Source organism: Acinetobacter bereziniae LMG 1003 = CIP 70.12 (genome assembly GCF_000368925.1).
Classification (GTDB): Bacteria; Pseudomonadota; Gammaproteobacteria; order Pseudomonadales; family Moraxellaceae; genus Acinetobacter; species Acinetobacter bereziniae.
In genome coordinates, this window is sequence record NZ_KB849755.1 from 231,114 (window position 1) to 275,775 (window position 44,662).

The 44,662-nt window shown below is 37.1% G+C and carries 38 protein-coding genes; 17 read left to right on the forward strand and 21 right to left on the reverse strand.

Going from position 1 to position 44,662, the window contains the following annotated elements:
• The 6 genes from F938_RS24435 to tsaE form a co-directional block, all read right to left on the reverse strand.
• On the reverse strand, positions 1-786 hold a 786-nt coding region (locus F938_RS24435; RefSeq protein WP_005029284.1), incomplete at its 3' end, for a DUF7738 domain-containing protein.
• On the reverse strand, positions 786-6,002 hold the full coding sequence (gene tssI / locus F938_RS24930; protein WP_005029286.1) for a type VI secretion system tip protein TssI/VgrG: 5,217 nt from the start codon (positions 6,000-6,002) through the stop codon (positions 786-788). The genes F938_RS24435 and tssI, both read right to left, overlap by 1 nt.
• Before the next feature lie 561 nt (positions 6,003-6,563).
• Entirely contained in the window at positions 6,564-7,076 is a 513-nt protein-coding gene (gene hfq / locus F938_RS03010; protein WP_005029289.1) for an RNA chaperone Hfq, read from the reverse strand.
• A 92-nt stretch (positions 7,077-7,168) separates the two neighbouring features.
• Positions 7,169-8,113 carry a tRNA (adenosine(37)-N6)-dimethylallyltransferase MiaA gene (gene miaA, locus F938_RS03015; protein WP_004831018.1) on the reverse strand — a complete coding sequence of 315 codons (945 nt, stop codon included), beginning with the start codon at positions 8,111-8,113 and terminating at the stop codon, positions 7,169-7,171.
• A 6-nt stretch (positions 8,114-8,119) separates the two neighbouring features.
• Positions 8,120-10,156, reverse strand: coding sequence for a DNA mismatch repair endonuclease MutL (gene mutL / locus F938_RS03020; protein ID WP_005029292.1), 2,037 nt, complete (start codon positions 10,154-10,156; stop codon positions 8,120-8,122).
• 64 nt (positions 10,157-10,220) lie between these two features.
• Positions 10,221-10,685: a tRNA (adenosine(37)-N6)-threonylcarbamoyltransferase complex ATPase subunit type 1 TsaE gene (gene tsaE / locus F938_RS03025; RefSeq protein ID WP_005029294.1), complete on the reverse strand. Its 465-nt coding sequence runs from the start codon at positions 10,683-10,685 to the stop codon at positions 10,221-10,223.
• A 144-nt stretch (positions 10,686-10,829) separates the two neighbouring features.
• Between tsaE and F938_RS03030 the strand changes: the two genes are divergently transcribed.
• From F938_RS03030 to F938_RS03040, 3 genes are all read left to right on the forward strand, one after another.
• Positions 10,830-11,747 (forward strand): pseudouridine synthase, encoded by a 918-nt coding sequence (locus tag F938_RS03030; RefSeq protein WP_005029296.1) that lies wholly within the window; start codon positions 10,830-10,832, stop codon positions 11,745-11,747.
• A 107-nt stretch (positions 11,748-11,854) separates the two neighbouring features.
• Positions 11,855-12,166, forward strand: a complete 312-nt coding sequence (locus tag F938_RS03035; RefSeq protein ID WP_004831022.1) for a type II toxin-antitoxin system RelB/DinJ family antitoxin — start codon at positions 11,855-11,857, stop codon at positions 12,164-12,166.
• 96 nt (positions 12,167-12,262) lie between these two features.
• Positions 12,263-12,706, forward strand: coding sequence for a GNAT family N-acetyltransferase (locus tag F938_RS03040; protein ID WP_004831023.1), 444 nt, complete (start codon positions 12,263-12,265; stop codon positions 12,704-12,706).
• A 425-nt stretch (positions 12,707-13,131) separates the two neighbouring features.
• Here F938_RS03040 and F938_RS03045 read toward each other — a convergent pair whose 3' ends face one another.
• Both F938_RS03045 and F938_RS03050 read right to left on the reverse strand, forming a co-directional pair.
• On the reverse strand, positions 13,132-13,854 hold the full coding sequence (locus F938_RS03045; protein WP_005029299.1) for a pseudouridine synthase: 723 nt from the start codon (positions 13,852-13,854) through the stop codon (positions 13,132-13,134).
• Between the two features lie 104 nt (positions 13,855-13,958).
• Positions 13,959-14,867 carry an NAD(P)/FAD-dependent oxidoreductase gene (locus tag F938_RS03050; protein WP_005029302.1) on the reverse strand — a complete coding sequence of 303 codons (909 nt, stop codon included), beginning with the start codon at positions 14,865-14,867 and terminating at the stop codon, positions 13,959-13,961.
• A 103-nt stretch (positions 14,868-14,970) separates the two neighbouring features.
• Between F938_RS03050 and F938_RS03055 the strand changes: the two genes are divergently transcribed.
• From F938_RS03055 to F938_RS03065, 3 genes are all read left to right on the forward strand, one after another.
• Positions 14,971-15,429, forward strand: coding sequence for an RrF2 family transcriptional regulator (locus F938_RS03055; RefSeq protein WP_005029304.1), 459 nt, complete (start codon positions 14,971-14,973; stop codon positions 15,427-15,429).
• Between the two features lie 109 nt (positions 15,430-15,538).
• The gene (locus tag F938_RS03060; RefSeq protein WP_004831027.1) at positions 15,539-15,997 is read left to right on the forward strand and encodes a DUF441 domain-containing protein; all 459 of its coding nucleotides are present in this window, start codon (positions 15,539-15,541) and stop codon (positions 15,995-15,997) included.
• Positions 15,998-16,477: 480 nt separating this feature from the next.
• Positions 16,478-17,386, forward strand: a complete 909-nt coding sequence (locus F938_RS03065) for an alpha/beta hydrolase (protein WP_005029308.1) — start codon at positions 16,478-16,480, stop codon at positions 17,384-17,386.
• A 34-nt stretch (positions 17,387-17,420) separates the two neighbouring features.
• On the opposite strand, the gene F938_RS03070 is transcribed toward F938_RS03065, so the two are convergent.
• The 4 genes from F938_RS03070 to F938_RS03085 form a co-directional block, all read right to left on the reverse strand.
• Entirely contained in the window at positions 17,421-18,440 is a 1,020-nt protein-coding gene (locus F938_RS03070) for a sensor domain-containing diguanylate cyclase (RefSeq protein WP_005029310.1), read from the reverse strand.
• 468 nt (positions 18,441-18,908) lie between these two features.
• Positions 18,909-19,595: a tetratricopeptide repeat protein gene (locus tag F938_RS03075; protein ID WP_227561080.1), complete on the reverse strand. Its 687-nt coding sequence runs from the start codon at positions 19,593-19,595 to the stop codon at positions 18,909-18,911.
• A gap of 535 nt (positions 19,596-20,130) precedes the next feature.
• On the reverse strand, positions 20,131-21,162 hold the full coding sequence (locus F938_RS03080) for a hypothetical protein (RefSeq protein WP_005029312.1): 1,032 nt from the start codon (positions 21,160-21,162) through the stop codon (positions 20,131-20,133).
• A 74-nt stretch (positions 21,163-21,236) separates the two neighbouring features.
• Complete coding sequence (locus F938_RS03085) at positions 21,237-22,220, reverse strand: ion transporter (protein WP_005029315.1); 984 nt, start codon at positions 22,218-22,220, stop codon at positions 21,237-21,239.
• A 461-nt stretch (positions 22,221-22,681) separates the two neighbouring features.
• On the opposite strand from F938_RS03085, the gene F938_RS03090 reads away from it, so the two are divergent.
• Together F938_RS03090 and mqo are read left to right on the forward strand one after the other, a co-directional pair.
• The gene (locus F938_RS03090; RefSeq protein ID WP_004831033.1) at positions 22,682-23,167 is read left to right on the forward strand and encodes an Lrp/AsnC family transcriptional regulator; all 486 of its coding nucleotides are present in this window, start codon (positions 22,682-22,684) and stop codon (positions 23,165-23,167) included.
• Positions 23,168-23,487: 320 nt separating this feature from the next.
• Positions 23,488-25,131, forward strand: a complete 1,644-nt coding sequence (gene mqo / locus F938_RS03095) for a malate dehydrogenase (quinone) (protein WP_005029317.1) — start codon at positions 23,488-23,490, stop codon at positions 25,129-25,131.
• A gap of 336 nt (positions 25,132-25,467) precedes the next feature.
• Here mqo and F938_RS03100 read toward each other — a convergent pair whose 3' ends face one another.
• Positions 25,468-25,803: a helix-turn-helix domain-containing protein gene (locus F938_RS03100; protein ID WP_004831035.1), complete on the reverse strand. Its 336-nt coding sequence runs from the start codon at positions 25,801-25,803 to the stop codon at positions 25,468-25,470.
• Positions 25,804-25,844: 41 nt separating this feature from the next.
• On the opposite strand from F938_RS03100, the gene F938_RS03105 reads away from it, so the two are divergent.
• Complete coding sequence (locus tag F938_RS03105) at positions 25,845-26,360, forward strand: hypothetical protein (RefSeq protein WP_227567271.1); 516 nt, start codon at positions 25,845-25,847, stop codon at positions 26,358-26,360.
• A gap of 122 nt (positions 26,361-26,482) precedes the next feature.
• Here the strand turns inward: F938_RS03105 and F938_RS03110 are convergent, their stop codons facing one another.
• The 6 genes from F938_RS03110 to F938_RS03135 all read right to left on the reverse strand — a co-directional run bounded on the left by F938_RS03110 (position 26,483) and on the right by F938_RS03135 (position 33,079).
• Entirely contained in the window at positions 26,483-26,983 is a 501-nt protein-coding gene (locus F938_RS03110) for a hypothetical protein (protein ID WP_004831038.1), read from the reverse strand.
• A gap of 163 nt (positions 26,984-27,146) precedes the next feature.
• Positions 27,147-29,786: a bifunctional aconitate hydratase 2/2-methylisocitrate dehydratase gene (locus F938_RS03115; RefSeq protein WP_005029322.1), complete on the reverse strand. Its 2,640-nt coding sequence runs from the start codon at positions 29,784-29,786 to the stop codon at positions 27,147-27,149.
• Between the two features lie 357 nt (positions 29,787-30,143).
• Entirely contained in the window at positions 30,144-30,413 is a 270-nt protein-coding gene (locus F938_RS03120; RefSeq protein ID WP_004831040.1) for a hypothetical protein, read from the reverse strand.
• A 167-nt stretch (positions 30,414-30,580) separates the two neighbouring features.
• Positions 30,581-31,801 (reverse strand): SEL1-like repeat protein, encoded by a 1,221-nt coding sequence (locus tag F938_RS03125; protein WP_005029324.1) that lies wholly within the window; start codon positions 31,799-31,801, stop codon positions 30,581-30,583.
• A 69-nt stretch (positions 31,802-31,870) separates the two neighbouring features.
• A complete protein-coding gene (locus F938_RS03130) occupies positions 31,871-32,245 on the reverse strand; it encodes a hypothetical protein (RefSeq protein WP_004831043.1) in 375 nt (124 codons plus the stop codon).
• 69 nt (positions 32,246-32,314) lie between these two features.
• Positions 32,315-33,079: a glutathione S-transferase family protein gene (locus F938_RS03135; protein WP_004831044.1), complete on the reverse strand. Its 765-nt coding sequence runs from the start codon at positions 33,077-33,079 to the stop codon at positions 32,315-32,317.
• Positions 33,080-33,476: 397 nt separating this feature from the next.
• Here F938_RS03135 and F938_RS03140 point away from each other — a divergent pair, with 397 nt between their 5' ends.
• The 8 genes from F938_RS03140 to ychF all read left to right on the forward strand — a co-directional run bounded on the left by F938_RS03140 (position 33,477) and on the right by ychF (position 42,237).
• On the forward strand, positions 33,477-34,682 hold the full coding sequence (locus tag F938_RS03140; RefSeq protein WP_005029327.1) for an SfnB family sulfur acquisition oxidoreductase: 1,206 nt from the start codon (positions 33,477-33,479) through the stop codon (positions 34,680-34,682).
• A gap of 34 nt (positions 34,683-34,716) precedes the next feature.
• Positions 34,717-35,949, forward strand: coding sequence for an SfnB family sulfur acquisition oxidoreductase (locus F938_RS03145; protein WP_005029329.1), 1,233 nt, complete (start codon positions 34,717-34,719; stop codon positions 35,947-35,949).
• Positions 35,949-37,382 (forward strand): LLM class flavin-dependent oxidoreductase, encoded by a 1,434-nt coding sequence (locus F938_RS03150; protein WP_005029331.1) that lies wholly within the window; start codon positions 35,949-35,951, stop codon positions 37,380-37,382. Before F938_RS03145 ends, F938_RS03150 begins: the two co-directional genes overlap by 1 nt.
• Before the next feature lie 39 nt (positions 37,383-37,421).
• On the forward strand, positions 37,422-38,303 hold the full coding sequence (locus F938_RS03155; RefSeq protein WP_005029333.1) for a MetQ/NlpA family ABC transporter substrate-binding protein: 882 nt from the start codon (positions 37,422-37,424) through the stop codon (positions 38,301-38,303).
• A gap of 10 nt (positions 38,304-38,313) precedes the next feature.
• A complete protein-coding gene (locus tag F938_RS03160) occupies positions 38,314-39,150 on the forward strand; it encodes a MetQ/NlpA family ABC transporter substrate-binding protein (protein WP_005029336.1) in 837 nt (278 codons plus the stop codon).
• Positions 39,151-39,161: 11 nt separating this feature from the next.
• The gene (locus F938_RS03165) at positions 39,162-40,232 is read left to right on the forward strand and encodes a methionine ABC transporter ATP-binding protein (RefSeq protein ID WP_005029338.1); all 1,071 of its coding nucleotides are present in this window, start codon (positions 39,162-39,164) and stop codon (positions 40,230-40,232) included.
• On the forward strand, positions 40,213-40,872 hold the full coding sequence (locus tag F938_RS03170; protein ID WP_004831051.1) for a methionine ABC transporter permease: 660 nt from the start codon (positions 40,213-40,215) through the stop codon (positions 40,870-40,872). The genes F938_RS03165 and F938_RS03170 overlap by 20 nt, the downstream gene beginning before the upstream one ends.
• Positions 40,873-41,145: 273 nt before the next feature.
• Positions 41,146-42,237, forward strand: coding sequence for a redox-regulated ATPase YchF (gene ychF, locus F938_RS03175; RefSeq protein ID WP_004831052.1), 1,092 nt, complete (start codon positions 41,146-41,148; stop codon positions 42,235-42,237).
• Positions 42,238-42,387: 150 nt separating this feature from the next.
• Here ychF and F938_RS03180 read toward each other — a convergent pair whose 3' ends face one another.
• The gene (locus F938_RS03180) at positions 42,388-44,130 is read right to left on the reverse strand and encodes an esterase/lipase family protein (protein WP_005029342.1); all 1,743 of its coding nucleotides are present in this window, start codon (positions 44,128-44,130) and stop codon (positions 42,388-42,390) included.
• Positions 44,123-44,662: T6SS immunity protein Tli4 family protein (locus F938_RS03185; protein ID WP_005029344.1), on the reverse strand; the 540-nt coding region annotated here is incomplete at its 5' end. The genes F938_RS03185 and F938_RS03180, both read right to left, overlap by 8 nt.

The window sequence follows — 44,662 nt, forward strand, 5'->3', positions numbered from 1 at the left end:
TTCTTGCGTACAATATCTCGGAACAATTTTCATTTTTGGTATGTCAAAATATTCATCACAAATTTCTCGTCCATTTTCATCCGTTCTACGGTATAGCTTTTTCTTTTGTTCCAAAGTCATGATGTCAAAATAATTATAAAAATATAGATTATCAATCACTTCTGGTTCATTGAACGAAGTACCTAGGTCTACATAGAACAATTCACCTTTATCTTTTTGTTCTTCAGTGCAATCAGCGGTATACGCATAACTCACACTAGTCTTGGCACGAAACAAACTTCTTATTTCATCATGCATGGGATACGCACCAACCAAAATATCGTTAATACTTATTGCATCTTGGAATCTTTTTTTTGGTGATTTATCACCTATAAGTTTTCTATTTTCAATACTTTGTGGAGTTTCAATTAAATCTATAGAATGTGCTGAATTCGGTAAGTAAAATCCAAACATTGATATTTTCTTATCTACTTGGCGTTCCATTAAACTTACGCCGATATCATCATATATATAAATATTAATTCGATTGACACCATCTACACCATCAACTTTACGAAAATTTTTCCCTAATGCTTTAAGCCATGGCTCAACGCCTGAACTCATATATAAATCCGCACCATTATAATTAATCGCACAACCGTGGACCTTAAACTGATGCTGTGGATTTATTTTCTTTATAAAACCTTCTGTTTCAACGTCTTGTTTTGTCGAAGACTGACCATTACTACAACTAATACACAGTAAAAGGGGCAGAAATAGCGCTAGTTTTTTTTGAAATATATGCATTATTTTTTTCCACCCTTCATCATATCTAAACCTTTTTGGACCGATTCTGCTGCTTCATCAATTTTTTCTTGCGCCGCTTTAGCACCTTTATACGCACCCTGTCGGGTCGTATCCCAACCTTTTTGCAACATGCCATCACTAGCCTGATTGACTTTATCCTTATTTTGTCTTGCCCATTGCTTAACGCTTTCATCCATCCAATTACAACGACTTGGATGTCTAAAATAACTTTTTGCCGTGTCCAAAACGGCTTGTTTATTTGCCGTTGTCGGTTTTTCTAACCAACTATTCCATTTTGTCCCAACATCACGTACCGCAATAATCGCTAAATTGGCAGCAAGTAAGTGTAAGGGGTTTCCTGCTTCGTCTTTCCCTAATTGTGTATGACTTGGGTTATCACCATGAATCACTGGATTTACCCCTTGTTTTACACTCACAATGTCATGTGAGTGCTTTAAAACATTATTCACACCAAATTTGAGTAAAAATTTAAACAGTGAGGTGAACAGTGTTTCTAATAGCGCAGTTTGCTTTTTAAACTCACTGATGGTTTTTGCTGCTTTTTTTAGCAAATCAACATAGCCTGCTTCGTATAAAGCACAAATTTCATCCCTTAACTCTAAGTATCGAAACCAAATTTTGGTTAAATTCTTATCTTTAGACACCGCATCAAGGGTAAAAATAAATTCTTGAATAATCAAATCAGAAAAACTACGTTCGCCAGAGACCATCCCCTTATATTCACTCCACTCTTTAAGTGGATCAACCATCTTGGCTAAAGTACCACCAATACTGGCAAAGGTATCCCAAGAGTCAAAAGTTCCTGTCACCAAAGGAATTTGCTCATATCGACTAAAATTATTTTTTCTCAATACATTGTGTCTAACATCAGTATAACCATGCTTAATCAGTGCAATCTCTACAAAATTACTGTGAGAGAAAAAATCTTCCAAGACATGAAAAGCATTGCCTAAATGTCGCAAAGGCACATCCGAGCTACTGTTTTGTTTCATGCTTTCTTCTAACTGTCCCAACATATACTCTAATGCTGTTGGAAATGCCGAATCACGCATATTATTTGGGGTATTGTCAGCGATATAATTTTTTAAATTAAATTGTGCAGATTTCTGATCACTGTTGGTTTGAAAGGTTTTATCATTCGGTTTTGGATTGAATTCTTTATCTAGATGGGTATAAATATCAGCACCAAAAGGATTGTCGATATGTTCTTCAAAACGATAAACACCCAATATTCGTTCGCCATCATTTCCTGTTAAATCACGAAATAAACGATGTGGTAAAGAAGATTTCGGGGAATACGAAATTAATGCTAATGCTTTATACCGTCTCTGGTTTTTCTCACTCAATTGCTCATATTTGACTTTATTTAACATATTTTGCATATGTTTTTGTAGATTGACAGCACGATTATTTTTTAACTTTAATTCTGGTAATTTAGCCAGATCATCTGCGACACTTTGATCAAAAAAATGGTCATACGCCAAGACTGCCAATATATTGGTAATTAACTTACGTGTTGGTTTTATGGTAGTAATTTTACCTTGATTATCTATCGCAACATCAATGCTTGTATTCAGTACAGCCCCACAGACCAGTTGGGAATGATCTCTTAACCAATTTCCTGCATAAATAGCATCGACTGTTTGTTTATTAAAAATTGGTTTATCTGGGTTTAATTCTCCAATGGCTTCTTTTTCAATAGATTGGTGTCCATGTTCAATCCGCACACCTTTATTGTCATCTTTTTTAATATATTTACCTGTTTTGGGGTCTATGGTTCCCCTATTTGCCAGTATTTTAGTTTGTTTAGAAAACTTACCTTCACCTGCACCAAAGTATTCATATTGGACATCTACCACTTCATCCATTTGCGACTCGAAATCAGCATGCATTCTTGCGGCTCTTTTCCCCGATGTTGGGGTGATTTTCAGCTTTCCTGAAAACTTTTCAGAGCTTATTTCTGCAAACTCAAACTCAGTATTTGCACCTTTGTCTTTTCCTTCTGTCAACTGACCTAAATTATATGCATAAACCGCACCTTCATCTCGTGGTGCATCAGGTGCTAGTTTTTCTATTTTTACGGGTATTTTTAAAATATCACCAATATAAATTAGATTAGGGTCAGAAATTTGATTAAGTGAGCATAATTCTTCAACAGTGGTATTAAAATTCTTCGCGATCTCTTCCAACACATTGCCTTTGACAATCACATACAGATTAAAGCTATTGCCTAATGAATAGTTGCCACTGATTCGTAGATGATCATCGATGTAATGCCCATACTCATGTAAAAGCACTGTATAGAGTCTTTCCAAATTGCTGTCATTTTCTAGCGCAGATAACACTGTATCAGCAGCAAGATAGATTTTCTTGTCTTGATGATTAAACCCAGCTGCGTGACCGTTGATACTTTTAGCAGTCACTATATGTTCAGGCGGTTGAATTAGACCTTTCTCCAAGTCGGTTTTCAGGGCTAAATACAAACTGTCTGGAATATCAAAACCAAAGATCGGTGTGACCAAACTGACAAAACTTTCTTGAGAGAAGGTCTTTGCCAATACAACAAGTTGGTCATGGGCATAGGTACTTTTTAGCGTCGGTAATGGCTGATCTGGTGCAAAATTTACGATCGGCAACAAAGGTAATCCAGCACTCACTTTCATCCCAGAGCTAAGTTTCTGCTGTCCAGATTTAACTTCAAACAAGCCTGGCGTGGTCGAAAAAATACCTGAGCCATTCAGTCTTAATTCAGATGTATCCGCACGAAATACAATTTCTTTAGGACTGATCATATAAATCGTATCTTCAGTCGAAATAATTTGAATACCTTTACGCGCAATCAAATCTGCACCATCACTATGCGCTTTTATTTCAACCTTGCCTTTTGCAGCATAAAGTCTTGCACCTTCTTGCGCAGCAAATAAACTGATCTTGTTTTTTGCATGTGCTATAAGATTCTTTTGGCTACTCAGATTTATACTTTTGCCTGCGCTCTGGCTAATTTGCCCATCTGCTGAAAGATGAAGGTCACTATTGGTCGACATTGCGATAGAGTTTGGTGAAGCCAGTAGCATTAAAGCTTGTTTAAATGCATCTGCTTTGTCTTTTTCACCTTTTTCTATTTGATTGAGGAAGTGTTTTAAATTATTTAAAACTTCCAAAGGATCAGTTTGTTGATGCTTGGCAACTTCACTTAGCGCTTTTGTATTGTTGAGACTATTTTCTAACTGACGCTTGGCTTCTGTTGTATCCAGATGATTACCTGATGCCCCATCTTGTGCATGGGTACTCAGCAGTAAGCCTTGACCTGCGCGTACCGCACCCCATTGATCCGTTCTTAGCTCAAAGCCTTCTCCTCGACCTTCGCTGCTATCTGTCTCTTTTGGGTGACTGAGGTTGCCAAGATTGAGTTGAGTTGTTCCATGACTGCTGTGTAACTGACTACTGATCTGGTTGGTGGTATCGTCAAATCTCAGTTGGTTATAGCCGCTGCCTTGGTATTCTAGACTTTTAATCCCTGCCAACTTCTTGGTATCGGGCAACTTGCCTTTATCATCAAACTTGGTTGGATAACGGTATCCTTCATGAATACGCCCCACCACAAAAGGTCTGTCAATATCCCCCGCAAAGAAGTCAACCACGACCAACTCTCCAATCCTCGGTAAGAAGCGTGCTCCATAGCCTTCACCTGCCCACGGCGTGAGTACATCAACCCAAGCTGAGTCGGTATCATTGTCATTCGAGCCTGCACCACCATCATGGCTGTGGTCTTCATTGCGTGTAAACAGGAAGCGAACCTTGATGCGTCCCCATTCATCGACATGGATTTCTTCTCCACTTGGACCAACCACTCTCGCTCGCATTGGATGGGCTGCGGGTCTTTGGGTTAAGGGATTATACTCAGGAACAACCGTAATATTACGTCGTTGTAGCACCAACTGATTGGCTTGGCGTTCTTCGTTATTGTTTGTGGTGAGATGGGCGAGTTGCCATTGGCTTTGTCGGATGAGTGCTTCGACTTGATGGCTCAAGTCTTTGGGTAAATTATTTTGGTGATAAAAGGTTTTGGAGATGATCAGAAATTGCCGATCGGCAACATCTTTTAGCTCTAGACTTGGATGTTGGTCAAGCTCAAAGTGATAACCCACCTGCGCATCTCGTACCGTCGATATTGCGGTGAATTGTTTGGCTTGGGCATCGTAGTAGTTGCTAAGGTTTTGGTTAAAGCGTTCGATCTGACTGTTGCTTGATGGCGTTGCGCCATCTTCTCCATTTAAATCTTGAGTCCATGCAGGGCTAAAATGCCATACTTGTTCTAAGCCTAGACTGGCGTTATCGTACTGGTCACTGTGCTGATGTTTGCTTTGTACATTGCCTGCACCTTCTTCGGTTTCAAGAATATCAGCTTGCCATCGTTGAATATGTACCGATGTCGGTTGAAGTGAACGTTGTCCTGTAAAATTGATAATCGAATCGCGAGTCTCTACAGCCGAACTTCGATGAAAGCGGATCGTGCGTCGTTCTAAACTTTTATATTGAGTATTGTCATCAATCAATCGAAGCTTTTGAGGCTGGATGGGTTCATTAAAATGAGACACTTTAAGCTGTGCTTCATCAATTAAACTGGTCACACCTTCCGATGCTAGAAGCCTTTGAATAAGGTCTATATCTCGCTCATTATTCTGCATAATGAATGGTCGAATATCGTAATCTTTAGTTAGACCGCTTTTATCCAAAGTCAAACTTGAAGCAAACAGTGGAGATCTGTCTCGCCATTCATTAAATATAACTTCGACTACCTGTAAAGCAGACATGTTCATAAATACGCGCGAGTTTCTACGCTGTTTCCATAATGCGGTTGGATCTTCAACCGTGAGGCGATAAATCGTCAAAGCACCATCTGAGGCGCCCACCTCAGCTTTGGTGACAATTCCTGAAATACGATTGATTTCGGAGCAATCATTGACCACATCAATGGCTACACGACAGCCAATAAAGCGTTTTAATGCAATATCGTTCAGCGTGGATAGACAAATCAGTTGTAAGTTCATCCCATCATTGATGGCATGTATCCCATCAACACGTTGTAAAAATACCAGTTGATTAAGATCAGTATTTGAAAAAGACACATGGATAGCACGCTTTTGAGCAGTAAGACCCAATTTTTCCAAAGCAAAATAAATATTATTAAACATGAGTTATTGTGTAGTTGTTCTAAATTAAAAAACACTCTACAAAAAAGATTATATTTTGTCCATATTTAATTTTATCTAAATAATTTTCTATATCACCTTTTGTTTCAGTTTTTTTTATAAGTTTATAAGAATAGTACACTTGAAAGTAATTAAACTGCATTCTTTCACAGCAAACAAAGCAACGCTTTATTTTTACTCAGATATCTTCGCTCAACATGATGACTTTCATGCCGCCTCACGATAAAAAAGATGATCAATCATTTAAAAGTGCAAATAAATAAATGACCAAAATCTTCTAATACTTTATATAAAAAATATAAAGTTCATAGGCTATTAAGGATCAGAATATTTAACTATTTCTAAATTTATTATGATGAAATGATTATTAAAATCTACATTTTAGTACAATCATGAGCCAAAATTTAATTTACAGCCCCTAATAGTAATCGCTAAATAAAAAACCGCAAAATGATTAATATTCAATCATATTGCGGTTTTTTTAAAGCATCAAGAGACTGTTAAAACAGTCTCTTTTTTACAATCAATTTCTACATTTAGAAATTAACGATTGTTTTCATCTTCTTGTGAATCTTCAAACTTACCTTCGCCGCCAAAGTCAGAACCTTGACCACCGAAGCCACCTTGACCGCCGAAGCCACCTTGACCACCGAAGCCACCTTGTTGACCACCGAAGCCACCTTGACCACCGAAGCCACCTTGACCGCCAAAGCCACCTTGACCACCGAAGCCACCTTGACCACCGAAGCCACCTTGGCTACCGAAACCACCAGCTTGACCACCGAAGCCACCAGCTTGACCACCGAAGCCACCAGCAGCGCCTTGAGCACCAGCAGGAGCACCAGCAGGACGTGGATTACGTGCAGGTACAACAGTAGAAATCGCATGCTTATAAACCATTTGGCTTACAGTGTTTTTCAACAAAACAACATACTGGTCAAAAGATTCAATGTGACCTTGTAATTTGATACCGTTTACAAGAAAGATAGAAACCGGAATACGTTCTTTACGGAGAGAATTTAAGAACGGATCTTGTAAAGTTTGACCTTTAGACATTTTATACTCCAAAAAAAAATTTAAAATCAGCGCAAAAACTGCCTTTATTTTTCAATTAAAATTTATAAAAAAGGCAGTTGTTAAATTTTGCTTTATCCGTATAAGTTTCGCAAGTCTTCTTGAGCTTGCTTTATCGTGAAATAAGTTTGAAAAGAGTGTAATTCTTGCAAAGAACGTAACCAAGTGTATTGACGTTTGGCTAATTGTCGTGTCGCAAATAGCGCTTTATCCTTCATTTCTTGCATTTTTTCTTGACTCAAATCACTGTTTTTTAAAAAATCTATCGCTTGACGGTAACCAACCGAGCGTGCTGAGGGTAAATTTTCATCGAGATCGTATTTTTTCATAAGGTATTCGACTTCATTCAAAAAACCGATTTCCCACATTTTTTCCAATCGTAACTCGATCCGTTTATGTAATTCTACTCTGTCAGGGACTAAAGCATAATTATGAAAATTGTAACGATAAGGTTGCTTTTTAGGCTGTTCTGCCTGTAATTGTGTAATTGGACGACCTGTGATTTTGTAAACTTCTAAAGCACGAATAATTCGTTGTTTATCACTGACCTTAAACTTTTCACCTGCCAGCGTATCTACTGATTTTAATTCATCATAGACTGCCTGCCAGCCCTCAGTTTCGCCTTTTAACTCAATCGCAGCACGAATCTCATAATCAGCACTCGGCAGGTTACTGGAAAGACCTTCAAGCAATGCCTTGAAGTAAAGCATTGTTCCGCCCACCAAGATGGGTGTTTTCCCTTTTGCATGAATATCATCAATCAAACGACTTGCATCTTCAACAAACTCTGCCGCAGAATAAACTTCTAATGGTGTAATAATATCAATTAAATGATGCGGATAACGCTCCTGTTCCGCTTTTGTTGGCTTAGCTGTTCCAATATCCATCTCTTGATAAACCAGTGCAGAATCCACAGAAATTAACTCATAATTCCCCTGTTCATATAATTCACATGCCAAAGCGGTTTTTCCACTTGCAGTTGGTCCCATTAAATTGATGACGGGCAATTGATTCGACATGTAAAACTACTCTCCTCGAGCAAATAATTTATCCAGTTGTGAAAGTGGAAATGCACGCCATGTTGGTCGACCATGATTACATTGGCTGGCAAATTCTGTTTGTTCCATCTGACGCAATAAAGCATTCATTTCTGACAGGCTTAGCATGCGGTGTGCTCTCACTGCACCATGACAAGCCATACCTGCCAAAATTTGATCTCGCTTTTGTTGAAGTGCTTGTGCTTCATCGTTCGGGTCAAGATCATTCAGCAATTCAGGAACTAAAGCACCAAAGTCAGCTTTATGTAAAATTGCAGGTACGCCACGGACAATGACCTGATCATCCCCATACTGATCTATTTCCAAACCTAAACGCCCAAGTTGAGGTTTTAAATCATCTACGCGTGTAGCTTGCATACGTGTAATTGAGATCACTTTAGGAATAAGCAATTGTTGAGAAGTCCAAAACTCAGGTTTGTCCCATGCAGATTTCATCTGTTGTAAAAGAATACGTTCATGCGCAGCATGCATATCCACAATAATCAATCCTTCAGTATTTTGCGCAAGAATATAAATACCGTGCAATTGTGCAATAGCAATACCTAAAGGATATTCATCAACCTGGGGTTGATTAGACTTATTGACAATTTGCTGTACAGACTGATCATAAGAGGCTTGATCTGTGAGTGGTTGATCCAATTCGGCAATATCACTATTTTCACGGAGCGGTGCCAAATAGCTCTTTAAGGCATTATTGAGTTGCTGTGACCCATGATACTGCTGTTGTGGCTGATTCGCAGCATAATGTACAGTTTGCGGTTGTGTATGACTAAAATCTGTTAAACCATCATTTTGCAAAATCCGAGAATCTGAATTGCTTAGGCTATTTTCATACTCCTGCTGTTGATTGACATTCTCTGATACTGAGCGATCACGATGAAGTTGAAACTGCTCTTGATAACGCGGTTGAGGTTGTTGCAAATGATTTTGTTGAGATTCCTCTTGTTTCATTGCCGAAGCTAATTCTGCTGTCGCTGTTTGAAATTTTGACAGGGTTTCTTTAGCAAAATGGCGTACAAACTCGTGCACTTCACGCTGATTTAAAAAACGAATTTCATGTTTAGTAGGATGAACATTGACATCGATATTTTCAGGGTCAACTTCTAAAAAAAGCAAATATGCAGCATGTTGATGTCCGTGGAGAATACCATCGTATGCCATGCGTAACGCGTGTGAAATGGTTTTATCTTTAACAATGCGTCCATTCACATAAACATATTGCAAATCCGCTTGGGCACGAGCATCTGATGGATGTCCCAACCAACCTGATAAACGCATACTAATACTATCAGCATCAATCCAATAAGCATTTTCAGTAAATTGACGCCCCAATAATTGCTGTACACGTTGGAATCGTAACTCGCCACTGTCGGCAATAGGTAAATTCAAACGAATATTATCGTTATGTTCCAACACAAAACGTATATCAAAATGAGTCAATGCCATACGGCGGACAATTTCTTCGATATGTCCAAATTCAGTTCCTGGCTTTTTTAAGAATTTACGGCGTGCCGGTACATTAAAAAATAAATCCTGAATACGAATATGTGTGCCTTGTTGCGCTGCAACTGCCTGTATATCCTGATGATCAAACGCCGTACCATTTACTTCAAGCTGATAGCCAACACCTGAATCATCTTGGCTGCTGGTTAAGGTTAACCGAGAAACAGCAGCAATCGATGCCAGCGCCTCGCCACGAAAACCTAAACTTACTATTGCGTGTAAATCTTCAGCAGACTGAATTTTACTGGTTGCGTGTCGTGTTACGGAAAGCGCCAAATCCTCAGGATGAATGCCTCGCCCATTGTCAATAATTTCAATGAGCGTACTCCCCCCATTAGCAACACGAACAATCAATTCAGTCGCACCGGCATCAATTGAGTTTTCAACTAACTCTTTAACCACAGAAGATGGGCGTTCGATTACCTCACCTGCTGCAATTTGGTTCGCCAATGCTGGATTTAAAGTTTGGATACGTCTTAAACTGATATCTTCATGTTGCATTCAATTCACCTGATCATTAAATGAATCTAAAAACGAAAATTTTTTATAGTTAGAATTTAACTGATTAAAAGCGCATTAATTCTTGAACCAACTGAGAAGATGTACTTTCTATACTTACTTCACGCACAGTTTCATCTGCCCCTTTTAAGATCGTAATGACATGATCAGCTTTTGGAATTTCATCTCCGCCTTTCGAAGGCCACTCAAATAAGAATAATGCATCTGTTTGGTCTAAATAATCACGTATTCCCATCAATTCTAATTCATAAGGATCATTTAAACGATACAAGTCAAAATGAAATACATCCTTAGCTTGAATGCTATAAGGCTCCACCAATGTATAGGTTGGACTTTTAACTGCACCTTGATGCCCTAAGCTTTGCAACCAATAGCGCGTTAATGTTGTTTTACCCGCGCCAAGATCACCGATGAGATAAATTACGCCTTTTGCAATATGTTGCGCCAGTTTTTTTGCTAACTTTTGAGTGTCTTGTTCATTGCTTAGACTTAATTTAGAGGAATACTGCATAACGCTCACAACATGATTCAAACCAGACAATATGATAGCATTGCACGACTTTAAAACCTATGTTGCATTGTTGAGAAATCATGTTTTGACCTGTTCAAGCTGACTTAAATAGCAATTGCAATCTTAATGACATCCAGTATCACCATGAAACAATATACTTCTCTTTCTGACTTTCAACCACCAATGAGGGATGGTGTAACAGCATCTAAAGTATATTTACCTCAATTAGAAAAATCCCCGCAAAGTCTATTTATATTTTTGTGTGAGTACTTTCCACATATTACTGCCAATGAATGGAGGCAGCGTTTTGATGATCATTTAATTTTGGATATGCAAGGTCAAACCCTCAGTATAGAGCATCCTTATATCGAACATACTCATATTTATTATTATCGTTTTCTCAACCACGAAGTTCAGGTGCCATTTCAGGAAAAAATTCTTTATGAAAATGATGATCTACTGGTGGTTGATAAACCCCACTTTCTAACCATTAGCCCCTCAGGACAATATATTCAAGAAACCCTTTTAGTTCGCTTAAAAAAAACCACTAATAATGCAGACTTGACACCTATACATCGTTTAGACCGTGAAACAGCTGGAGTCGTGTTATTCTCCAAGCGTCCACAAACTCGTGGTATTTACCAGCAAATGTTTGCTGATCGTCAGGTAAAAAAGACCTACCATGCCATTGCCGCTTATAACCCAAACCTCAGCTTCCCATATCAGGTTGCATTAAGAATGGAGAAAGGTGAACCTTTCTATACCATGAAAGTGACCGAAGGCATAACCAACTCACAAACTGAAATTCATCTTATTGAACATGATCAGGTATGGGCTAAATATTTATTAAAACCGATTACAGGAAAGCAGCACCAACTACGTGTACATCTCAATTGGCTGAATTTGCCCATCAAAAATGATTCATTTTATCCAACTGTAGTGCATAAAGATCCTCATGATTTCTCACAACCTTTACAACTTTTAGCCCAGAAAATTGAGTTTATTGATCCGATTACAATGCAAGCGTTATGTTTTTGTTCTGCCTATGAATTGACACTGTAATGTTGACGTAATGACAAATATAGGACTTTTTGATGATTAGAGATTGAAATTCCGAAAGCTTTGATTAAAATAGGCATTCAAACTTAAATTTTGTTTGGTTAACATTCATGAGAAAAACCGAAGTTTATCAAGTACGCCTTGATTCACAAGAAAAAAAACTTGCTTTTGCCGTTTTTAAACAATTAGGCATCACCCCTGCTCAAGCAGTTCGACTTTTTTTTAAACAAGTCGTAATCACCAAATCTATTCCATTTGCAATTGAAAACCAAAATATCAATATGGACCAGATATTAAAATTAAGAAAACTCAAGCAAGAACAACAGAATGGACAAACAAGTACTGCTGTTGACTTAAGTGATGATGACGAAGATTTGTTTGCAGAGTTAAATGCGATCTTGGGCGAAAGTGACAAAAATTAACAGTGTCGCAATTTTAAACAATTCATTTACTTTAATTTTCTATTTTTTAGTTATGCTCTTTTGCAAAGATAAAAAATCATTGCAAGGAGTATATAAATGATCGTGAGACGCGCGACCAAAGAAGATTTAGATCAACTTGCTGTTTTATTTGATGAATATCGCCAATTTTATGGTGCATCTTCCAATCTTAAACAATCTCTTGATTTTCTTAAACAACGTTTTGAGAATAAGGAAAGTGTTATCTTTATTCATGTAAAAGATGATGTTTTTACAGGTTTTGTTCTACTTTATCAGGGTTTTACATCTGTATCCTGTTCTAAATACTATATTTTAGATGATGTATATGTCACTCCGGTTTATCGCAGACAAGGTTCTGCCAAACAGCTGATTGATACAGCCATTCTATTTGCAAGACATGAAGATGCACAGCGTATTAGTTTAGAAACACAAAAAAACAATTACCATTCCCATCAATTGTATGAACAAATGGGTTTTGTCAAAGATAACGAGTTTCAAACCTATCATTGTTTCTTGAAGTAATTCTATTTCTTGCAGGCGTTTTAGTTTTAACACTAAAAGGTGAATTTTGGATTATTAATGCTGTTAGATTGTCAGATGAAGTGCAATAAAGCTTTCATTGCCACAGTTTATATATCAAAAGTTTAAATAGATTTGTTTAGGCAATACTGTACGCTTATACTGTAAATAAAGCAGTACTTTGTTTATGCTCATATATCCCACTCAACATGGCGACCTCCATGTCGCCTCACGATACACAGAATATTGATGATTCAAAAGTACAAAATAAATGAATCACCAAATCTTCTAGTAAATTGTATAAAAATCAAAAAATTCATTAGGTATGCATGATTAAAATCCAGTCACTTGTATGAATAATCAGGCGGTTTGACCATAGTCAATCTAAAACTAATCATCAGTGAAGCCTCAGACTTTGCTAACTATGATTAAACTTCAGATAAATCATCTGATTTATTTTTTGCAGCCACCACTTGGGCTTCATTTAGATATAGCCATTCTCCTTCAGGCAAATCATTCAGTACCAATTGTCCTACTTGGGCACGATGTAAACGCTCAACTTTGTTGCCTACCGCAGCAAGCATTCGTTTCACTTGATGATAAACACCTTGATGTACAGTTATTTTTAACGCATGTTCAGCAAGACGTTGTACATCTGTTGCTGCAAAAAGCCCTTTTTCATTACGCAGTTCAACGCCTTGTTCAAGTTGTTGAATTTGCTCATCCGTGATCGGATCAACAGTTTGTATTTGATAAACTTTAGGCACATGCTTTTTAGGATGCGTCAAGGCTTGTAAAAACTGACCATCATCAGTGAATAGTAATAAACCTGTGGTATCCTGATCTAAGCGCCCTACACTTTGTAGACCACGATTCATCAATACATCATCAAACAGATCAAAAACACTGAAATGATGAGTAGATTGATGTGAACATTCATAATTCTGCGGTTTATTTAAAGCGATATAAACTTTTTCTCGATATTGAAATGTTTGCTGATACACCGAAAATTCTAAATGATCTAAATCAAGTTTAAACTTTGGATCAGTAATAACCTCGTTTTGAATTTGAATTGCACCATTCTTGATTAATTGCTGGCAATGCTTTCTAGAACCAAAACCTTGTGATTGCAACATTTTTTCCAAAAACATAAATCAATACCTTAAAAATTCACGACACAGTTTAGAGTATCGTGAATCGAAACCCAATCGAGAATCGTATTTTATCAGCATGATCACTTCATCATGCATAGACACTAGCCACCAAATACAAATGATTTATGCGCTGCTACCCCAGCCATTGCACCATCAGCAACAGAGAATGCAACAGAACCACCTGAACGTGTGATGTCCCCACATGCGTAAATGTTTTTTAAATTGGTCTGCTTTGTAGCATTGGTTAAGATTGCTTCACTATATTCATTACGGTCTATATCCAAACCTAGTTTTCTAATCCAAGGTGAATTAATTCTCATAAAAGTAGAGACAAATAATCCATCCAATTGAGTCTGGTCACCATTTTCAAATTTCAAATCACAGTGATTTTCGATCTTGGCGATTTTACGAGTATCTAACTTCACATGGCGTTGATTTAATTGCTCCAAAATTGCAGGCTCGATTGTATCAATTGAAACTGCAGCATTGAGGAATAATGTTGTTTTGCCCCAATCAGGTAGCATTAAAGCCATATGAAGAGAATGCGAACCAGAATATAACATCCCGAGTTGACCAAGATTTAATTCATAGCCGTCACAGTATGGACAATGGAATACACTCTTTCCCCAACGCTCAGTCAAGCCTTCTATTTCAGGTAAATCATCTTTCACACCTGCTGCAATAATCAATTTTTCAGCTTGAATCAGGTCGCGCTTATTATTTTCATCTTCTGTAAAAACCTCATAATGATCATTCATTGCCTGTACGTCGATAACAGATGCATTCAACCAAGTAATGCTTGAATATTTTTCTAACTGTTGCTTTGCTTCCACAATGATTGCAGAAGGCTCCTGTCCATCTTGGGTCAGAAAATTATGTGAATGCGCCGCAAACCGATTTCTACGTAAACCTGCATCTACCACCAATACTTTTTTTCTAGCTCTTACTAAAGGTAAAGCCGCAGATAAACCTGCAAAACTTCCACCAATGATCATCACGTCATATTTCATTTTAAACCCCTATATGTAACTTTTGAAATTACTATATTGCTTTATTTTTAAAATTGCAACTTTTGATGTTACAATTAATACCAAATTAAGGAGTGTGCATATCATGCGCAAAGACAGTAAACTTTCCCGGATGTTGCATGTGCTATTACATATGGCACGTGAAAAAAAACCATTCACATCAGAACAGATTGCAGTAATGCTCGACACCAATCCTGTCGTGGTTAGACGTACTATGTCGGGTTTAAAAAAAGCGGGATTTGTACATGCCGATAAAGGACCCGGCGGTGGTTGGACATTAATCCAAAATTTAAATGAAATTTCGTTATATGATATTTATCAGGCTGTAGGTGAACCCACCATTTTTGCCATGGGGAATGAGCAAGAAACGCCCAACTGTCTTGTTGAACGTGTGGTAAACACTGCTTTAAATCAAGCAATGCTAGAAGCACAAAACATTTTAATACAGCAACTTAAATCTACAAATTTAGCAAAACTTGCGCAAGATTTTGAGCGCGAATGGAACTTATTGGATAATAAACCTTTCAATATTTCAGCGCACTGATTTGCTTCTGTTGAGAATTTTAATACGAATAAATAGATCTCTTCACGCCCTACCTGCGTTGTTTTTAGTATAATGCGCCGCTGGAATGAATTGTAAATGATGAATATTAATGAGCCTTTCTAGTCTAGATCTAAATTTAATCGTGCTTCTTGTTTTATTGGCTTGTGGTATTTTCAGTCACAATACAGCAGTGACTATCGCTGCTGGCGTATTAATTGTCTTTCGAATCACGCCATTAAGTGAGTTTTTTCCTTTATTACAAACTCACGGTCTGGAGGTCGGAATTATCATTTTAACAATTGGTGTTCTTACCCCGATTGCCAGTGGAAAAATTCCAGGCGATGTCATCCTAAAATCATTTATGCACTGGAAATCTCTGACTGCAATTGCAATTGGACTATTGGTCGCATGGTTAGGTGGTCGCGGAGTTTCCTTAATGACCAGCCAACCCAATGTCGTAGCAGGTTTATTGATCGGTACAGTAGCTGGAGTAGCATTACTGAGAGGTGTTCCTGTGGGTCCACTGATTGCAGCTGGCATCTTATCGTTATTGATTGGTAAATCTTAAAAATCTTCAAACAAAAAATTCTGAAAAGTTTAAGCACATCCCATCATTGCCAGATATAGATGAAAAATCATGCTGATGGGTAACAGTGTAATGTAGAGTAATCAATAGAACTGATTTTTTGCTACAAAGCATGTTCAATTGGTCAAGTTTTAACTTTTACTTCATTAATAAAATAATGACCCTCTGATTTTACTTGGATAAATCATAAAATTAAAATCCGACAAACTGCAAAAAACAATAAAAATATCAAATAAAATTAATAACATAATCAAATATCACACATTATCAACAGTACAAAAATTCATCCTAATCGTTGAATTTTCTTCCACCAAATCATGCATTTTATTCGGTAATATTAAAGAAATTATCGATCTCTCTATCTAAACCTATTTAGAGCGGAAAAATTATTCTTAAACAAAGAAATTCTTTTACCTTAAAAAATTTTAAGTAATCCAAACTCAAGACGGGGCTGTATTGAACATGACAAAAATTACAAAAGAAACCTTAGAACAACCTTCAAATACCCAAATTGTAAAAATACACAAGTATTTAGAATCAAGTATCCTTGATTATCGTGGTGATACTTTATTTAGCCGTATCTATCCCCTACTTGGAAAAGAAAGCATTATCTTATTGCATGGCGGACCGGGTTTTCCAAGTGACCTTACAGAAGTTGTAGAATCTTTTAAGCACCAGTTTCAAATCATTGTATTTCATCAAAGAGGTACAAAAAAATCCCCGTGTATAAGCGGAGATTACTCATTAGAGGCATATATCAATGATATTGAAACGGTACGTAAATTTTATAAAATTGATAAGTTTCACTTATGGGGACATTCTTGGGGTGGACTTTACGCTCAAGTCTATACAGAAAAATATCCCGATCATTTACTCAGTCTGTTCTTATGTAACCCGGGATCTGGAACAAACACACAGTGGCAGCAAACTGAAAACGAAGTGATGCAATTCAATAAATCCAAGGTCAGTTCTTGGCAATGGACAAAAATGGGAATAAATAGTTTTTTAGGAATGCTTGGTTTTGATAAAGCTTATCAAAACCTCTTTAGACAAGTCATGAAAAACTATCATGCAGAATTTATCTCCACAGAAAATATTGAACAGACCGAAGATTTTTCCTTATTAAAAGCAAAACCCATCAATAAAACCAGAGCTGAAATTATCAAATACCCACTGCTCAAAGGTTTAACTCAAGCTGATTTTAAAATTACCATCCTATATGGCGATCAGGACATATACACCAACAGCAAACATTTTGTAATTGATCGTTACCCGACAGCAACTGTCTTTAATGTTGTAAATTCTGGTCATTTACCTTGGTTACATCATTCCCAAGCCTATAAAGATATTTTGAGTAGTCACTATCAATAGTCTCATGAAAACCCTCAGAGATTAAAATAGGGATTTACATTTTGACATTCAAATTGATCACTTTACGGGCACGTTTATGTTCGTACATTTTAAGATCAGCGAACTCGATCAACTTATTCAGTTCCAATGCATCTTCAGGAAAAAACGCCAATCCGACGCTTGCTCCCATATTCAGTCTAACATTTTCAAATACAAACGGTAGTCCACATGCCTCTACAATACGATTCATCACTTTCTTTGCTAAATCTTGATCACCTAAGCTACTTAAGATTACCGCAAATTCATCACCACCTAAACGTGCCACTAAATCATCTTGCCGAGTAATACTTACAATACGCTTCCCTATTTCCTTTAACGCTTCATCACCTAAACGATGACCATATTGATCATTGATTGGCTTTAATCCATCCATATCAATCATCAATATTCCCAAAAGTTTTTGAGTACGTTTTGCTTTTTCTACCCCTTGTCTTAAACAGTCCAGAAACAAAGCACGATTAGCCAACCCAGTTAAAGTATCTTGCGTTGCTAATTTATATAATTCTTGCGCACCAAATTTCGAAGCATGATACATTGCCGCGGCAATCAACTCCGACATCAGTGTCAATAAATTGATATCGGCGTCTTTAAATGCATTTACACGTTCTGAATAGATTTTTAAAACACCTATCGGTTCATCAGAATGAATCAATGGAACGACAGCCATTGAACGTAAACCAACTCGTCTACATGCCTCTCGATCAACACGCTCATCTACTTCGCTGTCTTTACAATAAAGTGTGCGATTTTGAGCTATACACAACCCAGAAAGGCTAGAATCCATTTTTAAACGTAGACCCAGAAATGCAGTTGCACCATTCGATACAGCACGGTAAACCATATCCCCATGCTCAGCGAGTTCTACAATTGCCCCTTTGGCTTGAGTAATCAGTTGAACTTGTTCAGCCACCAATGTCATTACTGCATTGATGTCTAAACCCAATTTAGCAATTGCCGTCTGTGTTTGAATGACTGAAAGCAATTGCTTGGCTGTTGGTTGTTTCGTTTTAGACATACATCATCCTAGACGAGTTATACAATACAAGAAGAAATACACAGTGATCGCAATACTTCATCAATCATATTTTTCATTTTTGATTAACTGTAAAATATGAACGAAATACAATGAAGATGCATTAAAACTTTGAAACACATCTTATGATGATTCATATTTAAAGTATATTACTGTGCTCACTAAATTCATGATGAAATACTCAATTTAACCTGTATTATTGAGCTGTGTCAGCGTTTGATTAGCAATCATCCGTTATATCAACGTATAATTTAAAATAATGTGATTTCCTTAATATTATCTGAATACTTTTTAATCAAAAACACCAATAAATACTCAATCTGTGCCAGATCATTCAGGATAAACCGTCAAATTTCTTTTAAGATGAAATAAGTTTTAAATATTCAAAGAATAAAGAATAATGAACAAAATGATTGAGCAAGAGGATACCTTATCATCCAAAGCATTGAGCTATTGCTTGTACATTAAATCGAGATATTCTGAGGCTTTAGTTTGACCTTGCTTTGCTGCCGCTTTAAGCCAGTAAATTGCTGTCTGTTTATCTTCGGAAATTCCGAAATTCCCCATAAGCATCATGCCAGTTAAATATTGTCCATCTCTATCACCATTCTCTGCACTTTTTTTAAACCATTTATAAGCTTCTGCATAATTGCGCTTATCACCATCACCTTTGAAGTAAATAGAACCCAGCCGATTGAAAACCTTTGTATTTCCTTTTTCTGCGAGTATTAAATAATAAGGTTCTGCAGAAGCAATATCTTCTCGTTCGAAATAATAATATTGCGCTAATGCATAAATATCTTCATCATTTCCCTTATTGGCAAGTTGCTTGAGTAACTGCTCGATATATTTTTCATCGCGCGGAATAAGATGACGATAATACAACTTGAGTAGATTTCTTTGAGCGTCAGTAACATCTCTTTCGGCAGCAATTTTGAACCATTTTGCGGATTCAAGATAATCTTGTTTGACACCTTTTCCATAAAAATAAATTAAACCTAAATTATGATTCGCCGAACGATGACCCAAGGCTGAAGCCTTTTTATATAGTTCTATTGCCTTTGGTAGGTCCTGTTCAACACCTTGACCAGTCTGCGTTAAATATCCCAAATCAAAAAGTGCTTGTTTTTGGTTCAATGCCGCTTTCTGTTGTATCTCTGTCACATTGATTTCAAGATCAGCTGAATATACAACATTGCTCAATAACATCAGTTTTAAAATTGAAATATATATAAATTTTCTTATTTCCACTCGTACAAACGCATCTCTATATAAGAGTAAAATATGTTAAACAAAAATAAGCGATATTCAAATACTATGAATTGTCTTTTTCCCAAAGTGCAGTTTTACAAACATTCATACTAAAAGCACAACGATAGATATCGCCGCAATGAACTTCAATATGAACTGTCTCTGATCATGTTATAAAAAAGTCCCTCAAAGTCGACACTTATCAATTCAATAAAACAAGTTAAAAACAATCTTTGAATCAAAAATTTGCATTGTATTTCGTTATGTTGGTCGCTTTATGTTTCTGGTTGAAATAGTGCAATGTAAGGTTGTTAAGTGTCTATCAAACTATTTTATGTTTACTACATACCATTATTTGATTTTACTTCTACAGCTCCAGAGGTTGAAGCGTCATATCGTCAATGAATAAGCTTGAATCCTATTACTCAGGACAGCTGTTCACCATTGTATTCTTTAAGGATTCAGGTATTTGTTCAATTCCAAATGCACTGTATAAGCGGTTTATACGCGCTCGATTGCCCTTAAAAGAGCACATTAGCCCAGCAACCTGAGTGATTCGGCTAAATGAAGGATAACGTTCTAAGGCAAGTATTGAACCACGTTCAACTCGATCCCAGTCAATGCTGTTACGCTCTAGGTCAAATGGGTTTCCTCGATCAATAGCCGTAAAAACGATCAGATAATAATACATATCCTGATTTGGACCAGAATTTAAACGCTGGATGTCACCGATCACCTCATTAATCATTCCAGGATAGCCGCCGAGCCATTTCTGATCATTAATCGCGATATAGGTATTATAAATCGGACGATATGAAGGAAATTTTGCAATACCTTCTTTATATGTTGCATAAGCCTCTTTGGCTGCATCAAAATTTTGGTATGATTTTAATAAAGCAACATAATAAAAAGGATCTTTGGAGGCAATGTCTTTATGTTCTTGTAAAAAAGAGATTCGTTGCATTTGTAATTTTATAAAAATTTCAAGGTCATCTTGAGAGACTTCATGGATATAATTTCCACCTCTATAGACCCATGATTTCGCACCCAATAGATAGGCTTGAAACAGATATGGTAAAGGTGATTTAGGCGTTGCCTTTAACCACTCATCAGCAAGTTGCTGTTGTTGTTCCCAAACTGACTCATCCCGTGTTCTATATCTTTCTGTTATTTCAGCAAGTTTCTCTAAATATATGGTATGTCTATTCTTACCATTTAAAAAAATTGCTTCCGACTTTAATTCTTTGGAAATAAGACGATCAAGCGCTTTAAAGTCTTTTTTCGCAAGCAACAACATTATTTCTTCTTTAATAGCTAATGCTTCACTATAAGTATCACCACGAATAATGGTCATTTTTCCAAGTTTTTTATAATCTTGTTCAGTTACATCTGCATAAACAGAACTATTAAAATGGACCACAGCAAGTACAGCTAATAAAATTTTTTTAATCATTGGTAAAATTAATAAGAATCAAGTATAAAAATCTTACCGATATAAATCATATTTTACAACAGCTTGACTCAATATTACTCTGGTAACTTATGACCGCAATGTGGGCAAAAACAGTATTTATTCTTTTCTCTTTCCGCCTCTTCTTCTTTTCTTTCACGAATGAGTTGTAAAACAATGTCACGGGTTTGATCAATAGATAGACCAACTTCTCGGCGAATATTGTCTATTTTTTCTTCATCATGGATAATATCAATCTCACAACTTTGCAATAAATCTCTGAATTTTAATTCTAATTGCTGTTTTCTTAACTCAAGTTCATTGGCTAAACCATTTGCCAAAATACCTGCTGGTAAAGCCGCTAAACCAACGCCAAGAATCGTGATCATTGCGCCCAAAAAACGTCCCAGTGGCGTAATAGGTGTGACATCACCATAACCCACTGTTGTTAATGTTACGACTGCCCACCACATTGAGGCAGGAATAGAACTAAATACTTCTGGCTGTGCTCGTCCTTCCACAACATAGATGCCTGCTGCCGCCATCACGATCATGATCACTAAAATAAAAATGACGGCTTGAAAAGAGCCTTTTTCACGTTCAATTACACGCAACAGAATTTGTAGTGAAATAAAATAACGAGTGAGTTTTAACAAACGCAATAAACGTAAAATCCGCAGGAATCTCAAGTCGATATGTACAAAGAAATTGATATATGCAGGCAAGATTGCCAGCAAATCAATAATTGCGGCCCCACTTGTTACGTAATTCCAGCGAGCTTTCCATTCAGATTCAAAAGGTTCTTTTTCGGCAATACTCCAAAAACGTAAAACATATTCAACCGTGAAAACCACTATGGATATATCTTCAAAAGTATCAAAATAAAGTTGGTACGCTTTATACACATCGTTAATGGACTCTAAAAGTACAGCAATCACATTTCCAATAATCAGAAAAATGAGCGAAAAATTGATCGCACGACTAAACCATGTTTCATAATCATCATTGTGTAGATTGTCATAAACAAATTTTCTGAGGGTGTACCAAGCTGTGAAGCGCATCAATTGTTCTTTATTTTAAAGATGACTCATTTTAATACGGATTGGCTGAATTGCACATCATCATGCCCTGAGCTTTACAAATTTACAGCTTGAACTCAGCAAAAAAGCTTTATTAAAGACATAAATATATTTTCATTATTTCATAAATTTTTATTATATAATCACACGAATTGACGCACTAGATTCAATATAGCGACATAAATATATAATCTTTGAGAAGTCTATAAAGTCTTTTTTAAGCTGACAAATAAGCAGCGGACAGTATCGTTAAAGGCACCCTTCCTCTAAAGATACTATCCGCCAAATCAAAGCCAGTCTCCCAAATGTCTCTGATTTAATAAGTTTATTTTAGCGCTATGTTGAATAGAATGTTTTCCGTATTTTATATAAATCTCTAATTTTTTCGGAATGATTTTTCAAATATCTTTATTTTTTCGAAAATATTTTCTGTGGTACAGCTTATGAATGATAGCCAATACACCTTAGACCGAATTGATCGCAAAATTTTATCGGCACTTCGTCAAGATGGGCGTTTAACTATCGCTCAACTTTCAGAACTTGTTGGACTTTCCTCTTCTCCATGTTGGACTCGTGTTAAACGTCTTGAGTCTTTAAATGTGATTGAAGGCTATACTGCGACAATCAATGCCAAGGCAATTGGGATTAACGAACTCTTTTTTATCGAAATCACCTTAGAACGTCATGATGATGAAATTTTAGAACAATTTAGTGATGCGCTCAGTCAAATGCCAGAAGTGGTTGAAGCACATTTGGTGACAGGAGATTATGATTATTTGGTTAAAGTCGCGGTCAAGAATGCCGAACATTACGAACGTTTTTTACGTAAAAACTTATACTCAATGAAAGGCATTCGTCATACTCGATCTATTTTTGCTTTACGTCCATTAAAATTAGAAAATAAAGCAGACCTGATGCTGATTGAATAGCGAAATTTTAAAGAAGAGTTTAAAAAAATGAGCGATCAAAAACTCTTCTTTGTTCGCTTATTTTTCACACTATTTTAATGAATAAAAACACTAACACCTACAAAAAATAATACTTTAGTCTAAGCATTTTTCGTATAAATATCACACAAATTTACTATTCAAAATTTAATCTGTTTATTTTTTACTCACATCTTTACAAATTTAAAAACAAATTATTTCATATATTTAAATCGTTTACGCAAAAAAACATTACACAAACTAACATTTATGTAACTTTTCTACATTACAATATTATTAAAACTTGATGAAACAGGAAATATATGAAGAGATTTTTTAAATACCTACTGATTGTCATCGGAGTTGTATTTGTTATTGGACTGATCTTTTTATTCAGACCAATTAGCTCTAAAAAAGTGACTACAGCAGCTGATGAACCCGTTGTTGATGTGGTACTTGTCGGTGGCGGTATTATGAGTGCGACATTGGGGACATACCTCAATGAAGTTGAACCTGATTGGACAGTCCAAATGTATGAAAGATTGGATCAAGTGGGTCAAGAAAGTTCTGCAGGATTTAATAATGCAGGTACTGGACACTCAGGCTTTATGGAAATGAACTATACCCCTGAAAAAGACGGTAAAGTTGACATTAAAAAAGCCATTGATACTGCATCACAATTTGAAGTAAGTAAGCAATTCTGGTCATATCAAGTCAAAAATGGTGTCTTAGGTCAACCATCTAGCTTCATTAATCCTGTTCCTCATATTGCCTTTGTTTGGGGCGATAGCGTGAACTACATGAAGAAGCGCTACGATGCAATGCGTCAAAGTCCAATGTTTGAAGGATTAAAATATACTGAGAATCCTGATGAAATCAAACAATGGGCGCCTCTAGTCATGCAAGGTCGTGATGCAAATCAAAAAGTTGCAGCGACACGTATGGATGTAGGTTCAGATGTCAACTATGGTTCAATCACCACACAATTAGTTGATCATTTGAAGAAGCAACCAAACTTCAAGCTTGAAACATCAACTGAAGTAACTGGCATCAGTCAAAATGAAGACAAGACTTGGACTGTATCGTTTAAGAACTTAAAAACCAATCAAGCAAGCCATGTTAAAACTCGCCATGTATTTATTGGTGCGGGTGGTGCTGCAATCAGATTATTGCAGATGACAGGTCTTGAAGAAACCAAGCAATATGCTGGCTTCCCGATCGGTGGTATCTTCTTAATGACAGATAATCCTGCTGTTACAGCACAACATACTGCAAAAGTATATGGTAAGCCTGAGTTAGGTGCACCGCCAATGTCTGTTCCACACATTGATACTCGTTATGTTGATGGTAAAAAATATGTGTTGTTTGGTCCATTTGCCACATATTCAAACAAGTTCCTTAAAAATGGTTCTCAGTTTGATTTGATTGATGCGACCAACAAAAACAATGTCATTCCAATGGCAACCATTGGTGTTGAAAATCTAGACTTAGTGAAGTACTTGGTGAGTCAAGTCGCGATGTCTAAGCAAGATCAGTTCAATGAATTGAAAAAGTATTACCCTGATGCAAAAATTGAAGATTGGAACCTAAGCCAAGCAGGTCAACGTGTTCAAATCATCAAAAAAGCACCGGGCAAACCAGCTACCCTTCAGTTTGGTACTGAAATCTTTAGTTCTAAAGACGGTTCAATCACTGCGTTACTTGGTGCTTCTCCAGGTGCATCAACTTCACCATATATTATGTTGAGTTTGATGGAAAAAGCTTTCCCTGAGCAAGTAAAAGGTAAATGGAATCCTAAGTTGCATGAGATTGTAAAATCTTATCAACAGGATTTAAACAGCAACCCTGCTCTACTGGATCAAGTACGTACTTATACCAGCGCTACTTTGGGTTTAAATTATACACCTACGCGTAAAGCTGCTAATGATGCGACCACAGCAACTCCTGCTGTTGCAAATGCACATTAATTTGCGTTGATTAAAAAGATGAGCTTAGGCTCATCTTTTTTTATGGCTGAATGACTGATTTTGTGCTTTAATATATACAGTATGAGATGAGCCTTATATGAGTATAGCGTGAGTTATACGAGGAGCCCCTGAATAAGGGGCTTTTTAATGCCTACTCAAAAACTTTCTGATTAAGCAAATAGTTATTAAAGAAAATTAAGCTTTACCCAATTGATTAATTTATAAAAGATGAGCAAAAACTTTATTTATTTTCACTGAATCAAATTGATTTAAAACAGATCATTATAATTTTAGAATAATAAAATTTGAATTTAATAATCTACTTATAAAAATAGATTACGAGGATTTATTTTGAATCAAACTATATATCAGTTGTTTTAAGTTATCTTGAATATCTTTGGGTAATTGTATAAATAAAGCATCGATAGGCATCTTATCCCAATTTTCTGAGACATTCTCTTGCTCATCTAAACTTTCAGCCAATAAGAATAGTTGTGCGACAGAACAATTAAAAGCTTCCGCAAGGTATTGGAGTATTGCAGGACTGTACCCTTGATTGCCATTCTCAAGATTGGAAATGTTACTTTTTGAAGTATTGGAAAAATCGGCTAATTGCTGTTGAGTCCAGCCCTTCCGTTTTCGCAAATAACGTATTGCATGACCTATATCCATTCCTTGATATTAGCTTAACAAAGTATCCTAAGCGTATTGCAATGCAATATATTGTGCATCAAAAGTATTGTTTTACAAAACAAGAGTTTTGCAATACAATACCCACTCATTCACTAAAATTTAGAAAAATGATGAAGCATTCAAATATTGTTAAAAATATTTCTACAGATTTAGCCGATGTTATTATTATCATTCAAACAGCACTTGAAAATTATTTAATTGATTTAAGTATAAAAGTAGTGAATAAAGAAGAGCTTGATTATTTTTGTACAGCATTATTATTTACCATTTGTTCAAATAGTATCAGTGATACGAATAAGCAATTTGTATTAACTCAATTTGAAAATCCAGAATATGCAGATATTAAGATTGATTATTATTCTCAATATTTCAATCCAAATGCAACCTTATTTATAGATGATCAACAGATCTACCCTATGCTATTGGCATTTTTTGACTCTATCAATACTGATTTTGACCCACTAAATATTAATTCGATTATTGTTATTTTGAATTTTAAAAAGATGATGATGAATATTATAAAAAAGTATAGTTAACGATTTTCATTCGAATCGATGAAACTGATTATTTCATATTTGAAATAGAATATTTGATATCTCAAATAGTTATAGATTAATTATAATAAGGTACATTTTACACTTAATATTTTAAAAAAATTTTATACTCCAAAATGTAAAACATATAATTGTCCATTTGAATCAATGACTTTTTTAAAACATTCAGCTATTTTTTTAAATTGATCGATAATATCATCTCGTTGATAGGTTAATTTTTCTTGTTTTAAACTATTTCTGACAATTCGACATTCCTTACTTTCACTAAACGGATCTTCATCATCTGCAAGTTGATAAGAATAACCACCATTTAGTTTTAAAGTTTCTGTTGAGAGTTTAAGAATATCCACGATATGTACAAATAAATCATATGCTTGTTGAGCCCCATCAATGTCAATAATAGTTACACCATAAAGATTTAATCCCATATGTCTTATTTCCATCGATGGATTATAAGCAGGTATCCATTGTAAAAAATCATAAAAATACAGAATAAGATCATCATGAATTGAAACATCATAAGGTACTTTATTTATTACATTCATATAATCTTGATATGTATATATTTCTTTATTTGAAACAACAAAATCGTGAACTAGAGCCATTTTTCACCTTTTTATACAAGATTTATGCAATTTTTTTAATCTCATTGTCTAAACTGTTCTTCTCATTCTATTTAAGTCAATCATATCTATAAGCGCTTATATAAACTAAGGGCTGAATAATCAGCCCTTAGTTTTAACTCAATTTAATTTATTTTTCAAAAAATTAGCTTAATTGAGCAGCAGCAATTTTCTTCGTATCGATGTCTTTAGCAGCATCTGTATACTCGCCCATCTTATCGAAGTTCAAGTATTGATAGATGTCAGCAGACATGCTGTCGATTTGAGCAGCATATTGTTGATACTCTTCTGGAGAAGGTAATTTACCAAGCACCGCAGCAACAGATGCAAGCTCAGCAGAAGCTAAGTAAACATTTGCGCCTTGACCTAAACGGTTCGGGAAGTTACGTGTAGAAGTCGATACACAAGTCGTGTTTGGAGCTACACGTGCTTGGTTACCCATACATAATGAACAACCAGGCATTTCAGTACGCGCGCCAGCTTTACCATAGATGTTATAGAAACCTTCTTCCATCAATTGATGCTCGTCCATACGTGTTGGTGGAGCCAACCATAAACGAGTAGACAATGAACCACCAGGTACTTTATCAAGTAATTTACCAGCAGCACGGAAGTGACCAATGTTAGTCATACACGAACCAACGAATACTTCGTCAATCTTAACGCCTTGAACATCAGAAAGAAGTTTAGCGTCATCTGGATCGTTCGGGCAGCAAAGAACTGGTTCTTTAATGTCAGCAAGATCAATTTCATACACTTTCGTATATTCAGCATCAGCATCAGCTTTAAGAAGTGATGGATTCGCTAACCATTTTTCCATGTTCTCAACACGGCGCGCCATAGTACGTGCATCGCCATAACCTTGAGAAATCATCCACTTCAACATCGTGATGTTAGAGTTCAAGTATTCAGCAACTTTCGCTTCAGAAAGCGTGATTGAACAACCAGCAGCAGAACGTTCAGCAGAAGCATCAGAAAGTTCGAATGCTTGTTCTACAGTTAAGTCAGTTTCCATTTCTGTTAAGTCGATTTCTAAGATACGACCAGAGAAAATGTTTTTCTTACCTTTTTTCTCTACAGTTAAGTCACCAGCTTGGATTGCATAGTAAGGAATCGCATGTACAAGGTCACGTAGCGTGATACCAGGTTGCATTTTACCTTTGAACTTAACAAGCACTGATTCAGGCATATCAAGTGGCATAACACCCGTTGCAGCAGCGAAAGCGACTAGACCAGAACCTGCAGGGAAAGAAATACCGATTGGGAAACGAGTATGTGAGTCACCACCAGTACCAACAGTATCTGGAAGAAGCATACGGTTTAACCAAGAGTGAATAATACCGTCACCTGGGCGTAAAGAAACACCACCACGGTTCATGATGAAATCAGGAAGCGTGTGTTGCATTTGAACGTCAACTGGTTTTGGATATGCCGCAGTGTGACAGAAAGATTGCATGACGAGGTCAGCAGAGAAACCTAGGCAAGCCAAGTCTTTCAATTCGTCACGTGTCATCGGACCTGTTGTATCTTGAGAACCAACAGTAGTCATCTTAGGTTCACAGTAAGTACCTGGACGAACACCTTGACCTTCAGGAAGACCACAAGCGCGACCAACCATTTTTTGAGCTTGAGTAAAGCCTTTACCCGTATTCTCAGGTTGAACTGGAGTACGGAATAAAGTTGAAGGAGCAAGACCGAGAGCTTCACGTGCTTTCGCAGTCAAACCACGACCCACGATCAAGTTGATACGACCACCAGCACGTACTTCGTCTAGAAGAACTGGCGTTTTCAACTCAGATTCAGCAATTTGATCACCCGCTTTGAACGCAGTAACTTTTGCAGCAGCATGATCAATCTTAAGAACGATTTCATCGCCCATGTTCATGTTAGCAACATCAATTTCTACAGGTAATGCACCAGCATCTTCCATAGTGTTGAAGAAAATTGGTGCAATTTTAGAACCTAAGCAGTAACCACCGTCTTTTTTGTTCGGGATGTGAGCAATCTCATCACCAAAGAACCAAAGCACAGAGTTTGTAGCAGACTTACGAGAAGAACCTGTACCGACAACATCACCAACATAAGCAACTTGATTGCCTTTCGCAATAAGTTCTTTAATTTGGTTGAGTGGACCAACTTCACCTGGAACTTCTGGGTTAATACCATCACGAACGTTTTTCAACATTGCATTGGCATGTAATGGAATATCTGGACGGCTCCAAGCATCTTGCGCTGGAGACAAATCATCAGTATTTGTTTCGCCAGTAACTTTGAAAACAGTCAGTTTGATTTCTTCAGGAACATCTTTACGGCTAGTGAACCACTCAGCATCAGCCCAAGATTGCATCACTGCTTTCGCATTTACGTTACCCGCTTTCGCTTTATCAGCAACATCATGGAATGCATCAAATACAAGAAGTGTTTTCTTCAATGCTTCTGCAGCTAATTCAGCAAGTGCTGCATCATCAAGCAATTCAACCAAAGGAGCTACGTTGTAACCACCAAGCATAGTACCTAGTAAGTAAACCGCGCGTTCTTTAGAAACTAATGGAGAAGTCGTTTCACCTTTAGCCACAGCAGTTAAGAATGCTGCTTTTACATAGGCTGCTTGGTCAACACCTGCTGGAACACGGTTTTCAAGCAAATCTACTAAAAATGCTTCTTCGCCTGCTGGTGGATTTTTTAATAATTCAACCAAGTCAGCAGTTTGAGCATCGTCAAGTGGCTTCGGTGGGACTCCGAGTGCGGCACGTTCTGCAACGTGTTGGCGGTAAGCTTCTAGCACGGTGTTATTCCTCTTTTTAAAAATTTACCTGTGAATTCCTGCTTATAAAAGCTTCACAGGCAATATGGACTGTCAAATTTTACTAAAAATCAAGCCAAAAGTTAATGCAAAGAGCGTATTAATTCGTGATGCCCATTATTTTATAAATAAATACTCATCACTTTTCTGCGCAGCTGAGTCTGTATTTGCATCGATTTTGCATTTAACGCTATTTTTTAGAACAGGCACAAAAAATTATAAAAAAATAATTTTGTAAAATACTGACTTGAAAAAGTCTTTTACATTCACTTGAGCTTGTTTCATACATAAAAAAGGCAACTGATGTTGCCTTTTTTTGCAGCTTAAGTACATTCCACCTTAGTGGACTGTTGTACTGTTTGTATATTTTTGAAATTCTGTTCGACAGCCTTCGAATTTCATCTGAACCTCATCCTCATGCAACATGACATGATCAGCACAAGCAAAAGAAATTTTGACTTGATATAATTTTGCTTGTTCATCGATAAGGTCTTGGAAAAAAACTTGATCGCCTAAACTCAGTACATAATGGCTTCCACTAATCACAGCCACACCTTGTTCATCTTCTAAGAGCAAATCGGCATTATGCAAATATGCAACAACTTCCATGGCACACTCCTCGACTTTTTTTGTTTTCTATTTCTATATTTTATATATGCTTTTCAATTTTTATGCTAATCATTTTTTGTGACGAGCTGTGTGAAATACAACCATATTTCTGATAACTCAAGCTAAAAAAGACCGTCATTAGACGGTCTATATAAAGTCTGGCTAAATTAAGATATAGGACACTCAAACGCATGCATATATTGACCATTCACCATCCGTGATTCTAATTTACACAAGTCATATTCTTTCATGGTATCTAGATCCAGCATATAACCCGCTTTTTGAGCTTTGAGCATCGCTTCTAATGCTTTGTTTTCATCTCTTTTTACACCTTTACCACGATAGTAAGCATCGCCCAAAAATAAATTCGCGCTCATATCTCCAGCTTGTTCAGCTTTGGAAAAATAATCAAAGGCTTTTTTAGCATCTTTTTTGACATATTCGCCTTTAGCATAAATCAGTCCCAAATTAATCGCCGACTGCACGCTACCACGTTCACTTGCTTGATCCAACATTTGGATACCCTTTTGAACGTCTCTTTTAGTACCTACAGCTTGATAATACATCCAACCAAGATTACCCAATGCGTCCACATCGTTACGTTGTGCAGCTCGCTCAGTCCATTTAAAAGCCAATTCAGGGTTTTGTTCAACATATTCATTCTCAGAGCCATATAAACCACCAAGAATAGCTTGTGCTTTAACATCTCCCTGTTCTGCCGAAAGTGTCAGAAAGTTAATACCTGCTTTAATATTTTGTGGAACAACATCTCCTTTATATAGCATCTCCCCGTACATTTTTTGGGCAATTGCTAATCCACCTTCCGCAGATTTTTTTAAATACACGATTGCCTTATCTGTATCTTGTTGTACCCCTCTACCTTGTGCATAAGCTGAAGCTAAATTAAAAGCACCAGTAGTGTCACCATGGTCAGCAGCATAAGTCAATAATTCTGCAGCTTTCTTCTCATCTTTAGCAACAGCATCACCACGTGCATATAATGTAGCAAGATTGACATAAGCAAATATTTCACCTTTATCCTTGGCTTTATTTAAAAACGCTACTGCTTTTTGGTTGTCTTGAGTTACACCATCACCTTTGTAATATAACCAGCCCATCGCATTCAAAGCCAAAGGATAATCCTGTTGAACAGCTTGATTGAGATAGCGTAGTGCTAGGGCTGGATCTTGGTTTTTATAAAACAAAAAAAGTTGGTATTGCGCCTTGGCTTGCCCCTTGTCTGCTTGCGTTTTTAGTTGTGCAATATCAGGCTTGGTTGCTTGAACTTGTTTTGTCACGGTTTTGCTTTCTTCAGCTTGACTCATGACTGAAAAAGCCAAGAAAAATGAAAGTAAAGAAATTTTTGATATAGATCGTTTATTAGACATGATTAAACTCAGTGTTCATTGACTATAATTATTAGAAAGGATGTAATTTAAATGATAAAAAACCGTCCCTTAGAACGGTTTATAATCTGGCATTTTTTTGGGGTCATGTGGTGTATTGACACACTGTTCATACGCTTCATTTTTAAATTTTGCTTGGATTGCATCTTTATCTGCTTTTAATTCAGCATCAGGCAATGCATAAACTTTTTCCAAATACTCTAGTACAAAACCTTTCGTGGTTGGATCAGTCACTTTATTGGCATATTCAAGTGCTTCTTTCTTGGTAATACCATTTTGACGATCTAAAGTAATTGAACGTGCCGCATTACCAATACTGGTGCAATAACCTTTCCAAATTTCTTCGGGCGTTGCAGGTTTTTTTTCAGCACAACCGACCATCAATAAAACAGTGCTTAGCGCACCCAAAATTATGAATTTCTGCATTAAAAAATCTCCAATTCATGACTATGATACTGAATTTTTCAATAAATTGGAGGCTTTATTCTATTCAAGTTACATTCCACGCCAATCTACACGTGCATTGCGTTCAGTGGCATAAATTCTTTTCACATACTGACCAAGCGGTAACTCAAGTAAATATTGGCTAAAATCTACAAACTCCTGAGAAATATGCTCAGCATACTCCTTTTCCCATGGTGTTGAGTCGAGCTCTAATAACGGCGCTAACATGGCACATACTGAAATATCAGCCAAACTAAAACGATCGCCAACAAAATAGCGACAACCATTTTCAATCAAAGTTTTATTTAAACTGGCTATGGTCAAGTCAAGATTATATTTAGACTCTTCTACCTTTTCTTGATCAAGTTGATAACTTTTAGAAACCAAGGTTTTGAGTATAGGTTTTGAAATCTTTTCAAACTGACGTAAATAGCCTTTTTCGCCAATCATAATTTCTAAAGGCTCATCACCTTCTGCCAATGCATGAGCCAATCCCCAACGGCGCACGTGTATACCCAATTCATTGGCAATTTGATCAATTTCAAGTGTTTCAGCCCGCCATTTAGGGTCAATACGAATTAAGCGATGTTCAGGGTACATTTCATCAAGATACAAGGCGATTTGCGTAGAGCCAGCAATAAACTGTTCACCATCTTTTAAAATGGGTAATTTATTTTGTCCGGTTTTTAACTGTGCAAAAGCACGATGTACGCCTGGTATTAAATTCTGCGCAACAAAATCCAATTCTTTATGATCGAGCAACCAACGTGCTTTTTCACAGTAATGTGAGAGTGGGAATTGGTACAACGTACGCATGTAATCTCCAAATTATTTTTTTAATTAAAGGCTTAGCCAACCTAAAACAATAGGATTTAATCCTGAGTAATTCTCTGTACTTTAGACATTCATTGCTTGAATTACAATGTACTTTTTACATCAATCGCTCGTCATATGACCCAATGCTTATTCAACGGTTATATCTGTTTCTTTAGTCTTTATTCAGCTTTTGAATAAAGACACTGGAATAGATTAAAAAACAATCTTATGAATTACAAATTAAATATTATATTTCAATTACTTATATTATCTTGTTTTTTAAAATACTATGCTTTTTTTCTATTTAAGATAATTTTTCATAAATTAAGCATAATACTTCGTTTAATTTTTCTCACAATATTGCTTAGCGTTTTGGTATCTATAGAAAGGTGCCGATATGTCTAGTTTGAATTCTTCTACCTCAGCCACAGTGATCCAAAATGATCAACAGGCGATTAATGCAGCTTACCAAGTTGCTGATTTTGCTTTGGTAGAACGAAATATACGTGATCAACAACGAATTTTACCTGTTGATGTCATCCAAGAATTAAGCCACAAAGGATTAGGTGGTATCCGTATTGCAAAAAAATACGGTGGTGCTCAAGTTTCCAATAAAACGCTGGCACATGTTTTCCGCATTTTATCTAAGGCAGATGCCAGTGTTGGTCAGATTCCCCAGAACCAATTTGGTTTGTTAAATGCCATCGAAAACATTGCCAGTGAATCACAAAAACAATTTATTTATGCTGAGATTTTAAAAGGTAAACGTCTTGCCAACGGTGGTCCTGAACGCAACAGCAAAGATACCAAAACGATAGAAACGCGCTTAGATCAGGTAAATGGTCAATATATTTTGAATGGCGAGAAATTTTATTCAACAGGTTCATCATTTGCAGATTGGCTCGCAATACGTGCAATCCATCCATTGGGGCATACTGTTCTCACCATTATCAATGCCCAAGCTCAAGGTGTCGAAATAGCAAATGATTGGGATGGTTTTGGTCAACGCACCACTGCAAGTGGTACTGTCCGTTTAAAAAATGTGGTGGTCAGCCCTGAACTAATCATGGACGAAAAGCCACTTGCAGATGCCTCAAAGTATCGTGGTGCTTACTCTCAATTGATTCAAGTCGCCATAGATGTGGGAATTGCTGAAGCAGCTTTTGCCGATACATTGTCTGCAATCCATAAAGCTCGTCCAATCGTAGATGCAAATGTCGAAAAAGCCAGTTTTGAAACTTATACATTACAAGAAGTCGGCAAGCTCAATATTTTACTGGATGCGGCCATTTTACTCTTAGACGAAGCTGCCGAATATTTAGATCAGTTAGATGCCCAAGACATCGTCACACCAGAACAAGCCAGTAAAGCATCCATTATTGTGGCTGAGGCAAAAGTATATGCCAATGATGCTGCATTACAGATTTCTGAAAAACTTCTTGAATTGGGCGGTAGCCGTTCTAGTTTATCTATTCATAACCTTGATCAACATTGGCGAAATGCTCGTGTACATACCTTACATGACCCTGTTCGTTGGAAATTACATGCCATCGGCAACTACTACTTAAATGGCACACAAGATCAACGGCATGCTTGGATTTAAGTAGTAATTCAAAACATTCATTCAGGGGAAATATATGAGCACTTATCAAAATATCAGTAAAACATTAGATCATCCAAATCACGCATTCGCCAAAGCGCATATCATTAAAAGTGATGCAGAGGCCTTAGAGATTGCAGAAAAACTAAGTCAACAATTTAAGCAAGATGCGATTTTACGTGACGCTGAACGCCTGTTACCTTTTGAAGAAATTGAGGCTTTCAGTCAGTCAGGATTGTGGGCAATCACTGTACCAAAACAATATGGGGGCGCTGAGGTATCCAGCCATACTGTTGCCAAAGTCATTGCTTTGTTCAGTGGTGTGGATGGCTCTATCGGTCAAATTCCACAAAACCATTTTTATGCTTTAGAAGTATTACGCAATACAGGTACAGCACAACAACAACAAAAGCTTTATCAGGAAGTGCTTGAAGGTGCTCGCTTTGGTAATGCTTTGGCAGAATTTAAAACCAAAACGGCAGCACAAAAGCATACCCAAATCAGTCAAACTGAACATGGCTATGTGGTCAATGGTGAAAAATTTTATTGCACTGGTAGCCTTTTTGCACATCGTATCCCGACATTGGTACGAGATGCTGAGGATCGAGAATATCTGGCTTTTATTTCAGCAGATGCCCAAGGTTTACAACGAATCAATGATTGGTCTGGTTTTGGGCAAAAAACAACGGGCAGTGGCACGGTCAAATTTAATCAAGTTTTTGTTGAATCTGAAAATGTTATTCGTTTTGACACTGCCTTCTCAGAACCAACCTTAGTTGGTCCATTTGCGCAAATCATGCATGCAGCGATAGAGACTGGGATTGCTCGTGCAGCATTTGAAGAAACCATTGAGCGTATAAAAAAAGCACGTGCGTGGATTGATGCCAATGTAGAACGTGCCGATCAAGATCCTCTAACTATTTTTGAATTAGGACGTGTAGCTGCTGATGTACGTGCGAGTGAAGTTTTATTAAAACAAGCTGCTCAATCGATTGACCAAGCCAAGCCTCACCCAACAGAAGAAAACATTGCCAAAGCATCGATTGATGTTGCAAAAGTCCGAGCACATAGTACTGAAACCGCTTTAAAAGCATCCTCAAAATTAATTGAACTTGCAGGAAGTCGTGGAAGCCAACGTGCAGATGGTTTAGATCGATACTGGCGCAATGCACGCGTACACACTTTACATGATGCATCACGTTGGAAATATTTCTTTATTGGAAACTATGTACTCAACAACATCCTTCCACCACGCAGAGGGACATTGTAATGACAAATGCATCTCAAAAAGCAGCCGATAAAAAGAAAATCTTACTTAATGCCTTCGATATGAACAGTGTTGGTCATATTAATCATGGTTTGTGGACGCATCCCCGTGATGAATCACATCGTTTTAATGAGCTGAATTACTGGACAGACCTAGCCAAAACATTAGAACAAGGTTTATTTGATGGTTTATTTATTGCTGATATTACGGGGGTCTATGATGTGTATCAGAATGGAATAGATTTAACCTTAAAAGAATCTATCCAATTGCCAAGTCATGATCCCTCTACCCTGATTTCTGCAATGGCAGCAGTGACTCAAAATCTAGGTTTTGGCGTCACCGTGAATTTAAGTTATGAAACGCCTTACCAATTTGCACGGCGTTTCGCTAGTTTAGATCATCTCACACAAGGTCGTATTGGCTGGAATATTGTGACTGGTTATTTAGACAGTGCTGAGCGTTTAATTGGGCAAAAAGGTCTAAAAGATCATGACTTACGTTATGAACAAGCTGAAGAGTTTTTAGAGCTGTGCTATAAGTTTTGGGAAGGCTCTTGGGAAAATGATGCCATACAGAAAGACAAGCAAAAGCGTATTTTTACCGATCCCAAAAAAGTACATCAGATCAATCATCATGGTCGCTTTTATCAAAGTCAGGGCGTATTTCAAGTTTCACCTTCTCCACAACGTACTCCTGTCCTGTTCCAAGCGGGTGCTTCTCCGCGTGGGCTAGCGTTCTCGACTCGACATGCTGAATGTGTATTTATTGGTGGTGATCAACCTGCAAAGATCAAACAGCAAGTGGATAAAATTCGTGAACTGGCAATACAACAAGGGCGTGATCCGCAAGACATTAAAATCTTTGTCGGCATTACTGTTGTCACTGCGGAGACAGATCAACTGGCACAACAAAAGTTAGCTGAATATGCCAGTTATGCAAGCCCCGAAGCAGGTCTAGCACATTACTCTAGCTCAGTCGGCATTGACCTTTCACAATATGCAGATGATGAAGCTGTTCCTTATCGTCAAACCAACAGTATTGCTTCAGTCAACAATAAGTTTAAAGAAAATAAGATCACACCAAATGATCTTAAAGCACAACACCAATTGGGTGGACGTTATCCATTGATTGTCGGAAGTGGCGAAACCATTGCAGAAAAACTGATTCAACTATTAGATGAAACAGGAATTAATGGTTTTAATCTCACCCGTACTGTAGCACCAGAATCCCATCAAGACTTTATAAAATGGGTCATTCCACAACTGCAACAACGTGGTCGGTTTAAAACGCAATATGAGAATGGCACTTTACGCAACAAAATCTTTAATCAGGGTGATTATTTAAATCAACAACATCCTGCTTCTGCTTTTCGATGTCAAAACTCAAAACATAACAACAGCATCGAAATAGACAACCTACATCCACAAACTGTCTAAACATCATTGATTTAAATTATTGACTTTAAGGGGTGTCACATGACACAAACAAACTTGCCAACCAATGGCAATCCATCTCCAAGAAACACGACCAAGAATAAATTTATTTTACTCGGCGTGATTGTTATTGCGGTGATTGCAGGACTTTTTTATTGGAACCAACATAAAAAAACAGGTTCAGCAGAAATCACGATCGGTATTAGTCCACCATTCGCTAAGCCCTTGCTCGTTGCAGCAGAAGAAGCAATGAAACAAGGTATTCGCATTAAGCTGGTTGAATTTTCTGACTGGAATACACCCAATATTACCTTGAATCATGGTGATATAGATGCAAACTACTTCCAGCATCAGCCATTTCTAAGCAATGCTTTAAAAGAAACAGGCTTTAAACTCAAGCCGATTGCAACAGGTGTGGCAACGCATGTTGGTTTATATTCTAAAAAATATGATTCCTTGGCGGCAGTACCTAACAATGCACGTGTGGTTATCCCCAATGACCCTGTAAACCAAGGTCGTGCCCTATTACTTTTACAGCAAGCCAAGCTGATTAGCTTAAAAGATCCAAATAATCATTTATCCAACTTACAAGACATTACGGCGAATCCAAAGAATTTTAAATTTATTGAAGTTGAAGGACCGCAGACTGCGCGTGCGGTAGATGATGCAGATTTGGTATTTAGTTATCCGCTCTATTTACGTTTGGCAAAAACCATCGATCCCAATAAAGCATTATTACTTGATGATAATACCAATACTCGTTATGCGATTTTGTTTGTGGTCAAAGATGACTATGAACAACAACATCCTGACAAGGCAAAACAACTCAAAGAATTCATTAAGATTTATCAAACTTCTGACAAAGTCAAACAAGCTTTAAACGATGATATTGGTGAAAACTTATGGTTCGCAGGTTGGAAATAAGGAAACGTTCATGTCTCAAATTTCCAAACTTAGTCATAAAAATCTATGGATTGGTCTTGCTGTTGTGGTCATTATATTCGGGCTATTTGGCTATCGATATGTAAAAAACCAGCAGAAAGAAAATGTTTTAACCATTGGTATCAGTCCTCCCTATGCAGAACTACTCCAAACAGTTGCCAATGAGGTCGAGAAAGATGGCATTCATGTCAAACTGGTTGAATTCTCAGATTGGCAAGCGCCCAATGTTGCGGTTCAAAACCGTGACATTGATGCTAACTTTTTTCAGCAAAGCGTCTTTTTAAAAAATGCGATTAAACAAACCAACTATGACTTACATGCTTTCGGCACTGGAAGCGGGAGTCATGTTGGTCTGTACTCGAAACAGTACAAGTCTTTAGATGCCTTGCCACAGCATGCGCGTGTAGTGATTCCTAGTGATCCCGTAAATTCTGCACGTGCCTTAATTCTGCTCCATCGTGCTGGGCTGATTCAGATCAAAGATATCAATAACGAACTTTCAACTTTACAGGATATTGTTTCAAACCCTAAGCAATTGAAGTTTATAGAAGTTGAAGGTCCTCAAACGGCGTTAGCATACGATGATGCGGACCTCATCTTTGGTTTTCCCCATTACCTCAATATGGCAAAAAAAGCAGACCCACATAGCGCACTGTTTTTAGATCCGATTGATAAAAAATACGCCATCCTTTTTGTCACACGTCGTGACTATCAAGATAAAAACCAAAAGTTAGAGAAATTTATTCAAGCTTTCCAAAACTCACAACAGGTTCGAAATATTTTAGATAAAGATTTCGGCAAAGATATGTGGTTTGCAGGCTGGAAATAAGGAGCATAGAAATGGTGAGTTTCGGTTCACAGGTTGACTTTTCAGTCCCTCATATCAAAATCCGTGATTTAAATAAGTTTTATGCAGGTCAAGACCAAAAAATTCATGCATTGAAAAATATCAATCTCGATATTCCTCAAGGCAAAATTTTCGGCATCATCGGCAAAAGTGGCGCAGGTAAGTCTTCACTTCTTAGAACATTGAATGGTCTGGAAAGCATTTCTGAAGGAAGCATCCATATCCATCAACAGAATTTGGCTGAATTGAGCCATGCAGAATTGATTCAAACACGTCAAAGAATTGGCATGATCTTTCAACATTTTAATTTAATGTCCGCGAAGACTGTTTGGGACAATGTGGCATTGCCCTTGAAAATCGCCCAAGTTAATAAAGCCGAAATCGAAACACGCGTCAACGAAGTTTTAGCGCTGGTTGGATTAAGCAATAAAGCCTATAACTACCCTTCACAATTATCTGGTGGTCAAAAACAACGTGTTGGTATCGCTCGTGCATTGGTGCATCATCCTGAAATTTTACTTTGTGATGAAGCAACATCCGCACTTGACCCTGAAAGCACTTCAGTTGTGCTGTCTTTATTGAAAAAAATCAATCGTGAATTGGGTATCACCATTGTTTTAATTACCCATGAAATGCAAGTGATTCGTGAAATTTGCGATCAAGTGGTGGTGATTGAACATGGAGAAATCGTTGAATCAGGTCAAGTCTGGTCTGTGTTCTCTAAGCCTGAGCAAAAAATTACCCAAGAATTGTTAAACTTAGAGCAACTTGATTTACCTTTTGGTCTTGTTGATGAACCTCAATCCGATTCAACACATAGTATTTTAAAACTACGCTACGAAACAGATCCTAAAAACTCTCCAGATCTAGTACAGGTTTTTCAAGCATTTGAAGCATCTGTTCATTTATATCAAAGCCATATCGACAGTATCCAAAATCACTTGATTGGTACATTGATTGTAGGTACTGCGCAAATCGATATAGACCTTGCCGCATTGCAAGAAAAACTAAAACTTCGTATTGCACAAATAGAGGTACTGGGCTATGCAAGACCAACTCATTGATTTATTGATCACAGGGACAATTGACACCCTACTAATGGTGGGTGTTTCTGCTTTTATTGCCTTTTTAATTGGATTGCCTCTCGCAGTTGTGTTAGTGAATACATCGGAGCAAGGGATTTATCCCTCTAAAAAGATCAACCATGCTTTAGGCACAGTGATCAATATTACCCGCTCTGTTCCCTTTCTTATTTTGATGGTTGCACTTATTCCTTTAACCCGTTGGATTGTTGGAACAAGTTATGGGGTATGGGCTGCTGTTGTTCCATTGACGTTAGCGGCAACTCCATTTTTTGCTCGTATCGCTGAAGTAAGTTTACGTGAGGTTGATCAAGGCTTAATTGAAGCAGCACAGGCGATGGGCTGTAACCGTAAACAGATTGTTTGGCATGTGCTTTTACCTGAAGCATTACCAGGAATCGTAGCTGGTTTTACGGTTACTATTGTCACCATGATTAACTCGTCAGCGATTGCTGGTGCAATTGGTGCAGGTGGATTGGGTGATATTGCATACCGCTATGGTTATCAGCGTTTTGATATGCAAATGATGTTTGCTGTGATCGTGGTTTTAGTTGCGTTGGTCATGCTTGTTCAGGCATTTGGTGACAGTCTGGCAAATCAATTGGATAAACGGAAGATTTAAAGAATGATTGATCATTTTTGAAACTATGCTGGTTGTATATGGCGTGTAGAGGTACAACTGTACCTCTGATTCGATTGAACATTAATTCACTACATATCTACGCTGATAAGCTGATTGTTTTGCGCAATAAAAACTCGATTTATAATTAAAAAACGACCACAGCTATAAATAGACATGATCTGTTTAAAAACTTATAGCGCGTAGACCTGACTTTGTCACGGCTTTCATGTAAAATCACTGGCAATTTTTATATAACACTTTGTGAGTCTTTTCATGGGTTTTAATTGCGGTATTGTCGGCTTGCCGAACGTGGGTAAATCTACTCTTTTCAATGCATTGACTAAAGCTGCTATTGCTGCGGAAAACTTCCCATTTTGTACGATTGAACCGAATACAGGTATTGTTCCAGTACCAGATCCACGTTTAGACAAATTAACTGCCATTGTAAAACCGCAACGTGTCATTCCAACAACAATGGAATTCGTTGATATTGCAGGCTTGGTTGCAGGTGCGTCTAAAGGTGAAGGTTTAGGTAACCAATTTCTTGCAAACATCCGTGAAACTGATGCGATTGCACACGTTGTTCGTTGTTTTGAAGATGAAAACGTCATCCATGTAAATGGTAAAATTGATCCATTAGATGATATTGCAACGATCAATACTGAACTTGCTCTTGCTGACTTGGAAACCGTCACTAAAGCAGTTACTCGTTTAGCAAAATCAGCAAAAGGTGGCGACAAAGAAGCTGTTGCAACTAAAGCGGTGCTCGACAAAATCTTACCATTGCTTGATGAAGGTAAACCTGCACGTGCTGCTGATTTAGATGATGATGAGCGTAAGCTTGTTCGTGGTTTTGGTTTAATGACTTTAAAACCAACCATGTATATTGCAAACGTTGCAGAAGATGGGTTTGAAAACAATCCACATCTTGAAGCTGTGAAAAAGTTAGCTGCTGAAGAAAATGCAATTGTTGTTCCACTTTGCAACCAAATCGAAGCTGAAATTTCACTTTTAGATGATGAAGATCGTGCAGAATTTCTTGAAGCCTTAGGCATGGAAGAACCAGGTCTTAACGTGGTGATCCGTGCAGGTTATAGCTTATTGGGCTTACAAACTTACTTCACCGCTGGTGTACAAGAAGTTCGTGCTTGGACTGTAAAAGTGGGTGCAACTGCTCCTCAAGCGGCTGGTGTAATTCACACTGACTTTGAAAAAGGCTTCATCCGTGCAGAATGTATTGCTTATGATGACTTCATTCAATTCAATGGTGAAAATGGTGCAAAAGAAGCAGGTAAATGGCGTCTAGAAGGTAAAACATACATCGTTCAAGATGGCGATGTATTGCACTTCCGTTTTAATGTTTAAAACGCTTTAATACCTTGATTAAACAGGTTGAAGCTATCTTCAACCTGTTTTTTATTGCTTCAACTTTCATCAAGTTCTGTGATGATCATTTCAAAATGCATATAAAGATATTTAATCTTTCTTTATCGTGATTCAGACCTATAAGAATATTCATCGATTTCTAGGTTGAATATTGTTGTCTTTAATAATCTTAACAATTGAATATAAGACACTTCTTCTCACATGGAGGTCACCATAACTACCTTGATGATCAAAGCCTTCCATTTGAAATACTTGTTTGATCCCATTGTGTTTAGTTGGTGATATTGGAGCAACACCTGAAAAAAATGGAACTGTTCCATCCCCATATAAATTCTTATTGGAAATCGTAAATTTTCCATATTTTCCACTGGCTAAGCGAATATATCTAAACCCATTATTTGGAATAAAGTTTTTATCAAAGTACTCTTTCCTCTCCTTTTTGTCTTTGATCTGCTTCATCTGTGCAAGCACTTGGTTATTTTTATTTTCAATTTCCTGACCATTCACACGTGGTAAGGTTTGTAGTTGGGTTTGGTTTAAACCTGTCAAAGGTCGATCTAGACTCCAGTGTAGTGTACCGTAAGTCAAGTTTTTGGGGTCAGCACCAAAATGCACATAGGTATGGGGATGGTAATGTGTTGCAATAGATTTATGAAATTTTTGAACTCCATCAATTAATATATTAAACATAGCTCTAGGAGAACCAACAGGATATTTTTTATCAAGTGGATTAATCAGTTCATCTTTGACCATTTCCCACCAGACATTGTGGGCTTTATAGATTTCTTTATAAGGATCGGCTTTAGGCAAATTGACAACATGGATGGTGCCTTTTTCATCGGTACCCCGTAAACTCAACCAAAATGGCGTTGTTGTTTTGTCTTTTTTGATAATACGATAGTCTTTACTGGGTAAAAGCTCTAAGCCACCTTGAGAGTTCGATAAAACAGCAGTTACATGTTCTGTATTTTTCCCTAAAACCAATACTGCTAAGACATCTTTTACGCCACTTCCTTCAATCGAACCTGCAACCAAGCGACGATAAACAGCAGGTGCACCCACAGTGGGCATCACCCCATGGATAATCCCTGCAATATCTTCACCCATTTTTGTGGATAAGCTTCGCCCTACTAAACCGCCCATCGAATGGGTGATGACAATAAATTTATGAAAATTCTTACCATATTTGGCTTTTATATTTTTCATTGTCTTTACAAGGTCATCTGCTGATAGTGCATTGGACTGAAGCCAATTGTAGCCCAGTGCATAAACAGGAAAATTAAATTTTTTGAGCTTTTCAATATCAGTCTTATCTATACTTTCAAATCTAGTTTGCGGGTGCCATGTCTGTTTCTCATTTGAACCTAATAAACTCAACCAATCAGGCGTGTATTTATCATCTTGAGTCACTAGTTGGTAAGCATGTCGACTTTCCAGCCAATTTTTTTCAGTTGCCTCTAAACGTATATTGGCAAGCGCCCCTTCAAAAAACATCAAGGTAGGTCCATAACTTTCCCAATGTACTGTTCCCCATAGTCTCTTTTTCGCTTCTTCAGTGGTGACTTTTGCTCTTGGGTCGATATATAAATCACCTGTTGGATCCACTTCGGTTTCCTGAGCATCCAATTCACTTTGCAATTCGGACGGAGACTTTTTAGCTTGACTATAAACTGTTTTTGCTGCACCAGCGTAATTGCCTATACGCCAAACGGGTTTTTTATTAGTTTTGTTTCTTAAGTTTGACCCCATAATTCCTGGAATAAAGATAATAGGAATGGTATCTAATTTGGGAATTTCTACCAATGTTCCTGTTTTATTGCTACTTGGACTGGTTGCTGATGTCGCCTGAATGGTATTATTTTTTTCAATCATTTGATTTTCCTTGATTAAATGCGGAAATTTTTATGTTATTTAAAATAAAATCATTTAATCCAAGCACGATTTTTTGATTTAGAGGTGCATTTAGTGCTTTATTATTAACTTCATCGACACTTTCTAAGCCTAAATATATATATGAATCCGTAGGATCATCTAAAGTCCCTAAATATTGCCATGCACCAGATTCAAAGCCTCGACCAAAGCTTAAACGCTGTTGGTAATGGGTCATCACTTCTTCGCCTTTTAGTCCATTGATTTCTCTGACACTAGATCGAATATCACTAACTTTAAATACTTTTTTGAGTTCTTCTGGTATTTGTTCCCTATTTTTCTGAATCATTTGTATAAGTGGGGTGTCAGATTCAACTCTAGCCCTGTTTTCAATATTCATTGTCACTTCTGGATAAGAAGGAAAGGATAAATATGCTTTACTTAAAAAGAAGCGATTTTCAGTCATATCATCTGCAATAAAGTAATCTTTCCAGCATAAGCCTGCTTGATTTGGACCTTTGGATGATTTTAATTT

Excerpts from the sequence above, each read along its gene's own strand:
- F938_RS03065 (WP_005029308.1), top strand. The coding sequence starts at position 16,478 with ATGACAAAAATTACAAAAGAAACCTTAGAACAACCTTCAAATACCCAA.
- F938_RS03100 (WP_004831035.1), bottom strand. The coding sequence starts at position 25,803 with ATGGATATAGGTCATGCAATACGTTATTTGCGAAAACGGAAGGGCTGG.
- F938_RS03105 (WP_227567271.1), top strand. The coding sequence starts at position 25,845 with ATGCAATATATTGTGCATCAAAAGTATTGTTTTACAAAACAAGAGTTT.
- F938_RS03135 (WP_004831044.1), bottom strand. The coding sequence starts at position 33,079 with ATGCGTACGTTGTACCAATTCCCACTCTCACATTACTGTGAAAAAGCA.
- F938_RS03040 (WP_004831023.1), top strand. The coding sequence starts at position 12,263 with ATGATCGTGAGACGCGCGACCAAAGAAGATTTAGATCAACTTGCTGTT.
- F938_RS03055 (WP_005029304.1), top strand. The coding sequence starts at position 14,971 with ATGCGCAAAGACAGTAAACTTTCCCGGATGTTGCATGTGCTATTACAT.
- F938_RS03180 (WP_005029342.1), bottom strand. The coding sequence starts at position 44,130 with ATGATTGAAAAAAATAATACCATTCAGGCGACATCAGCAACCAGTCCA.
- F938_RS03130 (WP_004831043.1), bottom strand. The coding sequence starts at position 32,245 with ATGCAGAAATTCATAATTTTGGGTGCGCTAAGCACTGTTTTATTGATG.
- F938_RS03085 (WP_005029315.1), bottom strand. The coding sequence starts at position 22,220 with ATGCGCTTCACAGCTTGGTACACCCTCAGAAAATTTGTTTATGACAAT.
- ychF (WP_004831052.1), top strand. The coding sequence starts at position 41,146 with ATGGGTTTTAATTGCGGTATTGTCGGCTTGCCGAACGTGGGTAAATCT.
- F938_RS03165 (WP_005029338.1), top strand. The coding sequence starts at position 39,162 with ATGGTGAGTTTCGGTTCACAGGTTGACTTTTCAGTCCCTCATATCAAA.
- miaA (WP_004831018.1), bottom strand. The coding sequence starts at position 8,113 with ATGTCGAATCAATTGCCCGTCATCAATTTAATGGGACCAACTGCAAGT.
- mqo (WP_005029317.1), top strand. The coding sequence starts at position 23,488 with ATGAAGAGATTTTTTAAATACCTACTGATTGTCATCGGAGTTGTATTT.
- tsaE (WP_005029294.1), bottom strand. The coding sequence starts at position 10,685 with ATGCAGTATTCCTCTAAATTAAGTCTAAGCAATGAACAAGACACTCAA.
- F938_RS03155 (WP_005029333.1), top strand. The coding sequence starts at position 37,422 with ATGACACAAACAAACTTGCCAACCAATGGCAATCCATCTCCAAGAAAC.
- tssI (WP_005029286.1), bottom strand. The coding sequence starts at position 6,002 with ATGTTTAATAATATTTATTTTGCTTTGGAAAAATTGGGTCTTACTGCT.
- F938_RS03140 (WP_005029327.1), top strand. The coding sequence starts at position 33,477 with ATGTCTAGTTTGAATTCTTCTACCTCAGCCACAGTGATCCAAAATGAT.
- F938_RS03045 (WP_005029299.1), bottom strand. The coding sequence starts at position 13,854 with ATGTTTTTGGAAAAAATGTTGCAATCACAAGGTTTTGGTTCTAGAAAG.
- F938_RS03035 (WP_004831022.1), top strand. The coding sequence starts at position 11,855 with ATGAGAAAAACCGAAGTTTATCAAGTACGCCTTGATTCACAAGAAAAA.
- F938_RS03030 (WP_005029296.1), top strand. The coding sequence starts at position 10,830 with ATGAAACAATATACTTCTCTTTCTGACTTTCAACCACCAATGAGGGAT.
- hfq (WP_005029289.1), bottom strand. The coding sequence starts at position 7,076 with ATGTCTAAAGGTCAAACTTTACAAGATCCGTTCTTAAATTCTCTCCGT.
- F938_RS03170 (WP_004831051.1), top strand. The coding sequence starts at position 40,213 with ATGCAAGACCAACTCATTGATTTATTGATCACAGGGACAATTGACACC.
- F938_RS03145 (WP_005029329.1), top strand. The coding sequence starts at position 34,717 with ATGAGCACTTATCAAAATATCAGTAAAACATTAGATCATCCAAATCAC.
- F938_RS03125 (WP_005029324.1), bottom strand. The coding sequence starts at position 31,801 with ATGTCTAATAAACGATCTATATCAAAAATTTCTTTACTTTCATTTTTC.
- F938_RS03060 (WP_004831027.1), top strand. The coding sequence starts at position 15,539 with ATGAGCCTTTCTAGTCTAGATCTAAATTTAATCGTGCTTCTTGTTTTA.
- F938_RS03070 (WP_005029310.1), bottom strand. The coding sequence starts at position 18,440 with ATGTCTAAAACGAAACAACCAACAGCCAAGCAATTGCTTTCAGTCATT.
- F938_RS03120 (WP_004831040.1), bottom strand. The coding sequence starts at position 30,413 with ATGGAAGTTGTTGCATATTTGCATAATGCCGATTTGCTCTTAGAAGAT.
- F938_RS03050 (WP_005029302.1), bottom strand. The coding sequence starts at position 14,867 with ATGAAATATGACGTGATGATCATTGGTGGAAGTTTTGCAGGTTTATCT.
- mutL (WP_005029292.1), bottom strand. The coding sequence starts at position 10,156 with ATGCAACATGAAGATATCAGTTTAAGACGTATCCAAACTTTAAATCCA.
- F938_RS03090 (WP_004831033.1), top strand. The coding sequence starts at position 22,682 with ATGAATGATAGCCAATACACCTTAGACCGAATTGATCGCAAAATTTTA.
- F938_RS03080 (WP_005029312.1), bottom strand. The coding sequence starts at position 21,162 with ATGATTAAAAAAATTTTATTAGCTGTACTTGCTGTGGTCCATTTTAAT.
- F938_RS03160 (WP_005029336.1), top strand. The coding sequence starts at position 38,314 with ATGTCTCAAATTTCCAAACTTAGTCATAAAAATCTATGGATTGGTCTT.
- F938_RS03110 (WP_004831038.1), bottom strand. The coding sequence starts at position 26,983 with ATGGCTCTAGTTCACGATTTTGTTGTTTCAAATAAAGAAATATATACA.
- F938_RS03150 (WP_005029331.1), top strand. The coding sequence starts at position 35,949 with ATGACAAATGCATCTCAAAAAGCAGCCGATAAAAAGAAAATCTTACTT.